The following is a 54,700-nucleotide window of genomic DNA, read 5'->3' as shown; positions in this document are numbered from 1 at the left end:
ATCGCTTTTCATTATAGGTCATATGGGACTTTTTTTCTACATTCAAAAAGGCTCCATAATCTCTGCAGGGGAGCTACCCACTACAGAAATTATAGAGCCCCTTTTTATAGTTATATTGAAAGGAAGAACCAATTGACTTTAAAGTAAATTGAAATGTGTAACAGCCATAGACACTAAGCAAATCAGTCAAAAATTATTCATTTTTTTAAGACTTACATGGTCAATCCAAATAACGAACACTTTTAACGGCCTTTCTTTCTTTACAATATATACTACAATGCTCACATTTCTAGCTCCTCTGCTTTTCTCTCCCTATTTTGACAAAAATATGTTAAAATGGAGTAGTTATACAATGGGGTTTTGTGACTTTGTTTAGCAAATTGAGGTTGAGAGGAGTTGAAGGATGCAACACGTTGTTATTATCGGTAGTCGTGGATTGCCAGCCAAGTATGGTGGCTTTGAAACATTCGTAGAAGAACTGGTTCAAAATCGTGTCTCACCAGAGATACAGTATCATATTGCTTGCCTTTCTGATGAGCACCACGGTCAGCATTTTGATTATAGTGGTGTCGATTGTTTTACGATTAATCCTCCCAAACTTGGGCCGGCTCGCGTAATGGCTTACGATGCCATGGCGATTCAACATGCCCTGAACCTAGCCAAGAAAGAGCAGTGGCAACGTCCCGTTTTCTATGTATTAGGGAACACCATTGGTGCTTTTATGGCTCCTCTAGCTCGTCGTATCCATGACATTGGAGGACTGTTTTTCATCAATCCAGATGGTTTGGAATGGAAACGTAGCAAGTGGCCGCGTCCTGTACAAGCCTATCTCAAGTATGCTGAGAAGGCCATGACCAAGACAGCTGATCTTGTGATTGCAGATAATTTGGCTATTCAAACCTATATCCAGCAGTCTTATCCCTGGACCGAAACAACCTGTATTGCTTATGGAACAGACACGAGTAGTTCACCCCTAACGGCAAATGATAGTGCTATTCGGCAGTTTTTTAAAAAATGGCAGAGCAATGAAAAAGACTACTATCTGATCGTTGGTCGTTTTGTTGCAGAAAACAACTATGAGACCGCTATTAAAGAATTCATGGCTTCCCAGACTACACGTGATTTGTTGATAATCTGTAACTACGAGGGGAATGCCTATTTTGAGAAGCTCAGACAAGCAACCCAGTTTGATAAGGATTCACGGATTAAGTTTGTGGGGACGGTCTATGACAAGCATCTATTAACCTATATTCGTGAGCAAGCCTTTGGTTACATTCACGGACATGAAGTCGGAGGGACCAATCCAGGACTCCTTGAAGCGCTAGCACATACAGACCTCAACCTTATCTTGGATGTAGAATTTAATCGTCAAGTTGCGTCAGAAACAAGTCTTTATTGGACCAAAGAGGCAGGAAGTCTCGCCAATTTAATCAATCAGATTGATGGACAAGAGGATTATAAGGCACTAGGCCAAACTGCCAAGGCTCGCATCCAAGAACACTACACTTGGGAAAAAATCGTGAGAGAGTACGAGGAATTATTTTTACATGAACGTGACAATCGTCCTATCTAGCTATAACGGCGAAAAGTACATTGCTCAGCAAATAGACTCCATTCGTCAACAAACTTATCAAGACTGGACCTTGCTCATTCGTGATGATGGCTCCAGTGACCGAACGCCCCAAATCATTACAGACTATTGCCAGCAAGATTCCCGTATTCAATTTATTAATGCTGACAACCGTCAAAATCTGGGGGTTATTAAAAGTTTTTACCACTTAGTCAAGCATCAAGAGTCAGATTACTATTTTTTTGCAGACCAGGACGATATTTGGTTACCAGAAAAAATAGCAGTAACCTTAGCGTGTGCTGAGTCAGAATCATCGGACCAGCCCCTTCTCGTCTATACAGACCTTAAGGTTGTTGATGAAGAGCTTCAAGTTCTACATGAAAGTATGATCCGTACCCAGTCTCACCATGCCAATACTACCCTGCTACAGGAATTAACTGAAAACACTGTGACAGGTGGGACCATGATGATTAATCAGTCGTTAGCTAACCTTTGGTTAGTGACTGACGAACTCCTCATGCACGATTGGTACCTAGCTCTTATCGCAGCAGCAATGGGGAAACTCATTTATATTGACCAGCCAACTCAACTCTATCGTCAGCATAGCAATAATGTCTTGGGTGCTCGAACTCTCTCTAAACGTATGAAAAATTGGGTTCGTCCTCATAGACTCATTGCAAAATATTGGTGGCTTATTACATCTAGTCAAAAGCAAGCTAGGCAACTTTTGAAACTCGAATTACCAGCCCAAAAGAGGCAACTCATCCAAGCCTATATCGGACTTCTTGACAGCCCCTTTTCTGAACGGCTTAGAGTATTGAAACACTACGGCTTCTCTAAAAATAGAGCCTTCCACACCCTAGTCTTCATGACATTGATGGTGACAAAAATTGGATATAAGGAGTAAGAATGGATTTATTTTCCAAGAAAAACCGCATTTTATTGCGTGAATTGATCAAAACAGATTTTAAATTGCGTTACCAGGGGTCGGTCATTGGTTACTTATGGTCGATTTTGAAACCACTTATGATGTTTGCAATTATGTATGTCGTTTTCATTCATTTCTTGCGCTTGGGCAATGATGTCCCTCATTTCCCAGTGGCTCTGTTGTTAGGAAATGTCATGTGGAGTTTCTTTTCAGAAGCTACCAATATGGGAATGGTGTCAATTGTGACACGGGGAGATCTTCTTCGAAAACTCAATTTTTCTAAAGAAATCGTGGTCTTGTCAGCTATCTGTGGTGCTGGGATCAATTTTGCTATCAACTTGATTGTTGTACTTATATTTACGATTTTCAACGGTGTACAATTTACTTGGAACATTGTGTACACCCTGCCTTTGTTTGTAGAATTGTTCTTGCTAGCGACAGGAATTGCATTTTTGTTATCTACACTCTTTGTTCGCTTCCGTGATTTATCACAAATTTGGGAAGTCATTATGCAAGCTGGTATGTACGCGACACCAATAATCTATTCACTTTCCTTAGTGATGGATAAAAGTATGCTAGCATCTAAAATCATGATGCTCAATCCTTTGGCGCAAATTATTCAAGATGTACGTTATTTCGTCATAGATCCAGCCAATATCACAACTTGGCAAATTATTCATAACAAGTGGCTTGTGGCCATTCCGTACCTTATTCCAGTTGTGGTATTTGTGGTTGGCTTGCTTGTTTTCCAAAAACATTCTAAGAAATTTGCGGAGATTCTATAATGACTGAAAAACAATTAGCAGTAAAAGTAGACCATGTCAGCAAGTATTTCCGTTTGCCGACAGAGAGTTCGCATAGTTTGAGGACCACTTTAGTTAATCGCTTTCGTGGTATCAAGGGCTACAAGGAACAACATGTCCTTCGGGATATTTCTTTCGAAGTGGGACAAGGTGATTTCTTTGGTATCTTGGGCCGAAACGGTTCTGGGAAATCTACTTTGCTCAAAATCATTTCTCAAATCTACACACCTGAAAAGGGAAGTGTGATAGTCAACGGCAAATTGGTATCATTTATTGAGTTGGGGGTTGGCTTTAACCCGGAGCTGACTGGGCGTGAGAATGTCTATTTAAACGGTGCTATGCTTGGTTTTACAACTGAAGAAATCGATTCCATGTATGATGACATCGTTGAATTTGCTGAGCTAAAAGAGTTTATGAACCAGAAGCTCAAAAACTATTCAAGTGGTATGCAAGTACGTCTGGCTTTTTCGGTGGCGATTAAGGCTCAGGGTGATGTTCTTATTCTTGATGAAGTTCTTGCTGTTGGGGATGAAGCTTTCCAACGTAAGTGTAACGACTACTTTATGGAGCGGAAAAAATCTGGTAAAACTACAATTTTGGTTACACACGATATGAGTGCTGTGAAGAAATACTGTAATAAGGCCGTCTTAATTGAACATGGTTTGGTTAAAGCTATAGGTAATCCAGAAAACGTAGCTAATCAATATAGTTTTGATAACACTGTTCCGCTTCATCAAGAAATGGATGAAGAAACACCTCAAGAAGAGAAAGCAGAAGAAGTCATTCGTGTGGAGAATTTTTCTTTGGAATTACTCTCTTCTCGTCAAATGACTCCGAAAGATGCCATTCGTTTTAAAATAGAATACGATGTAGTAGAAGATTTGGAGACCTATATTGCCTTATCTTTAACAGATATTGACCGTAACATCTGGATATACAATGATAATTCTATGGATTCTATGCAATCGGGTAAGGGGCATAAGACCGTTTTTTATACTTGCTCATTACAATCTATTAATGATTTAAAAATGAAGCTTGAAGTAACTGTTCGGGATAAAGATGGGCAAATGCTAGCATTCTCTGATGCGACCCAGACACCGATTATCATGGTCAGCCGTGACGACATTGCTCCTGATGATAAATCTGCCCTTGATTCAGCAAGTGGTTTAATTCAACGAAATGGTAGTTGGACGTTTAGAGACTAGTGAAAAGAGGACATTATGACAGAAACACCTCTCGTTTCTATTGTTTGTACTGTTTACAATAAGGCGCCTTGGCTGGAAAAGACAATTACGGGCTTTTTGGAGCAAGAAGCAGATTTTACTATCGAAATTTTATTGGTAGATGATGCCTCGACAGATGGTTCTCCTGGCATTATCAAACGATATGCGGAGCTGTATCCTGAAAAGATTCGGACATTTTTTCACTCAGAAAACCAAGGTATTTCAAAAACCTGGGTTTCTGTTTGCCAGGAAGCAAAGGGTACTTATATTGCTCGTGCGGATGGAGATGATTTTTGGATAGACTCTCAGAAACTGCAAAAGCAAGTGAAACTGCTCCAATCCACTCCAAACTCACGTTGGTCTAATACAGACTTTGATATTTATAATGAGGAGGGAGAATTTGTTTCCGCTTCTGGGTTTGAGTCAGGTGCGATTCCTTTAGCTGATTCTTTTGAAAAAATGTTGGCGACGCGTGGCTTTACCATGGCTTCGACTTGGCTGGTTGAGCGAGAACTAATGATCGAAGTTAATGATTTGTTAGATTTATCAACTTCAGATGATACCTTCAATCTTCAGATGGATTTGTTCCAACGAACAGAGCTTGCATATTTACCAGAATCCACTGTTGCTTACGTTATCAATCTGGGTTCTGACTCGCGACCAAAGGATTTTCAAAAGCTGGAAAATCGTTTTAATAAATTATTAGAAACTCAGAATGAATATCTAGATAAGTACCCACAGAGTAATTATCGAGAAATGTTACGGATTCTATTGGATCGGAATAATCGCTATGAGTTAGAACTGACTCGACAACAAACAGGTTTGGCCCAGCTTGGTTTTGAGCGTGTCTCTATTTATAGTGAGACTAACCAACATGGTTTTACAGAAGAATCAGCACTGCACTATCTATTAGCGAAAGAAGACGTTATTTACTTTAGTGTCTCAGAGGATTGTCATCGTATCCGGGTAGACCTCTCTGAGCGACCAAGCTATTATCAGTATGCTAAGCTAATTGCGATGGATACAGAGACAGAAGTCCTACCGAGTTATACAAATGGTGTTGTGACAGGTCATCAATATTTATTTATTAAGCCGGATCCACAGTTAGTCTATGAGTTACCAAAGGGAATCTACGGTAAAGCATTTCGACTAGAATACAAGATGTTTGATGTTGATAATATTTTTTCTGAAGAGTATATTGGAAATCAGTTGGCACAAGAAGTAGCCGCACAAACACAGATGGTCAACACCTTAACCTCCCAATCATTATCACAACACCAAGAACTATCTACACTAAAAAGATTGGTTGAACAGCAAAAAATTGATTTAGAAACTATTACCCAACAATACCATGCTGTCGTTGGCTCTAGACGTTGGATTATTTCGACCAAAATTATTAATTTCTTTAGGAGAAGAAAATGAAGCGTCTGCTTTTATATGTTCACTTTAATAAATTCAATGACATCAGTTCTCATGTGGAGTACCAATTAACTCATATGCGTCCTCTTTTTTCACGTCTTGTGTTTATTTCAAATAGTGATTTTTCACTCGAAAAGGAAGAAGAGCTGCGTCAAAAAGGTCTGATTACCGATTTCATCCAACGTGAAAATAGTGGTTTTGACTTTGCAGCCTGGCGTGATGGAATGAGTTTTGTAGGATTTGAAACCTTAAAAGAGTATGATTCCATCACATTAATGAACGATACCTGCTTTGGTCCCTTATGGGATATGAAGCCAGTATATGACCGTTTTGAAGAAGATTACTCCGTTGATTTCTGGGGAATGACCAATTTTAGGTCCAACAAACAGTTTAAAGAACATATTCAAAGTTATTACTTGTCTTTTTCAAATCCTGTTATTTGTTCCACTGCATTTCAAGATTTTTGGATGAAGGTACAGAACGTCACTGATGTACAGGATGTCATTGACAACTATGAGACACAAGTAACGACCAATCTTTTAGATGCCGGTTTCCGATACAAGACTGTCTTTGATACGGTAGAAGCAGATACAACAGGTATGTTGCACCCGGATTTTTCTTACTACAATCCGACTGCTATCTTGAAAAATAAGGTTCCTTTTATCAAGGTCAAAACCATTGATGCAAATCAGCATATTACTCCCTACATTTTGGATGAGATTGAGCAAACAACAGATTATCCGGTCGAGCTGATTGTCTCCCACATGTCTAAGATTAACTACCCAGACTTTAAATATCTACTGGGACGTAAATACCTGAAAGAAGCGAGTCAATCGTTTCAGTCTGGACAAAGGGTAGCTGTTCATTTACACGTATTTTATGTTGATTTGCTACCCGAGTTTTTGGATAGTTTTGCTAATTTTCCGTTTGAGTACGACCTATTTATCACGACAGACATCGAAGGAAAACGGTTAGAGATTGAAAAAGTTCTGGAAACTTTTGATCGGTCAGCTCAGATTTTTGTCACGGGTAATATCGGACGAGATGTCCTACCGATGCTGAAACTCAAAGAGCAGTTGGAAACCTATGATTATATTGGTCACTTCCATACCAAAAAATCAAAAGAAGCTGATTTTTGGGCAGGGGAGTCGTGGCGCAAGGAGTTGATTGCTATGTTGGTTAAGCCAGCCAACACTATTTTAGCGAACTTACAGGAAAAAGCAGATTTAGGTCTTGTTATTGCGGATATTCCAACCTTTTTCCGATACAATAAAATTGTCGATGCCTATAATGAGCATCAGATAGCACCTGCAATGAATGACCTCTGGAAGAAAATGGGCTGTCAGAAATCGATTGACTTTGGTTACATGCATACTTTTGTTATGTCTTATGGGACTTATGTATGGTTTAAGTACGAAGCCTTGCAACCCTTGTTTGACTTAAATCTGACAGATTCAGATGTGCCCGCAGAGCCATTGCCACAAAATTCTATCTTACACGCTATTGAAAGGCTCTTGATTTATATTGCTTGGGATAAGAATTTTGATTTTCGCATTTCAAAAAATCCAGTCGAGTTGACACCGTTTGTGGACAATAAACTACTCAATGAACGGGGAGATGCGCTACCCCATACTTATGTAAACTTTGACCATCTTGGTGGTATCAAAGGTGCATTAAAATATATCCTTATCGGGCCAGCACGTGCCGTAAAATATATAATTAGAAGGTTGTATTTGAAAATAAAAAAATGAAAGATAAACTTAAATATATATATTTATTATTATTAGTTGGTTTTATAAATTTTTTATTAATTTTATTTCAACTAAAACAAATAGCTGAGTTTGAATCTAGAATTGACACTATGTTATATTTTTCTATGTTTGTTAGTGTTTTTTCTGTAACAATCATTTCTGTATTATTATCCAAATTTGATTTAATAAATATCCTCAAAAAAATCTTAATTTTTTATTTAATTGATGTATTTTATAGTTGGTTTATAACTATTTCAAAAAATATTAATAATCCTGATTTTAATTTATTACTTGCTTTCAAAAATCACTTTATACAATATAACATTTTTTCAGTTTTTCTTTTGATTTTTTTACTAGCATATTTTATAAAAATTATCAAGAATGATAAAATTAGGTTTAATAGTATAATACTTCATAATTTTGGAGACACCTCAAAACATCTTGAAATATTACTTTTGTCTTCCATATTTCTTAATGATAAACTTTTGTTAAATAACTTATTGACTTATTTTGTTACTCAATTTAAAAATACTAATTTAACTGCATTTTTATTTCTATTATTTTTTTTGAATTTATCGATACTACTTATTTTATCGTATTTTGTTAGAACTTTACTTTGCTCTTGGATAGAACTTAAAAATAACCAGGGTGGAGCAAATCTTACCTTTATTTCTTCTTTGACACTTGCTACATTATTTAATTATGTGATACAAATTCCATTTAGATACGACAATGATGCTTTAGGAAATCATTTATTTAATGGTGCAGTAGCTTTTCAAATTATTTTCTTGTTTTTACTTTATTTTTTAATTTATTTAATTATTAATAGATATCTGATTGGTACAGCAGTAATTGTTTTTTTAGGAATTACATTAGGGGTAGTTAATTCACTTAAGCTCTCCATGAGAAATGAACCTGTATTAGTTACTGATATTATATGGCTTAAGCAACTTAAATTGCTCTTTAGTTTTGTGAATCAAAACTATTTAATTTTGACAGTATTTAGTATATTACTCGTTATAAATCTTATCCTTGTTTTACATAAAAAATTTTTAACAGGTAAGATTTATGAAAGTAGGAGTATAAGATTAATCTTTATTTCTTTAATTTTGCTGTCTTATACTTTTATGTTTTCTATTTTTGCTCGCATTAAAGATCATAAAATTAATAATAATATTCCTCTTCTTTCTAAGTTAAATAATGGACTTAATCTTGACTATTTAGGATTCAAAACAAATGCGACATATAAGTCATTAACCTATGTTTGGACTCGGCAGTTAACTACTAAAATAATAGAAAAACCAGAAAATTACAATGAGGATACAATAAAAAGCATATACAAAAAATATGTTGAAGCAGCAGGTGAAATAAATAAATCTAGAAGTAATTCTATTAGTAAGCAAACGGTTATCTTTATATTAAGCGAGAGCTATAGTAATCCTAGAAAAATAACTGGTACAGATATTTCTTATGATCCAACTCAGAACATTAATAAATTAATGACTCAAACAACGAGTGGACAGATGAAATCTGATGGTTACGGTGGAGGAACAGCTAATATGGAGTTTCAGGCTTTAACTGGTTTACCATATTATAACTATTCTTCTACTGTATCTACCTTATATACGGAAGTGGTTCCTAGGCTAAAGAAATTTACTTCAGTTAGTGAGTATTTTGAAAATAAGATTGTAATTCATCCTTCTGCAGCAAGTAATTATAATAGATTTAATGTTTATAATCAATTAAACTTTGACAGGTTGATTTTTCAATCAGGAAGTTCTGAAAAATTTAAGAAAGACGAAAAAATAGGCTTAAATACAAGTGATCAAGCTGTATATGATACTATATTGGATAACATTGATGAAAATGAGTATCAATTTTTCTCTGTAATTACTATGCAAAATCATGCTCCGTGGTCAGAGTGGAGCCCAACTGAATTGACATCTTTTAATCCAACTTTCTCAGAAGATACAAACGATTCACTACAGAGCTATGTAAGACTTCTTTATCATACAGATATAGCTACTAATGATTTTCTTGAATCTTTAAAACAAATTGAGCAGGATGTAACTGTTGTATTTTATGGGGACCATTTACCAGGATTTTATCCTAATTATGCGTTTAATGATAATCCTTCTAATCAATATTTAACAGATTACTTTATTTGGAGTAACCATCAGACTAATAAATTAGATTATGAAGTTGTGAATTCTAGTGATTTTATTGCGGAACTTTTTGAACATACCAACTCAAAAGTATCACCATTTTATGCTTTATTGACTGATGTCTTAAAAAACTCCAGTGTAAATCAGAAGAAGCTTTCTAAAAATCAAAAGATTATTGCGGATGATTTAAAAATGATTCAGTATGATATTTCATTGGGGAAAGGCTATATTCTTAAATACGAAGACTTCTTTTCAATAGATTAAAAAACTAAATTTAGGAGAATTTATGTCAGAAAAAATTGCAGTATTACTTCCTGCGTACAATGAAGAAGTAACGATACAAAAAGTTATTCGAGATTTTCAAGCCGTTTTACCGGAATCTGATATCTATGTTTATGATAATAATTCAAAGGATAGAACTAATCAATTAGCACGAGAAGCTGGAGCGATTGTCAAATTTGAACCTCGACAGGGTAAAGGTAATGTTGTCCGCTCAATGTTTAGAGAAATTGATGCAGACTACTACATAATGGTGGATGCTGATGATACTTATCCCGCATTAGAAGTTGAAAAGTTATTAGAACCACTACGTTCTGGTATGGCAGACATGACAATTGGTGATCGTCTTTCTAACGGAACTTATGCGAAAGAAAACAAAAGAGGATTTCATGGTTTTGGGAATAATTTGGTGAGAAATCTTATCAATTCTCTTTACAAAGGAAATTATAATGATATTATGACAGGATATCGTGGATTTAATCGTCTATTTGTTAAAACCTTCCCTGTGCTTTCTCCAGGTTTTGAAATCGAAACAGAATTGTCTATTCACTCATTAGATAAGCGCTTTAAACTTGTAGAAGTTCCTATTACTTATCAAGATAGACCTGAGGGAAGTGAGTCCAAACTAAATACTTTTTCCGATGGGTTCAAAGTTCTAAGAATGATTTTTAACTTATTTAAAGATTATAAACCGTTACTATTCTTCAGTATTGTAACAGCAGTTTTATTTATCTTTGGACTGATTTTTGGAGTTCCAGTTATCTCGGAATTTACTAAAACTGGACTGATTTCAAAAATGCCATCCGCTATCTTAGCTACTGGATTTATGATTTTAGCTGCCTTATCTTTTGTTTCAGGTTTTATTTTGGACACCATGGTTCGTCAAAACCGCATGCAGTATGAACTTAAAGTTTATGATTATTATGAGAGAAATAAATGATAATGGAGTTTATTTGAAATGTTTAGGAGTTTTGCTGAAATTTTAAAATACCGTTATATTATTGCTCTAATATGTTTTTTCTTGGGTGTTTCACTTAACATTAATGGGAGTTCATCGTTAATTTGGACAAATTATGGCATTAAAGAAACTGTTACAGGAACACAAGAAAATCTAACAGTTAATGAAGATAATGATTCTATTAAGAATTGGATGCCGCATTTACCAGATGATGAGGGGATAATTTTTGGGATTCCTAGAGCAATCCGTTCAGATGAGTGGTTAGTTCAATCTTCTTATTTTATCTCACAAGTTAATTCAGATTTAAATTTAATTAATGAAAATTACGGTGAGTCTGGTTTGAATATGGTTGTTGCTTATAATTCTCCGGTGAGACACATTTCAATTATTGGAAAACCCTTTAATTGGGGTGCATTATTTTTAGATGCCTCACACGCAATGTCATGGTACTGGGTCTCTAAAGTCATTCTCTATTTATTAGTTTCTTTTGAATTTTTGATGATTTTAACTCAAAAAAATAAATTTTTATCTGTTCTCGGTTCCTTTGCCATAACCTATACGCCAACTATTCAATGGTGGTTTATGCAACATTTGGGAGATCTTGCATTTTTTACAATGTTAGCTATTGTTTGTATTTACCATTTTTTTGACAGTAAAAGAACTCTGAAAAAAATTATTTTTGCTTCACTTCTTACCATATCTTTAATAGGGTTTGTTTTAGTAATTTACCCAGCATTTCAAGTGCCTTTCGCTTATATTATTGGTTTGTTTTTCTTTGTTATTTTCTGTCAAAATATAAAGAATAATGTTTTAACTAAGATTGATTTTTGTATCATGGGATTTAGTTTACTTACAGTAGGTTTAGTTATTGGAGTGACACTTTATCAAAGTTGGGATGCACTGACAGCTTCTCTAGGGACTGTTTATCCAGGTAGCCGTGTATCAACAGGTGGTGAGATACAACTCTCTCAATTTCTTACGATTTTTTCAAATGTATTTTTACCATTTAATTTTCCAAATGTTTTAAACCAAGTTGAATTGGCTAGCTCTATTAATTTTCTTCCTTTTATGGTTATTTTGCCATTTATTTTTAAAATAAGAGATTTTAAAATAAATTGGTTTCCAATAACCTTATTAATTTTTTGTTTAGTGCTAGCTTTTTATGCTTTGCTTGGCATACCGGTATTTGTATCTAAATTCACATTGTTCAGTTTTGTTACAGGTAATCGAGCATGGCAAGCTATGTCAGTCATTGCTGTATGGGTGACTATTTGGTTTGTTGATTTTCTTTGGAAAAACTTAGAATCACTTCGATATATTTTGCCATTAACCTTGTTTATTCTATTAATTCTAGGTATTTTTACATTAAGAGACACTACGTTAACATCTTATATATCAACGAAATTGATGTTGCTATCATTGTTAATATATGGGATTAGCTTTGTCGCAGTTCTCTTTAAGAAGAAATCACTGTTTGTGACTTTATTTTTGGGAATGATTTTTGTTTCAGGATTTACTGTAAATCCTATCGTAAAAGGATTAGATATAATCGATGATAGATCGTTGAGTAAATCTATTAAAGAAATTGTTAACAATGATCCTGAGGGTACATGGGTTACAGATAGTAATATGCTCTATAATTTTCCTCAAATGTTTGGTGCTGATTCTATTGATGGAGTTCGCTTTTATCCCGATTTTGGGGAGATGAACATTTTGGATCCAGAACAGGGATATGAGGAGAACTGGAATCGTTATTCGCATGTAAAGGTTAGTTTAACTACAGGTCAAACAACATTTTCTAATTCTAGTCCTGATGTGCTAGATTTAGGCTTAAATGAAGATGACCTTCAAAAGTTAGGAGTAGACTACGTTCTTACTCAGAGAGAGTTGGAACAATTGTCAAGTAAATTCCAATTAATTTACGGACCAGATAAAGACGGGAATAGGATTTATAGGTTTTTAGGAGAATAGTTGTGAGAGATAAGAAAGATATCATTTTTTTTATTGCAATATTTTTTGTAATTGTATTCAAAATAAAATTATTATTGGATAGTCCTTTGGCACTTAATGTCAACACTGGATTTGATGATTTATTACAAATAAAAAATAGTTTAAGCATTGTGTCAGGCGATTGGTTGGGGAAAGAATATTTCTTTACGACAATGGCAAAAAATGTAAGTTATCCATTTTTTTTAGCTATATCAAACTTTTTTAATTTACCTTATGGGTTTTCATATGGAATTTTTATTTCTATCTCTTGTCTGATATTTTTGAAAGCAATCGCTCCAATTTTTAATAGTAGGATAAAATTGTTTTTTATATTTATTTTTATAATGTTTGTTCCTATCAGTTTTGATGCAACATATAGAATATATAGAAATTCTCTCGTTCCATGGAGCGTACTTATGATTCTTTCATCTTTTATTGCCATCTATATTCGTCGCGAGTATAATATAAAGAAATTGATACCTTGGTCAATCATTGGATTTTTTGCTTTGGGATTTTTTTGGTATCTAAGAGAAGATTCTATTTGGATTACTCCGTTTTTTATTGTTGTAATACCAATTTTCTTTACTAGTTATTATTTACGGAGTGGACAAATTAAAAAGGTTTTAATAAAAACTTTAGTCATTGTTTTTCCTCTATTCGGAATTGGTGTTTTTGGAAGTTTGATTTCATTTAAGAATTATCAAGAATATGGAATATGGGCTGTTAACGACAGAACAGCAACAGAAGCTCCTAAACTAATGTCATTAATTTATAAAATTGATGATGGTAGTAATACTGATAAAGATGTTTGGGCTTCCCGAAAATCTTTTGAATTAGCGATAGATGCTAGTCCAACCCTAAAAAAATATGAAGAAATAATATTATCATCTTATGGTTTGTGGGCAGGAGATGAGGCAGATATAAAAGGGGACATTAGTTATTGGGCATTAAGGTTTGCTTTTGAAGAAGACGGTCTATATCATAATAATGCTGAGAAAACTAATGAAGTTTATAAAAAATCTTATAGTGAACTTCAAGACGCTTTTGAAAAAGGAATTTTAAAGAAGAAGAAGGGAATCTATTTATCATCTCAAACTGGAGCTTTTCAATTATCTGATTTTAGACAAACTTTAGCAATGAGTCTCCCTGTTACAAAGGAATTTCTATCATATACAAATACAAGTCTAAGTGAAAATTATTTAAATTATTCTTCTTTGTCGAATTCTGATTTAATTTACTTTGAAAATATATTAAATACAAATCTTCCTAGAACTGATGAACAGCTTTTAAATCTTGAATTACCTATTAATTATGAAAATTATTCTCTTGATTTAGCTAGCGTTGATAACGAAGTTGTTCTAGTTAATAATAATATAAAGAGAAGTAGAAAGAATAGTTTTCAAATTCAGAATACAATTACATCATTTTATATTAAATTATCACCATTATTGGTTATAGTTTCTTTTTTGGGATATTTGATATTAATTTTTGATATATTTAATATCAAAAATAGATTTTCTTTAGAAATTTTTTTAATAATCACAGGATGTGTTCTTTTAGGCTTTGTTAATATTTTTGTAGTTGTTCTTTTTTCAAGATGGTTAGCCTCAGAGCCTACTAGTTACATTTTTGGATACTATGCTTCTTCTTCATATTTATTGTATTCACTTGCTATGCTATTAGGTATGTTTTACTTTTTTGAGGTTATTAGTAAACTAAAATTTTTCAAGAAATTTATTTTTAGTAAAATTTCTTAATAAATTTTTTACTATAATTTTGTTCTTTAAAACTGAATCAAAATACAAAGAATCTAATAAGACCTATTATGAAGTTGTATAGCGATGTAAATATGTTGGTTTTATAAATTGAATTTGATAGGAAACTTAAAATGATTAGCGATTCGCTGGTCATTTTTTATGTACATTAATTTTTCTCTGTATTCCACTAAAATTTCCTCAATTCTAATGGATATATGAAGACTGATTTCTGTCAAATAAACTAAAGTTTTTCTATTTTTCCGAATAGTATAGTGTAGCTACTCAACATATAATTATTTAGGAGAAAAATCATGAAAAAAGTAAAATCAATGTTGTTTGCAAGTGCAGTTTTAGGAACAATTGGATTGGCTTCAAATGTATCAGCCAATTCAGGAGTAAATACTTTCATTTCTGACTATAACCAGTATGATGGTACATATACTGTACAAGCTGTACAAGAAGAAGGTGGTAAAACCATTAGTAAAATTGATATGGCAATCTGGTCAGAAGAAGATGGTCAAGATGATATTAAATGGTATAGTGTTCAAAATAATAATTCTAAAAATGTTAGTTTTAAGTTTGATGTTGCGAACCATAATAGAAGAGCAGGTACTTATAATACACATGTTTTTGTAACTTATACGGATGGTACAAAAGATGGTAGAGTTTTAGAACAAAAGGTTATTTCTACTTCTGGATCAACGATTAGTCAAAATGGTAATAAAATAACACTTCATAATAAAATTTTACCTCAAAATGGAACTATATCTACAGCAGTATGGTCCGAGGAAAATGGCCAAGATGATATTAAATGGTATAACGCAGATAATAATGGTGATGCAATTGTAGATTTAACATCTCATAAAGGCTATGGTAAGTATAATATACATACATATGTATTCAATAATGGTACTGCAACTGGAGTTGGAGTTCAAACATATGATGTTGCTAAACCAGAATTACAATATCAAATTACTAGAATTCAAGATACTCAGTATCGTGTGACAATTTCAAATGTTCCAAATGAAATGAAATTAGTTTATGTTCCGACATGGACAGAAATAAATGGTCAGGACGATTCAAGATGGTATGTAGCTAATAAAATTTCTGATGGCACATATCAAGTTGATATTCCATTAAAAAATCATAACTTTGAAGTAGGACAATATAGCATGCATATCTACGGCTATAGTAATACAACAAATAAATTGGAAGGTTTGGCTATAACACCTGGATTTGTACCAGGTCAGATTTCAAATTTTGAAAAACCAAGCGTTAAAATTGTTGATCATAAACCAAATGAAGGTTTATTGACAGTAAATGTTAAAGAATCAGACTACAGTAAAAAAATCAAAGAAATAAAAGTAGCTGCTTGGTCTGAACCTAATCAGACGAATTTAAAATGGTATAACGTAACTCCATCTGGATTGGACACTAATATTAAAGTGGATGTTAAAAATCATGGCAATAAGAGTGGCCAATATCCTGTACATACCTATATCTATTACACAGATGGTAGTTCAGACTTTATCGTACTTCCAACCACCCAACTCAATGCTGTTTCTACATCTGGTAAGATTGATGCAGGAACTCCAGATTCTCTCAATACTTATCCTGTTGGTCAATGTACCTGGGGTGTTCGTAAGCAAGCTAGTTGGGTTGGAAATTATTGGGGCAATGCAAAGGACTGGATTGGTTCTGCGCGGGCTCAGGGATTTACCGTAAATCAGACGCCAGCAGTTGGAGCAGTGGCAGTGTGGCCTCGTGATGGTGTGATTGGTGGAGTTGTTTATGGACATGTGGCCTACGTTGTGGACGTTGAATCTGCAACTAAAATTCAAGTGAAGGAATCTAACTATGCTGGTCGTATGTATGTTGGAAACTTCCGTGGCTGGTTTAATCCAAAAGCTTCTACCTGGGGTGGAGAAGTGTATTATATTCATCCTAAAAAATAGTCGTTAATAGTGATAAAAGTTGATTACAGGTATTATAGCCTGGGATCAACTTTTTCATTTGCAAATGATACAGATTTTGGTATACTAATAAAGTCTTATAAGGGGTCGTTACGGATTCGACAGGCATTATGAGGCATATTCTGCGACTCGTGTGGCGACGTAAACGCTCAGTTAAATATAACTGCAAAAAATAACACTTCTTACGCTTTAGCAGCTTAATAACCTGCGGGCGTGACTGACGGCCGTTTGCTTACGGCAGCCTGATGTCTTAATTTAGTAAGCTGGCTGAGTTGGTTTGTTTCGTCTAGCTCAGTGAGATTTAGAAACTCGCTGGTGACAGGCTTGAGTGGTGTGTCGGTAACCAGTTAAAGTAAGACATCACCTATGGTTGTAGACGAATGTGTTGGCAGGTGTTTGGACGTGGGTTCGACTCCCACCGGCTCCATAATTACTTCCGATAGTTTCGGATATTGAAAGAAAACGTTGAGAAATCAACGTTTTTTGCTTTTTTTCTTGTTCAAGGGAGAATATGTTTTTTTGGCCTTTGCGAGGTTAGCTCAATAATACCACTTTTTCCATAGTATCAATTACTCTTTTTATTGTAAATTTAGGAAAATGCTGTGATAGAATTTGGATAATTTCGTTATCAGTTATTCCTTCATGTGGGTCATCAATAAAGACTTTTGATTGTAAAAGTAAAAAAAGAATTCGTTTTTGAAGTTCAGAGTAGTTTGTTTTCTCTAAATAAAGGCTGTAGTCATCAAGTATAGCATTTTTCTCTTGTAAAGTTGCTATAATTTCTTGTTGCCCATTTTTTAAAATTTCCATCAGATATAGGACGAAGAAGGTACCTTCAGCCTTATTGTCAAAATCTCCTGTAATTTTAAAAGCATCATAATATTTTTTCTTTTCTTGGTTGATTTGCTGAGACATGACTAAAGCAGAAAAAATGTCTAGCTTACGTGCTAGGTAACTTGCAAGAATGTAACGTCCTGTTCTCCCATTGCCATCATAAAAAGGGTGGATGTTTTCAAAAAAGTAGTGGGCTAAGAAGCTTTTTATTAAGACAGGTATAGTGTGATCATTGATAAATTTAATCCACGAGAGAAGCATAGTTGATATTCTATCTTCGTTACTTGGAGGAATGTGTTCAGCCTTATAGGTGTTAGCATTAATTACTGAAACAGAACCATTTCTAAAGAGTCTACCATCTAGAACGTCTTCAGTATCAATCTCGTCGTTAGTGAGCTGGTCGTAGATGTCTCTGATGGTTTCTAATGAATCGATAGTTAGAAAATTATTTTCTCGAATATCATTGTAGAGTCGTACGGTAGATTGCAGTCTGATGTTTTCTTTAGTTTTTTGTTCAAGAGATTTATGAGCAATGGAAACTTCTTTGCGAGTTGTTCTAACACCTTCGATTTCGTCTGTGCTAATGACAGCTCTATAGAGCTGTTCATTGTAAAACTGTTCCTTAGCAACTCCAGGTAATTTTTGGGACAATTCTAAAATTTGCTTTGAGTTATCTTAGATTTGTTGATTGAGGAGTTGAATTTCGTTTAACGGAACTGAAAACAATTCAAATTGGTTACTTGCAAAACTACCACGTTTGACGAGATTGGGAAATAGTTGAGTTTTAGTTGTACCGAAATCCTTATATCTTTTCTGATATTCCTCGTCGATAGTTTTATTATTCATAAATTTGATGATTTTTAGCGGTTTGTTTTCTATCTTTTAAAAATATCTATTTTTCAAAGATAATAACACAATAAAGATAAAAAAACTATAAAAAGTATAAGTTTATAATTTAAAAATAGAGATTGTAAAGTAAGCATGACATTGTAGTCCTTAATAGACTAAAGAAAGAGGTTAGGCAAAAAATTGGAGATTATAAAATGACTTATAATCTTCAATTTTTGCTTTCCTTTGAGAGTTTGAGATTATTTTTGAGAAAGTGGAGTCATTAAAGGAGTTACTGTACACTTTTCTTATAAAAATATGGAGTTGGAACTTGCATTAGTCGTCAGATTTAGAGTTCTGGCATTCTTCTGAGATATCAAGTATATCAGCTACAGCAGTTCTCTCATAGTGATCTTTGGTTTTTAGGACGATTTCTACCTGAGAGATGACTGAGATTGTTCCGATGATTACCTTAATAGTCCTTTCGTTTAAAATGGTGAAAGAAGCTAGCTGTTGAGCACTATAGAGTTGAGAGATTAGCTGATTTTTTTCAGATACGGTTAGGTTGGAGGGAGACTCTATTATGTTTTGGTCATTTAGCAATGCAGTAGTATGCTCAGAGAGAAAAAAGCCCATCCATTTTTGCATTTTTGGATCATGGTAATGCCGGGCAGATGAAAAGGGGAGGTAAGAGCGATCAACCATATGAAATCTCCTTATTTTAACGCAGTCCTTCTAAACCTCCTGCGGAGTGACCACCTGTTAATCGACTTCGAGCGATGGCGCGTGAATGATTTAGAAGAGTTGAACCTTTTTGGATGGCTAAAAAGCCAAATTGATCACGGATGTCATCAATGGTAGCTTCAAGTTGATTATAACGTTCTGCTTGTTCATAGTCCTCAAATAAGGATATTGTAGAATAGTTTTCCGTAGTAAGCCCTCCGTAGGAGATGCCAATTTGTCTGACGGCTCCTGTTTTGTAATGGTGACGAAAGAGCTTAGTGACCTGGTGAATCAGCTCTTTCGTTTGTTGTGTTGGTTCAATGGTTTGTTGGACATTCATGGGGCGTTTTCTTTCAGATTTTGCATAACCCACATGGAGATGAATGACGGTCGCCTTTTGATGTTGTCGCCTTAATCGAATAGCGACTTGCTCTGCCATTTCTCGGATGACCAATTCGATATCTTTTTGGAAGAGGTAGTCTTTGGGAAGAATTTGAGAGTTACCGATGCTGTGAGATTTAGGCTGATAGGGCTGATGAACATTACTCTCATCAACTCCGTTAGCATGAAACCAAAGTTGGACTCCCTTTAGCCCAAATTCTTTTTGAAGGAGGTCAGGATTCGCATGAGCCAATTCTCTAACGGTGTGAATCCCTAATTTCTGGAGCCGAAGGGCAGTTCGCTGACCAATCCCCCAAAAGTCAGTGAGTTCAGGGATAGCCCAAACAGTATTTTCAATATTTGAATAGGACCAGTTGGCACGCATTGTTTTAGTTTTCTTAGCTTCATTGTCTAGGGCTAATTTAGCTAGAAGTGGATTGCTATTGCTCATCCCGACAGTAGCAATAAGACGAGTGTTATCCCAAATTTCACGCTGTAGCATAGAGGAAACGCGATCGAGTTTAGTTTTGCGAGACTGAGTCTCTCCGGGAATAAAATAATTGAGAGACCCTGTTAAATCAATAAAACCTTCATCAATTGAATAAGGAAGAATATCTTCGGGACTGGCGTAGTTAGCGAAAATTTTTTGAATTTCCAAGTTTTTTTCGATATAACGATCCATACGTGGAGGAACGATAAGAGTTTGCTTAGCCCAAGTTTCAATGAATTGGACCATAGCAGAGCTACAGTCTAATCCTCGTCTCAAAGCTTTTTCATAAGAGAATCGACGGGTCTCGATGTCAAAAGGTAAATCATAAGCCCTCCCAACATTTGATTGTCCAAAAATCTTTTTAAATAGAGGTGATGAAGCCAATATAAGTCCAGCTGAATGATCGGCCCGACTCATAACACACAAGGAGGTTCGTAAGGGATGGAGTCCCCTGTCTACACATTCAACACTGGCATAGAAGGACTTCATGTCGATAAATGCAATATCTGAAACCGGCTCACGGCTATAATCAATGATTCTCATAACGCCTCCTTTGTTGTTTTAATAAACAACAATATTATAACAAAATTTATTTGAGATGCAAGGAAAAGTTGAGAGGGCTAAAAATAACTTTGAAAACGCTTTACAAAATGATAAAAAAATGATAGTATGATGGCAAGATATGGATTGTGACTGGTCATGCAGGCAAAACCTAGATAAATATGAGATAAGTAGGGCATTTTTAGCTCAGTTTTTTGCTTGTCTAATATTTGTTTAGGTTTTTTTCATTAAAAAACAATTATTAAATTTATTATCTTTAGGAGGGATAATGATGAAAAAAAGTTTTAAGCTAGTGACTCTAGCGGGTGCTGCATTGGCCCTAGTGGCTTGTTCAAATCAGTCGTCTGAGAAGACTAGTAGTAAGTCGTCTCAATCAGCAGACTTGACTCTACGTGAGACAGCCTTTGGTTCAGTACAAGGGGTTGATGCGGGTAAAGTTTTAACCTGGTATGGTGTTCCATATGCGGGCGACGTCTCTGGTGAAAATCGCTGGATCGCTCCGCAGGATCCTGAAAAATGGAGTGAAACTCTCGATACAACCGAGCCAGGAGAAGTAGCCATCCAGCTCAGCAATGGGGAAGTGGTTGGCGAAGAGAATGCCTTAAATCTAGATATTTATCGGCCAGACTCTGAGGCAAAAGACCTTCCTGTTATGGTCTTTATCCATGGTGGGAACAACCAGACAGGAAAATCCACTGAGATTTCTGGGGCTTCTTTTGTCGAAGACCACGATGCCATTGTCGTCTCTGTCAATTACCGTCTAGGGGCATTGGGGTTCAACCCACTTCAAGCCTTAAAGACTGGTACGGATGAAGAAAATTCTGGTAACTATACCTTGCTGGATATTGCAAAATCACTCCAATGGGTACGAGATAACATCGAAAACTTTGGTGGAGATTCTGCTAATGTTACTTTAGCAGGTTTCTCGGCTGGCGGTCGTGATGTCATGGCAACACTCATTTCACCAACTTTTGAGGGACTCTATGACAAGGCTATTTCCTTTAGTGGTGGATTGACCTTGTCTGATACAGCGGCTAGTCAAGACGTATTTGCTTCAGCCATTGCACCTTTAGTTGTAGAAGATGGCGTTAAGTCGAATGAAGAAGAGGCCAAGGCTTGGCTCTTGTCTGATGATGCTTCTGTCAAAGACTATCTGCTCAAGGTTGATGCTGGTCGTTTGGCTGGTTTGATGGGTAATGCCAGTATTCGGATGAGTGTCTTCCCCCACCTTTATACAGATGGAAAAGTCATTCCTGAAGAGGGCTTTGCAACCAAGGACTATAATGATGTTCCTTTGCTTAATCTGACTGGTAGCAGTGAATTCTCACTCTTTAGCTTGTTCAGCCCAACATTTATGTCGGCTGTTCAGGATGGGTCGATTGCGACCAACGAAACCCTTGCTAGTCAATACCAATTTGTAGCCAACTATGGTGGTCAGCTTTATGATTACGCCAATGTCAAGGGAGCTAATGAAAAACTGACTCAGCAAGGTTACACGTCAGATATTTACTCTACAGAGGTTATTTTCGGACACGATAAGGCAGTCGTTGGAGATCAGATGGCGCTTCTAGGAGCCTTTCACGGTGTCTTTGTTCCACTGTTGGATACCAATAGCCAAAACTATGCCAGCTTGGTTGGCGAAGCTTATGCTTCAGATGGTGCACAAGCCCTTTCTAAAACCTTCCAAGATTACCTGTATAACTTTATCAAGACTGGAAACCCGAATGGCGATGGCCTAACCACTTGGAATCCATGGAATGACAAACAAGAGGTATTGCAACTGGATGCGACCAGTGCAGAAGCTCTAGCGACCCTCACCACTCAGGATGATCTTTCTCCAGCAACAGTAATAGAAGCAATCGCAGCTGACACAAGTATATCTGATGTTGATAAGGAAACCATGATTAAGACCGTACTCAACGGACGTTGGTTCTCTTACGAACTCGACAAGGCCTACGACAATCTTTCCGAATTTGATCAGGCCAATCATCAGGAATGAGTTGAGGAAATACTATGAAAATGAAAAAGTTTTTAGGTTGTTGTCTAGCTACTACAACAATTTTGTCCCTAGTAGCTTGCACAACAATACAAAAGGAAGACCCAAACTCTTCCTCGTCTCAACAATCAGCTCATGTAACAAAGGCTCGAACAGTCATTACTACCGATGGTGAAGTCGATGACATGAATTCCATGATTCGCTATTTCTATTATGCCAATGAGATGGACTTAGCAGGAATAGTACTGACGAGTTCTACCTATCACTATGCAGGCGATAAAGACAAAAGGATAGAGCCGTTTAGATGGACGGGAACTGATTGGATTTATGACATGATTGATGCCTATGAAGAAATCCAGCCAAATCTCGCCAAACATGCTGAAGGCTATCCTCAAGCAGAAGCAATTCGTCAGATTACAAAAATAGGGAATATCAAAAATGTTGGAGAAATGGATGAAGAGACAGAAGGCTCAGAGTTTCTGAAAGATCTATTCCTTGATGATGACAATCGGCCTCTCTATGTTCAAACCTGGGGTGGTACTAATACAACTGCTCGTGCATTGAAGTCTATCGAAGAAGAATACAAAGACAAGTCCAACTGGAAAGAAATTCAGCAAAAGGTTTATGATAAGTTGGTGGTCTATATCATTCTTGATCAGGATGACAGCTATAAAAACTATATCCAAAAGTCCTGGCCAAAATTGACAGTTATTAATGATTCCTCTAACTTTTGGCACTTTGCCTACGCCTGGAAATTCCATAGTGACGAAGTTAATACTTATCTTCAAGGGGACTGGAATTATGAAAATATTCAACAGAACCATGGACCACTTCTTGAGAAATATGCGCTCATGGGTGATGGTAAAATCCTTGATGGAGAGCTCGCCGAAGAGCAACGTGGAAGTGAGGACTATCTGAAGAATAATCCTCAATATAGCAAGTATGACTTTATTTCAGAGGGAGATTCTCCATCTTATTTCTACCTTTTCCAAAATGGCTTACAGGATATTACGCACCCAGAATATGGTGGTTGGGGTGGCCGATTTGGACAAGTTTCGGAACAACTTTACCAAAATACTGTTTTAGATTATAATCCATATGCTAAGCGGTTTGAGGCTGAATATAGTTTGATGCGTTGGTTTGATGATATTCAGCGTGATTTTGCAGCCCGAGCTGATTGGGGGATTGCTGATAACTACGAGGATGCTAACCATGTGCCGACAGCTAACGTGAAAGAGGGGCTTTCATTATCTGCAAAGGCTGGAGAATCGGTGACTTTAACAGGAGTTGGAGAAGATCCAGACGGAGACAAGCTAACCTATCGTTGGTGGCGGTATTTCGAGGCAGATACTTATCAAGAATATCATGGTAAAAGTGAACCAATATCGGATAACAGCCTTGGATTGCAAATTAGTTTGTACCGTGAATTGGATAAAGATGAAGTTGTAGATCCTATTGAGCTAGAAGGTGCAGATAGTGAGACAGTTAGTTTTACGGTACCTAAAGATGCCAAATCAGGCGATACACTTCATTTGATTCTAGAAGTTCAAGATAATGGTAATCATAACTTAAAAGCCTACCAACGTGTTATCGTAACTATCAAATAAAGTAATAAAGAGTCTGGAAAAAGCTCTCATATATCAAGTGGCTTAGGATGACGTCATCATAAAACGTCGATTCCTAAGCCATTTTATGATAGTGAATTTTTATCAGCAAGTCTAAATTTTGAATTTTTAGACCTCTAAAATATTTTGTTAGAAAACTAAATTTTTTAAAAAAACTTTTTGAAACCGCTTGACAAAACAAAAAGAAAGGGTTATCATAGTTTTTGTAATTAAACAGGATTGTTACTGGTCAAGCAGGCAAAACCTAAATAGATATGAGATAAATCACGTTTTTGAGTTTTCATCTACGTGTGGTTTATTTGATATTTATTTAGGTTTTTTCTATTTGTTAGAAACACCTGAAAGAAATTTTTTAAGGAGGAGCTAATCATGGGTAAATATACCGAATTAGCACAAGATATCTTAGACCACGTCGGTGGTAAAGAAAACGTTAACAGTCTTAAACACTGTGTGACTCGCTTACGTTTTGACTTGAAAGATGAGTCAAAAGCAGATACTGAATACCTTAAACAACGTGACGGTGTTGTAACAGTCGTTAAGGCTGGAGGGCAATACCAAGTCGTTATCGGAAACCACGTACCAGATGTATATGCTGAAGTGGTACAAGTAGGTGGACTTACAGCTGGTGGTAGCCTTGATATTGATGAAGGTGATGCCCCTAAAGGAAATCTTTTCGACCGTTTTGTTGACTTGATTTCTGGTATTTTCCAACCTTACCTAGGCCCTCTTGCGGCAGCTGGTATTGTTAAAGGTGTGGTTGCTATTCTTGGTGTCAGCTTTGGTTGGTCAACTGGTACAAATGCACTTTATACAATCTTGGAAGCAGCAGGTGATGGATTCTTCCAATTCTTGCCAATTATGATTGCCTTTACAGCGGCTCGTAAGTTTAAGATGAATGAATTTACGGCAGCAGCCATTGCAACAGCGCTTGTTTATCCAACTCTTCCAACATCTGTAGCAAGCTTGACAGAAGCTGGTGTGTCAAACGTTCTTGGCATTCCATTCCAATTGCCAACTTCTGGTTCATACCTTTCAACTGTTATGCCAGTTATTTTGGCTGTTTGGGTCGCTTCCCTCATTGAGAAGTTTATGAAGAAAATCACGCCTGATGTGGTGAAGGTCTTCGTGGTACCATTTGTGGTTATTTTGGTAACTGTGCCATTGACTTTCTTGGTTGTAGGACCGGTTGCTAATATTGCTTCTGATCTTCTTTCTAACAGCTTTACAGCTATCATGAACTTCAGCCCGATTCTTTACGGATTATTGTTGGGAGCTCTCTGGCAGGTATTGGTTATGTTTGGTCTTCACTGGGCAATTGTACCACTGGCTATCTTGCAATTTTCAAACAATGGTTGGACAGACATCTTGTTAGGAGCTGCACTTCCTAACTTCACCCAAACAGGTGTTCTTGCAGCTATCATACTTAAAACGAAAGAACAAAAAGTTAAGTCTGTGGCTATGCCAGCCTTTATCTCATCTATCTTCGGAGTTACTGAGCCAGCCATCTACGGTGTAACTCTTCCAATGAAAATTCCATTCTACATCTCATGTGCAGTTTCAGGTGTTATTGGTGCCGTTCTCTCTATTTTCAAAATTAAAATGTACGCATTCGGTGCTCTGGGGATCTTCCAATTCCCAGCATGGGTTAGCCCAACAGAAGGGTTGACTCCAATGTGGATTGGTGTGGCGTTCATGTTTGCAGCAATTGCGATTTCATTTGTGATCCAAATGGTTGCACCAGTTCCTTACCTCTACGGTGAGCCAACTGAAAAAAAGTAATTGAGGCTGAAGAGCCTGTACAAAACTTAAAAGAAATTCGTCAAGAGATTCTTGCTAGTCCACTTAAGGGTGAAGTTGTAGCCCTTGCAGATGTTCCAGACCCAGTCTTTGCGACTGGAGCTATGGGTAAAGGACTTGCAGTTAATCCTTCAGAAGGTGCAGTTTACGCTCCAACCAATGCTGAAGTTACTCTTGTTTTCCCAACGGGTCATGCCATTGGCTTGACAACAGAAAACGGTGCTGAAATTCTAATCCATATCGGTATGGATACTGTATCGCTTGATGGAAAAGGTTTCACGACCTTGGTTAAGGTTGGTGATAAGGTCCAAGCAGGACAGAAATTGGTGGAATTCGATATTGAAACCATCAAGGCTGCTGGACTTCCAGTCATCACACCAGTTATCATTACAAACACAGCTGAATACGACGATATCTTGACAACCCAAGAAACAACCGTAGCAGCAGGAGATCATTTCCTCACAGCTGTTAAATAGTTTAAAGGGGTCACTGTGACCCCTTTACTAATTTTAAAAAAGACATAAGAAAATACAAAGGAGGCCATTATGGCAAATAAATTCCCTGATAATTTCCTCTGGGGTGGTGCAATCGCAGCTAACCAAGCAGAAGGAGCTTACAATGAAGACGGTCGCGGACTTGTTCAGACTGACGTCACAACTGGTGGAACTAAAAATTCCCCTCGCTATACAACCTACATCGATAAAGATGGCAAGCCGGGCAAGGTAGCTTCTATGGGGCACGCGGGTGTCATTCCTGAAGGGGCGACTTTTGCGGTGCTGGAGGACCATTACTATCCAAACCACAAGGCAGTAGATTTCTACCACCGTTATAAAGAGGATATCAAGCTCTTTGCTGAGATGGGTTACTCTGTTTTCCGCCTGTCTATTTCTTGGGCACGTATTTTCCCAAATGGTAACGACGAAACACCAAACCAAGCTGGTCTAGATTTCTACCGTTCAGTCTTTGAAGAATGTCGTAAATACAACATTGAACCGCTGGTATCTATCTGGCACTTTGATACTCCGCTCAATCTGGAGCAAAACTATGGTGGTTGGTCTAACCGCAAGCTCATTGACTACTATGAAAAGTTTGCCCGTACTATTTTTAATGAATATAAGGGCTTAGTAAAATACTGGTTGACCTTCAATGAAATCAACAACACGGTTATGTTCCTCGACATGCTGAGCGTGATTGCTGGACATGAAGCGACGGATGAAGAATACCAAGTTGCCTACCAGCAACTTCACCACCAATTTGTGGCATCAGCACGTGCTGTTCAAGCTGCCAAGGAAATTGACCCTAACTATCAACTCGGTTGTATGATTTGCGGTATTACCAACTACCCTGCAACCTGTGATCCAGCTGACATCTTGGCGACTGAGCATGCTTGGGAGCGAAACCTCTTCTATTGTGGCGACGTTCAAGTTAAAGGAAAATACCCAACCTATGCGAAACGTCTCTGGAAAGAGCGTAACGTAACCTTGGACATTCAAGAAGGCGACTTAGAAGACCTGGCCAAGGGAACCGTAGATATGTACACCTTCTCATATTACATGTCAGCCCTTGTAACGACTCATAAGGTTGATGACAAGGTCGGAGGTAACTTCTCTATGGGTGCCCGCAATGAATACCTGACCTACTCTGAGTGGGGCTGGGCTGAAGACCCAACTGGTCTTCAGTACTTCCTTGAAAAAATCTATGATCGCTACCAAGTGCCACTCATGGTCGTTGAAAATGGTTTGGGAGCACAAGATGTGGTCGGTGAAGATGGTGTCGTTCACGACGACTACCGCATCAACTACCACCGCAACCACGTCAATGCCATGGCTAAGGCCATTGATAATGGGGTAGACCTTATTGCCTACACAACCTGGGGCTGTATTGACATCGTATCAGCTGGTACAGGTGAAATGCGCAAACGTTATGGTTTCATCTATGTAGATATGGACGACGAGGGCAAGGGAACGCTTGAGCGTACTCCAAAAGATTCCTTCCACTGGTATAAGAAAGTCATCGCTTCAAACGGGGCAGATGTCGACTAATCTAGAAAACCAACTAAAGCTCAGCTCTAGTTGGTTTTGTGTTCGTTCGATACTGTCTTTATTAATAGTTGTAGAGTGTACTGTTAGGAAGTCGCATATTATAAACTGGTTACCTCATTCTTGAATATGTTAGGAGAAAGAGACTAGCTTTTTTATGATTGGCAGGAAATTAGATTTTAGAGTGATTTCAGTGTATAATAGTAGTAATAAGCTTATCAAGGAGGCCAAGATGTTTGCACAGTTAGATACTAAAACCGTTTATTCATTCTTGGATAGTTTGATTGACCTAGATCAGTATATAGAACAGGCTCAAGCATTGGGTTATGAGACTGTTGGAATCATGGATAAGGACAATCTTTATGCGGGCTATCATTTTATCAAGGCCTGTCATTCAGCTGGTATTAGGCCTGTTCTTGGACTTGAGTTGGATCTGATTTACAATGGCAGAGCTATCTCAGCTCGATTTTTAGCTAAGGATACAACTGGTTACCATCAACTGATCAAATTATCTTCCCAGATTATGCAAGGCTGGTCAGAGTTGTCAGATCTAGCGACATATCTAGATGAGCATATTGCTATTATCATTCCTTATGTTGACGGGGTAGAAGAGTTAGATTTACCATTTGAATATTTTATTGGGGTAGACCTAAGCAGCCCTCAGATTGCTTATTCTAAACCTCTTATTCCTCTATATACAGTTCGTTATTTTAGGTCCGAAGATAAGGAAGCCTTGCAGGTTTTACATGCCATTAGGGATAATCAAACCTTAGCTGAGACCGAACCTATTTCAGGTAATGAAGCCTTAATGGCTCAAGATGTGATGACTCAGGCATTCGCTCAACGATTCCCAGAGAGTCTTAGCAATCTGCAATCTCTGGTGTCAAGTATTACTTACACGTTTAATCCACAGCTGAAATTACCACGATTTAATCGAGAAATTCCAGCGGTAGAAGAATTGGCAGAGCGGGCCTATGCGGGCCTAGCAGCAAAATCTTTGTCGGATTTAAGGTATCAGCAACGCCTTCAGAATGAGTTAGACATCATCCATGAGATGGGGTTTGATGACTATTTTCTCATCGTTTGGGATTTGCTTAGATTTGGGCGCAGTCAAGGCTATTATATGGGAATGGGGCGTGGATCAGCTGCAGGAAGTTTGGTAGCCTATGCACTTGATATTACCGGAATTGACCCTGTGAAAAATCAGCTCCTATTTGAACGTTTCCTTAATAAAGAACGTTACAGTATGCCGGATATTGATATTGACCTCCCAGATATTTATCGCCCGGAATTTTTGCATTATGTTCGGGAGCGTTACGGAACTGAACATGCTGCACAAATTGTAACCTTTTCGACCTTTGGTGCTAAACAGGCTATTCGTGATGTCTTTAAACGGTTTGGAGCCCCTGAGTATGATCTTTCAAACTTGAGCAAGAAAATTTCATTTCGTGATACTCTAAAATCTGTTTACGAAAAAAACATGGCCTTTCGCCAAATTGTTCATTCACGTCCTGAGTATGAAAAAGCCTTTGGCATTGCACGTAAAATAGAGGGACAACCACGTCAGACGTCTATTCATGCTGCTGGAATTGTGATGAGTGATGACAATCTTACAGATCATATTCCTGTTAAATCAGGTGAAGAGATGTTGGTGACTCAGTATGATGCTGGCGCAGTAGAAGCAAATGGTCTCCTCAAAATGGATTTTTTGGGGTTACGAAATTTGACCTTCGTTCAAAAAATGCAAGAAAAGCTAGCTGAGGAACAAGGCGTAGTTGTCGATATTTCAAAAATTGATTTAGAAGATGCGGATACATTAGCCCTTTTTGCCAAAGGACAGACGAAAGGAATTTTCCAGTTTGAACAACCGGGAGCGATTAATCTCTTACGTCGTATCAAACCAGCACGCTTTGAAGAAGTGGTGGCCACGACAAGTTTGAATCGACCAGGGGCATCGGATTATATCGATAACTTTGTGAAGCGTAAGTTTGGTCAGGAATCTGTGGATTTGATTGATCCCTTGGTTGCTCCCATATTAGAGCCGACTTATGGAATTATGCTTTATCAAGAGCAGGTGATGCAGATTGCTCAAGTTTTTGCCGGATTTTCATTGGGTAAAGCTGACTTATTACGTCGTGCCATGTCCAAGAAAAATCATGACGACATGCAAAAAATGGAAGCGGACTTTATGTCGGGTGCTCTGCAATTGGGACGAAATCCTCAAACTGCGCAACGACTCTTTCAGATGATGGCTAAATTTGCAGGATATGGATTTAACCGTAGTCATGCCTTTGCCTATTCAGCCCTAGCATTTCAAATGGGCTATTTTAAGGCACACCACCCGAGCATTTTTTACGATATCATGCTCAATTATTCCAGCCCAGATTATCTTACAGATGCACTGGAAGCTGGTTTTAAGTTAGATAGGCTTTCTATTAATACTATCCCTTATACGGATAAAATCTTTAATGGTCTAATCACGCTTGGTATGCGGACAATTAAGGCTCTACCTCGTGATATGGCTTATTGGATTATCGAATCTCGTCCCTTTGCTTCAATCGAAGATTTCTTGGAACGTCTGCCAGAAAAGTATAAAAAACCGGAATTGATAGAGCCCCTAGTTGACATTGGTCTTTTTGATGAGTTTCAGTCGAATCGTCAGATGGTTGCCACTAATTTGGAATCTCTACTGGTATTTGTTAGTGAGTTAGGCTCCTTATTTGCAGATTCAACATTTAACTGGCGTGATATTGAAGATTATAGTACGGGAGAAAAATATCAACGTGAAGTTGCACAACTTGGTATCGGCATTAGCCCTCATCCCCTCAAGCAACTTTATCAAACCTTTAAGCATGAACTGGTTCTTTTTTCAGAACTAGTTGACCATCAAGAGGCAAAAGTTTTAGGGCAAATAGAGTCAGTGCGGACTATCCGAACCAAGTCCCGCGGTGAGCAGATGGCTTTTCTTAAGTTGACAGATGGTAAATTAAGTCTTGATGTGACGCTCTTTCCAGAGTCCTATGAGAAATGGCGGAGCTATTTAGAAGAAGGGCAAATCTACTTTTTCACAGGTAGAATTCAAGAGAGAAACGATAGACTACAAATGATTCTGACAAGTTTGAGTCCAGTTGTAACAGAGAAGTGTTGGATACAGGTTAAAAATCATGATTATGATCAAGAAATTTCTCAACTATTGTCCCAGTATAGGGGGGCTTATCCAGTAATTTTGCATTATGTTGATAGTCGGGAAACTCTGCAGAGTCAAACCCATTTTGTCGAAAAAAGTCAAGACTTAATTAAAAAATTGGAGCCCTATGTCTTGAAAACGGTTTTTCGTTGAATTTCAACGAAAAAAAGAGAAGTTTCACAAATTGTGTGATATAATAGTTTCGTTAAAAATGTAAAAGGAGAATCAGGCAAAATGAAACGTATTGCCGTTTTAACCAGTGGTGGTGATGCCCCTGGTATGAACGCTGCTGTTCGTGCAGTTGTTCGTAAAGGTATTGCTGAAGGCATGGAAGTCTATGGTATTCGTTCTGGTTATGCTGGAATGGTATCAGGAGATATCTTCCCACTTAGCTCACGTGATGTTGGAGATAAGATTTCTCGTGGTGGAACCTTCCTCTACTCTGCTCGTTTCCCAGAATTTGCTACACTTGAAGGGCAATTAGCTGGTATTGAGCAATTGAAAAAACATGGAATCGAAGGTGTTGTTGTTGTTGGTGGTGACGGTTCTTACCACGGTGCGATGCGCTTGACAGAGCATGGTTTCCCAGCAGTTGGTGTACCTGGTACAATCGATAATGATATCGTTGGAACAGATTTTACCATTGGTTTTGATACAGCTGTTACTACAGCGACTCAAGCTATTGATAATCTTCGGGATACATCTTCTAGTCACCGCCGTACTTTTGTCGTTCGTGTGATGGGACGTGATGCAGGTGATATTGCACTTTGGGCTGGTATTGCAGCGGGTGCAGATCAAATCATCATTCCTGAAGAAGAGTATGATTTCAAACAAATCGTTGCGACTATTGAGCATGGATATGAAACTGGTAAAAACCACCATATCATTGTCCTTGCTGAGGGAGTAATGTCAGGTGATGAGTTTGCTAAAAAACTCAAAGAAGCTGGTGATACAAGTGATCTTCGTGTGACTGACCTTGGCCATATTCTTCGTGGTGGTTCTCCAACGCCGCGCGATCGTGTTCTTGCATCTCGTATGGGAGCTCGCGCTGTTGAATTGCTTAAAGCAGGTCGTGGCGGTCTCGCTGTTGGTATCCATAATGAAGAGTTAGTTGAGAGTCCTATTCTTGGTACAGCAGAAGAAGGAGCACTCTTCACTTTGGCTGAAGAAGGGAAAATCATTGTTAATAACCCGCATAAAGCACGTCTTGACTTTGCGGAGCTCAACCGTGATTTGGCCTTCTAAGGTTATTTCATTCATTCGTTACTTAGGTTGTCTTCATAGACAAAAATTACTTAATTTAAAGGGAGTTTATTACACATGAACAAACGTGTTAAAATCGTTGCAACGCTTGGACCAGCCGTGGAAACACGCGGTGGTAAAAAATTCGGTGAATCAGGATACTGGGGTGAACAACTTGACGTTGAAACCTCAGCAGTAAAAATCGCTGAACTGATTTCAAACGGTGCTAACGTTTTCCGTTTCAATTTCTCACACGGTGATCATGCTGAGCAAGGTGCGCGTATGGCAACTGTTCGTCGTGCTGAAGAAATCGCTGGTAAAAAAGTTGGTTTCTTGCTTGATACAAAAGGTCCAGAAATCCGTACAGAAGTATTTGAAGGTGGAGAAGACTTCTTCTCATACACTACTGGTGAAGAAATCCGTGTAGCAACACAACAAGGAATCAAATCAACTCGCGATGTGATTGCCCTTAACGTTGCTGGTGGTTTGGATGTTTTTGATGATGTTGAAGAAGGTAAACAAGTCCTTGTTGACGACGGTAAACTTGGTTTGACTGTTATCGGTAAAGACGTTGCGAATCGTCAATTCATCGTTCGCGTTGAAAACGACGGTCTTATCGGTAAACAAAAAGGTGTAAACATCCCTTACACTAAAATTCCTTTCCCAGCGCTTGCAGAGCGTGATGATTCTGATATTCGTTTCGGTCTTGAAAATGGATTGAACTTCATCGCAATCTCATTCGTTCGTACAGCAAATGATGTTAACGCTGTTCGTGCAATCTGTGAAGAAACTGGAAATGGTCACGTACGTCTCTTTGCTAAAATCGAAAACCAACAAGGTATCGATAACTTGGAAGAAATTCTTGAAGCAGCAGACGGTATCATGGTAGCTCGTGGTGACATGGGTATCGAAGTTCCATTTGAAATGGTTCCAGTTTACCAAAAACAAATCATCGCTGCATGTAATGCTGCTGGTAAACCTGTTATCACTGCAACCAACATGCTTGAAACCATGACTGACAAGCCACGTGCGACTCGTTCTGAAGTTTCTGACGTGTTCAACGCTGTTCTTGACGGTACAGATGCGACTATGCTTTCAGGTGAGTCTGCTAACGGTAAATACCCAGCTGAGTCTGTTAAGACTATGGCAACTATCGCAATGAACGCTCAAGGTCTTTTGAACGAATACGGTCGTTTGTCATCTGAGTCTTACCACCGTGATAGCAAGACTGATGTGATTGCATCTGCAGTTAAGGATGCGACTCACTCAATGCCAATTAAATTGGTTGTTACTGTGACTGAAACTGGTCATACTGCACGCGCAATTTCACAATTCCGACCAGATGCTGATATCTTGGCAGTTACCTTCACTGAAAATGTACAACGTAGCTTGATGCTTAACTGGGGTGTTATTCCAGTTGTGACTGAAAAGCCAAAATCTACTGATGACATGTTTGAATTGGCTGAACGCGTTGCTCTTGAGCAAGGTTTGGTTCGATCAGGTGATGACATCATCATCGTAGCTGGTGTTCCAGTAGGTGTTGCAGGTTCTACAAACACAATGCGTGTACGCACAGTGAAATAATCTTATCAACTAAAACCAGTGAAGATTTCTCCTCGCTGGTTTTTTCCATCTTTTAAATTCTTTGAAAATATGCTATACTATTGGTTGAAAGAAGAGGTTGGAAAATGGTAAAACGAGATTTTATTGCAGGGATTATTTTAGCAACGCTGATTTTTATTGGTTTTATTTTGCTGAGAATTTTTGTGCTTGCTCCATATATTGTTTCTGAATCAGAATCCAATGCATTTATGCATCATGACGACTACCTCATGATTTCAAAAATCAGTCAACCCGATTATAAAGATTTTGTGGTTTATACTGTAGATGAGAAAAAATATTTGGGGCGTGTTGTCGCAAAGGAAAATGATAGTGCTATTTATATGGATGATATTTTTTACCTTAATAATGTTGTCGAAAGTGACTCTTATATTGATAGTTTAAAAGCAGACTTTCAGGTGCAACATCCAGACACTTTATTTACAGATGATTTTACTCTTTCTAGTTTGACGCAGTCTGATATATCAACGATACCTAAAGGTTCCTATCTTGTCCTTAATGATAATCGACAAAATAAGTCAGACTCACGTCAATTTGGATTGATTACAGATCAACAAATAGAAGGGGTGGTAGCTTTTCGGATTCTTCCGCTTAGTCAATTTGGTTTTCTGACAACTGAATAAGTTTACTAACTCAGGAATTACCTGAGTTTTTTGATAGCTAAAATTAGACTATACCAATTTTTTCATTGACAAGCTAAAGATATAGTTTTATACTATAAAAGTCAAGTTTTGGTGAATTTAATTGAGTTATACCAATTCTTAAATAATACTTAAAGGAAAAGGGTAATAAATACCCAGGTAAAATTATGTGTGGAATCGTCGGAGTTGTCGGTAATAAAAATGCAACAGATATTTTGATGCAGGGACTGGAAAAGTTAGAGTACCGTGGCTATGATTCGGCTGGTATTTATGTTAGTGAGGGAGCAAGCAAAGGTCGTTTAATTAAATCCGTTGGTCGTATTGCGGACCTCCGTTCAAAGCTAGGGATTGATGTAGCGGGTTCAACAGGAATTGGTCATACACGCTGGGCAACTCATGGGCCTGCCTCTGAAAGCAATGCCCATCCTCACACTTCTGAGACTGCACGCTTTGTTCTTGTTCACAACGGTGTGATTGAAAACTATCTTCAAATTAAAGAGGAGTACCTGTCCGCTCATACCTTCAGGGGCCAAACTGATACTGAGATCGCAGTTCATTTGGTTGGTCAATTTGTTGAGGAAGGATTATCAGTTCTTGAGGCATTCAAAAAAGCCCTTCACATCATTGAAGGTTCATACGCTTTTGCCTTGGTTGATTCTGAAAATCCAGATACCATTTATGTTGCTAAAAACAAGTCTCCACTCTTGATTGGGGTCGGTGACGGCTATAATATGGTTTGTTCGGATGCCATGGCCATGATTCGTGAAACCAGCGAGTTCATGGAAATCCACGACAAGGAATTGGTTGTCTTGACTAAAGACAGTATTTCGGTTTCTGATTACGATGGAAATGCTCTTGAGCGCGAGACATATACCGCTGAGCTTGACCTTTCTGATATCGGTAAGGGAACTTACCCATACTACATGCTCAAAGAAATCGATGAGCAACCAACTGTTATGCGTAAGTTGATTTCTGCATATACTGATGAAGCAGGGCAAATCACTGTTGATGATGCTATCGTTAAGGCTGTTCAAAATGCAGATCGTATTTATATTTTGGCTGCAGGAACATCTTACCACGCAGGGTTTGCGTCAAAAGATTTTCTTGAAAAATTGACAGATACACCAGTTGAACTTGGTATTTCATCAGAATGGGGCTATAACATGCCTCTCTTGAGTAAAAATCCTTTGTTTATCATGATTAGTCAATCGGGTGAAACTGCTGACAGCCGTCAGGTTCTCGTGAAGGCCAATGAGATGGGCATCCCAACACTTACTGTAACTAACGTACCTGGTTCTACGCTCTCACGTGAGGCTACTCACACGATGCTCCTTCATGCAGGTCCAGAGATTGCGGTTGCTTCTACCAAGGCTTATACAGCGCAGATTGCAACTTTAGCAATCTTGGCCAAGGCTGTCGGTGATGCAAATGGTAATAGCAAAGCAGCTGAGTTTGATTTGGTTCGTGAATTGTCCTTGGTAGCACAGTCTATCGAAGCGACACTGTCAGAAAAAGACTTGATTAAAGAAAAAGTTGAGCAGTTACTTGAAACAACTCGCAATGCCTTCTATATCGGTCGTGGTAATGACTACTATGTGGCTATGGAAGCATCTCTCAAGCTGAAAGAAATTTCTTACATCCAATGTGAAGGATTTGCGGCAGGTGAGTTGAAGCACGGTACTATTTCCCTTATCGAAGAAGGAGTACCTGTATTGGCCTTGATTTCTAACAATGAAGTTTTGGCATCACACACGCGAGGAAATATTCAAGAAGTTTCAGCGCGTGGTGCCAATGTTTTGACCATTGTTGATGAAGCTATTGCACGTGAAGATGACGATATCCGTGTGAGGACTGTTCATCCATTCCTATCTTCAATCGCCATGGTTATCCCGACCCAACTGATTGCTTACTATGCTACACTACAACGTGGACTTGATGTGGATAAACCACGTAACCTTGCCAAATCTGTAACCGTTGAATAATAATAATAATAATAATAATAAGTAGGCTTTGACCTACTTTTTGTCTGACTTGCCAAAGTCAAGAATCTATCGTAGAATAGAAGAACTGAAAAAGGAGAGAAACTTATGTTACCGAATTGTTTACAATGCCAATCAGAATACGTCTACCAAGATGGCAGTTTGTTAATCTGTCCCATGTGTGCTTTTGAATGGAATCCAGATGAGGTCAGTGAAGAAGTAGCTGGACCTGTTGCTATTGACGCAAATGGCAATCGCTTGGCAGATGGTGACACTGTAACCCTAATTAAAGACCTCAAGGTGAAGGGAGCACCTAAGGACCTTAAGCAAGGGACACGGGTGAAAAACATTCGTATCGTCGAAGGCGACCACAATATTGACTGTAAAATTGATGGTTTTGGGGCTATGAAACTTAAGTCTGAATTTGTAAAAAAGATCTAGAAATATTTTCATATTTGTTAGAACAAAACATTTACTTTATCGTTGAAACGACAACTGAAGGTGGCTTTTGATTAAATCAATTTTTGTATTGGAATGAAACTAAAGTTAATGTTTGTACCAAGACGATTCATAGTAAAAAATCTCTCCATTTTAAAATCTTGAAATGGAGAGATTTTTTGAATGCTTATTTAACGAACATAGCATCTCCAAAGCTGAAGAAGCGGTAGCGTTCGTCAACGGCATGCTTGTAGGCTTCAAGGACGAATTCCCGCCCTGCAAAGGCCGATACTAGCATGACCAAGGTTGATTTAGGCAGGTGGAAGTTGGTCGAAAAGGCATCGACAACTTTGAAGGTATAGCCAGGCTTGATGAAGATATTGGTCCACCCGGAATCAGCTTGGAGTGTGCCGTCGTATTTATTACCAATGGTTTCAAGAGTACGGATGGAAGTTGTCCCGACAGCGACAATCCGACCGCCGTCTGCCTTGACTTGGTTTAAAATTTGAGCTGCCTCCTCACTTAGCGTATAGAACTCAGAATGCATTTCATGGTCGTCTACGCTGTCAACGGAAACAGGACGGAAGGTTCCTAGACCGACATGGAGGGTCAGATAAACCAGTTTAACACCTTTGGCCTCGATAGCATTTAGAAGCTCAGGTGTGAAGTGGAGGCCAGCTGTAGGTGCAGCAGCTGAGCCATTTTCCTTAGCATAAACAGTCTGGTAGCGTTCGCGGTCATCCAACTTTTCGTGGATATAGGGTGGCAAGGGCATCTCACCTAGACTTTCTAGGACTTCAAGAAAAATTCCATCGTAGCTAAACTCCACGATTCGACCACCGTGTTCCCGCTCTTCGATAATGGTAGCCGTCAAACGGCCGTCACCGAAGGAAACCTCAGTACCAACCTTGAGCCGCTTGGCAGGCTTAGCCAGAACTTCCCATTGGTCACCTTGGGTATTCTTAAGGAGAAGAAACTCGACACGACCATGGGTGTCGGGCTTTTCTCCGTAGAGTCGAGCTGGTAGGACACGGGTATTGTTCATGACTAAGGCATCACCAGGATTAAGTTCATCGATGATATGGTCGAAATGGCTATCCACCATAGTCTGGTTTTCATGGTCAATGATCAGTAGCTTGGAGGCATCGCGTTGCTCCAGCGGCGTTTGGGCAATCAATTCTTCGGGTAAATAAAAGTCAAAATCGTTAGTATTCATAAGATATTAGCAAATTAATGCGATCCTTTCTTGAAGTTTGGGTAAAACGTAGCAGCATTTAGTTGTTCATGAATTTTTAAGTCTGCCTATGTCAAGGGTCTAAAATTGGGAAAATCAATTCAATGTTGGAGTGAAAAAGAAGTGTGACTTGCCTGGTTTAATTCCTCACGGTGATATTAAATAGACTAATAAGTCATCCTTTGGAACTAATATTAATCGAGGACTATTATACCATGTTGGCATAAATTTTTAAAATTGATACCTTTTAATTTTCAGTTTTTAAAAAAACTTTCATTCATAAAATAATTTGAATATACAAATAAAGATTAGAAAAATATAGTGTCGAAAGAAGGATTTAGAAGTCAAATTATTAGGAAATAATTCAATATATTGGAAAATGATTATGTAAATAGCGTTTTAAGAGCTTGTTATAAGAGGATTTTTAAAATTTTTAAATTATAGGTTTAAAAATATGTTAGAAAAAGCTAAAATAGTTGCAAAAATACTTTATTTTCTGAAATAAATAGAGTATACTACTAATTAGGGTTTTAATTTAGAAAGGGGAGATTAGTTAATAAAGAGAGAGAACATGAAATATTGGAAGAATATCATTAAACTATTTAGTTTTTTATCTGTAGTGACGATTGTCATGGGTAATTTTAATAGTTTTGTACCGGTTAATGCTTCTGAGGTAACCAATTACTCTCAAAGCACAGTAGTGACTCATAGTAAGACAGGTACAAATTTATCATCTGATACAAGTTCAACGGTGGTCAATGCTTATGAGACACTTGCTGTTTTAAGCACCATCAGTTTTCCAGATGATCAGGTGATTAATTCAGGTGATACCTACACCATGACCATTCCGGAGCAATTTAGATTTCCCGGAGCAATTGCTGACTTTGAAGTAAAAACCCCTGCTGGTACTGTAGTTGGAACTGCCCATGTAAATGTAGCAACAACACCAAATACGGTTACAGTAACATTTACAGATCAGTTTGCTAAGGTTCCTGAAAACAGGAAAATGGTTTTGGAGTTTGATCTTATCGCCAATAATAATGTACTGAATGCTAATGATGTTGTTACTACAACACTTGGTAGTACACCTGTAAGTTTCACTTATGGTGGATCAGTTGGTAGTCCAATTGATCAATATACTTTTAAATACTCTTATCCTGATTCTACAGACCCAGATACAATTCACTGGGTAGCGATTATTAATGGGGTTCAAGATCCTATTCGTAATATGGTAATCAAGGATAGCTTGAGTGCTGGTCAAACCTACAATCAAGATTCTATGCGTTTCCTTCGTCTAGCAATTTTGGAAAATGATCCTGTTGACACAGAAGGCGAAGCTGGAACTCGTGAAGTCATTGATAATCATAAATCAGAGGTTGTTTATAGTGATGACAATACCTCATTTACGTTTACGGACACCTTGAACCGTATTAACACCATTAATGAGAAAGACTATGGATTCGCTTATTACATCACTTATACAACACATATTGACCGTACAGTTGCTGGCAGTTTAACAAAATTCACTAATACGATTTCAGTTGCAGGTGACAACATGCCAGAACGTTCTCGTACAGCATCTTACACTGATAAATCTGGGCGTGGTTCAGCATCTTCTGAAAAGTCAGAAAACGTTGTCCTGAAAGCGACTAAAACGGTTACTGGTGATAAGACAACTGTGGAAGCGGGACAATTTATGTTTGACTTGTATGATGCCAATGATTTAACCACACCGATTCAGACAAAAACGAATGGGGCAGATGGCTCAATTACTTTTGATGTTATTAAATATTCAGCTGCGGGAACTTATAACTATGTTATTAAGGAAAAAATCCCGTCTGAGTCGGAACGTCTTGAAGGCTATACCTATGCAACAAACGAAGTTCCGGTTACCGTAACAGTTACTCAAGAAGCTGATGGTGTTTACATGGGTACCGTTGCCTATGGAGAGACTGCGGTCTTCGAAAATGTCTACACTGCACCGGTAACTACAACGACTTCAACAACGTCTACGACGACAGAAGCACCAACGACGTCACCAACGACTTCAACAACGTCTACGACGACAGAAGCACCAACGACTTCAACAACGTCTACGACGACAGAAGCAACAACAACGTCAACAACAACTGAGTCCACAACTCCAACAACCGAGTCTACGACACCAACAACTGAGTCCACAACTCCAACAACCGAGTCTACGACACCAACAACGGAGTCCACAACTCCAACAACCGAGTCTACGACACCAACGACGGAGTCCACAACTCCAACAACCGAGTCTACGACACCAACGACGGAGTCTACAACTCCAACGACCGAGTCTACAACTCCAACGACGGAGTCTACAACTCCAACGACCGAGTCTACGACAGCAACGACGGAGTCTACAACTCCAACGACCGAGTCTACGACACCAACGACCGAGTCTACGACAGCAACGACGGAGTCCACAACTCCAACGACGGAGTCCACAACTCCAACGACGGAGTCTACAACTCCAACGACCGAGTCTACGACACCAACGACGGAGTCTACAACTCCAACGACCGAGTCCACGCCTCCAACGACGGAGTCTACAACTCCAACGACCGAGTCTACGACAGCAACGACGGAGTCCACAACTCCAACGACGGAGTCTACAACTCCAACGACGACAGAAGTAGGTCCAAGTGAAACCTCATCGACAGTAGATACTACATCAATGACCTCTGAGGTTCCAACTGAATCGGCGACAACATCTTCAACCAAAAAAGATAATGGCAATAAACGTCGTTTACCTTCAACTGGAGAAGCAGCTGGTACAGGTTTAGTAGTTATTGGCTTAGCAATTTTAGGCTATGTTGTTTATAGACTCAAAAAGAAAAAATAAACCTTACTTCTAAATTAAAAATCCTTCTCATTATATAATCTATATAATGGATTAGGGGAGCCTCAGGCTCTCCCTTTTTGTTTAACTAAAGAGCTCACTATTTTTTTGTGGGAATTACAAAAAATACAGCAAATTTATTATAAAGGTTTGAGAATGAAAATTTAACCATATGATATAGTCGAATGAAGAGCTTTGAGACAAAGGAAAACAAGGTTTATAAAAAAGTTTTTCAGAGTTTACATTTTTAAAGTGAGCAAATCTAGCAAAATAACAATTATCAATGATTGTACTCTCAGAAGCCTGATTTTCTTCACTTATTTTGCTTGCGAGAATAATTTTTAAATTACTCATTTCATTCAAGAAAAAAAGAAAGAATTCTCTTGACAAAAATTGGTCTATACCATATAATGAAATTATAAATGGTCTATACCAAACGGGGGTAAATACATGAAAATCTTTACAGTAAAAACACCAGGAGAAGGCGCTAAAATTGCTCTTGATATTTTGACAGAGAAGGTAGCAGCGGGAGCAAAGACCTTGGGACTCGCAACAGGGTCATCACCAGTAGAATTTTATCAGGCTATTGTGGCTAGCGACCTGGACTTTTCTGAGATGACGAGTGTCAACCTAGATGAGTATGCTGGGATTGATGCGGACAATCCACAGTCTTATCGTTATTTCATGAATCAGCACCTCTTCCAATATAAGCCATTCAAGGCCAGCTACTTCCCTGATGGTGAAGGCTTAGATGAAAATGGCAATCTTTGGGGTTACGAGAAGATTATTGATGAAAATCCTGTCGATGTGCAAATTCTAGGGATTGGGCGCAATGGCCACATCGGATTCAATGAGCCTGGTACTCCTTTTGACTCTGTGACGCATCTTGTTGATCTGGCTGAGGATACGATTGAAGCTAATGCTCGTTTCTTTGCTAGTATCGATGAGGTACCTAGACAGGCTTACTCCATGGGGATTTCTAGTATCTTGAAGGCAAAGACTATCATTCTCTTTGCCTACGGTGAAGCCAAAGCAGATGCTATTGCCAAGACAGTCCATGGTCCTGTGACTAATGAGGTAACCAGCACTAGTCTGCAAAACCATCCAGAGGTTTACATTATTGCTGATGAAGCAGCGACAAGCCTCCTTTAATATCGCTCTCCTAAAGCACGACTCAGACAACTGGGTCGTTTTTTCCTGTTTTACGAATGATTAAGAAGAAGTAGAAAGGAGGAGTGTCTATGCTTACAGCGCTGGATAAAAAGGGACGAAAGATAAGCCTGCTTGGTGATGCCTTACCCAGCAAGCAGGAATTTTCTTGTCCTGGTTGTGGGCAGGCCTTGATATTACGGAAGGGAAGTCGCTATCGGCCTCATTTTGCCCATACGAGTTTAGCGACCTGTACCTATCATTTTGAGAATGAGTCTGCTGAGCATTTAGGTTTAAAAGCAGCCCTCTATCGAACTCTATCAGAAACAGAGGAAGTTCAGATAGAAGCGGTTTTGCCTGAGTTACAGCAGATTGCAGATCTCTTGGTCAATGGTCAGTTGGCTTTAGAAGTGCAATGTAGCCCCCTGTCGATTGAACGCTTGCGTGAGCGAACTGAGGCTTATCACGACCATGGATTTCAAGTCCTTTGGATGCTGGGTAAAAAGCTTTGGTTGGACCAGCGATTGACGCAGTTGCAACGGGATTTTCTCTATTTTTCAAGGAACGTTGGTTTTTACCTTTGGGAATTAGATGTTCTAAAAAGAGAGGTAAGGCTACAGTACTTGATTCATGAAGACCTTAGGGGGAGACTTCACTATCTGACTAAGACCTTTTCATTGGACCAGTTGAGTTTGGGTGACCTCCGTTTTCCCTACCAGCAACAGAGGGTCCAACCCTTTAAGGTAAAGCAGGACCAGCAAATTGTAGTCTATGCGCGTCAGCAGTTGTTCTATCGCCATCCCAAATGGCTGAGCTGGCAGGCAAAAGTCTATGAACAAGGAGATAATCTCTTGACCTGGACGGTCAGGAATTTCTCTCCTCAGCTTAATTGGCCTAGATCAGACCAGGGCTTTGCCCAGGTTAAAGAAGATTTGGCTGACTATTATCGGGCCTTTGATCAGTTTTATAGGCAGGATAAACCAGGCGTTTACCAGACCCTCTACCCACCAGCCTTTCTCCTCAAGCAAGTCAATCAGGTATAACAAAAGAGCCAGTGGAATTGCTGGCTCATCTTGCTTTTGAAAGGAAATTTTTAAGGATGAGTTCATTATAGACTGGTTTGGGCAGAGAAACATCGGTCTTGAGGCCTATTTTTAGGAAAATTTGCTGTTTTATTGGAGTTACTGTGAACTGAGTTTGTAAAATGACTGCTCTGCTATTTTTCATAGGAAAAAAGCGCTTAATATGATAAAATAGGAGCAAGTATATGTGAAAAGAGGATTATTTATGTCAGAAAATCGTAGTCATTTAGAGGAAAAGTACACTTGGGATCTGACGACCATCTTTCCAACAGATGAGGTTTGGGAGGCTGAATATGAAGCCTTGAATCTCGCCTTGGATGATGCGCGTGTCTACCAAGGTCATCTCCTGGACTCAGCCCAGTCGCTTAAGGATATCACTGATGCGCAGATGGACCTGATGCGCCGTATCGAGAAGTTCTATGTTTATGCTTCTATGAAGCATGATGAGGACACAACGGTTGCTAAGTATCAGGAGTTTGACGCGAAGGCAACGTCAGTTTACGCCAAATTTTCAGAAGTCTTTGCCTTCTATGAGCCAGAGTTTATGGCCTTGACTCAAGAGCAATTAGAAACTTATTATGCTGAGGCTACTGGTTTAGACCTTTATCGTCATAACTTCGAACGTCTCATGCAGCAGAAGGCCCATGTCCTTTCTAAAGCAGAAGAGGAACTTTTGGCAGGAGCTTCTGAAATCTTTGGCTCAGCGGGGGAAACGTTCTCAATCTTGGACAATGCGGACATCCGTTTCCCATTTGTTCCAGATGGCAAGGGCGATGTGATTGAATTAACGCACGGGAATTATATCAGTCTCATGGAAAACAAGGACCGCGAGGTTCGTCGCGAAGCCTATGAAGCCATGTACAGCACTTATGAGCAGTTCCAGCATACCTATGCTAAGACCCTACAGACTAACGTCAAAGTTCATAATTTTAAGGCCAAGGCTCGCAAGTATAGCTCTGCTCGTGAGGCTGCTCTATCCGCTAACTTTGTACCAGAAGTAGTTTACGATACCTTGGTAGCTAGCGTTCACAAGCATTTGCCACTCTTGCACCGTTATGTTAAGCTCCGCAAGGAGATTCTTGGCTTGGATGACCTCAAAATGTACGATATGTACACACCTTTGTCTGAGACAGACTTGGCCTTTACCTATGATGAGGCTTTGGAAAAAGCTGAGCAGGTCTTGGCGATTTTCGGTGAGGATTATGCGGCGCGTGTTCATGAAGCCTTTACCCAGCGTTGGATTGATGTTCATGTTAGCAAGGGTAAACGCTCTGGAGCCTACTCAGGTGGTGCTTATGACACCAATGCCTTCATGCTCTTGAACTGGCAGGATACGCTGGACAATCTCTACACCTTGGTTCATGAGACTGGTCATTCCATGCATTCGAGCTATACCCGTTCTAGCCAACCTTATCCGTATGGAGATTATCCAATTTTCTTGGCGGAGATTGCCTCAACAACCAATGAAAATATCTTGACAGAGACCTTACTTCAGGAAGTAGAAGATGACAAGGTCCGCTTTGCCATTCTCAACAACTACTTGGACGGCTTCCGTGGAACCATCTTCCGTCAAACCCAGTTTGCTGAGTTTGAAGATGCCATCCACAAGGCAGACCAGGAAGGTCAAGTCTTGACCAGCGAGTTTCTCAATGACCTCTATGCAGATCTCAATGAGAAATATTACGGCCTGTCTAAAGATGACAATGAATTCATCCAGTATGAATGGGCACGGATTCCGCATTTCTACTATAATTACTATGTTTTCCAATATTCAACTGGTTTTGCGGCGGCGAATTTCTTGGCTGAACGTATCGTCAATGGAACGCAAGAGGACAAGGACAAGTATCTAGACTACCTCAAGGCTGGTAGCTCAGACTATCCACTTAATGTCATTGCTAAAGCAGGAGTTGACATGACCTCAACAGACTATCTCGATGCAGCCTTTGACGTCTTTGAAAAACGCTTGATTGAACTTGAAGAATTGGTCGCTAAAGGAGCGCATTTGTAAGCAGCTTTAGACTAGTCTATTCGTGTATGATACAAAAAGTCCCGAAAGGGATTTTTTGATAAGGAGAAAACATGGAAATTAGAACTCTGGAGAGAAGTGATGAAGCCACCTTTCGAGCGATGGAAGCTCTGCTATTGGCAGAAAAAGAAGCTGGCAATCACTTAATCGAAACAAGTCTTGTCAAGGACTTTGAGAGGCATTGCCAAAAATTGAAGCGTCAGGAAACTGAAATGGCTGATCCAAATTGGTCGACGGTGACGACTTATTTTGCCTTTCTTGATGGTGAGATGGTAGGTAAGGTTTCTTGTCGTTGGGAGTTGGATAAGGGGGACTTAGCGACGGTTGGTGGCCATATTGGCTATGTGACGTCGCCTAAGTTCCGTCGTCGTGGCGTCATGAAAGAAATGCTGGACTTTGCCTTTGACCGCTACCGTGAGCGAGGCATTACTCGGATTTTTATCACGGCCTTAGAAGAAAATGTGCCTAGTCGAAGGACGATTGAGAGCGTAGGTGGAGTTTTACAGGATATTATTGAAGTTGAAGATGGAAATCAGCTAGCCCGTTACTGGGTAGAGATAGGAGAAGAATAAGATGGCTAAACCAATCTTTGTTTGGGATTTTGATGGGACCTTGGTGGAGTCCTATGCAGCGATTATGGAAGTCTTGGAACTGATTTATGCTGATTATGGATGGGATTTTGATGCTGAATCTGTCAGCCGGATTATTTTGCAGACGTCTATTGGTCAGTTGCTAGATTCTAAGGCGACCGAGTATGGCTTAGACGCTAAATCGCTAAAGGCCCGTTTCATGGCAGAGCAGGAAGCACGAGATGATCAAATTGTCTTGATGCCAGATGCCAAGCGGGTCTTGGAAGAAACAAGGGCCCAAGGGATTAAGCATTTTATCTACACTCATAAGGGGGCAACAACTGGGGCAGTGTTAGAACGTTTGGGAATAGCTCAATATTTCACCGAGGTAGTGACCGCAGCAGATGGCTTTGCCCGAAAGCCTGCTCCTGATGCCATGGATTACTTGGTTGAAAAATATGGTTTGGACAGGCAACAGGTTTATTATATTGGAGATCGCCCTCTTGATAGAGACTTTGCAGTCAATTCAGGTGTTCAGAGCATCAACCTAGTGCTACCAGATGGACCTGAGAATATTCATATTGACAGTCTTTCTGCAATCACAGCTCTGCCATTTTTCCAAGAAATATGATAAAATAGGCTCCATGGTTGAATCATATAGTAAAAATGCAAATCACAACATGCGTCGGCCTGTTGTTAAAGAAGAAGTAGTGGCTTTTATGCGCCGGGAGCAAAAGCAGGTTTCGGGTGGTCTTAAGGAATTGGAAGACTTTGCCCGCCAGGAGAATATTCCCATCATTCCTCATGAGACGGTGGCCTATTTCCGCCTTCTTATGGAGACTATGCAACCCAAGTCTATCTTAGAAATTGGAACGGCAATTGGATTTTCAGCTCTCCTCATGGCTGAGCATGCTCCTGATGCAAAGATAGTGACTTTGGACCGGAATCCTGAGATGATTGGCTTTGCCAAGGAAAACTTTGCCAAGTATGATACACGTCAGCAGATTACCTTGGTTGAAGGGGATGCGATAGATACCTTGTCAACCTTGGAAGAGATCTTTGACTTTGTCTTTATGGACTCTGCCAAGTCCAAGTACATCGTTTTCTTACCTGAGGTTTTAAAGCGGGTATCGGTCGGTGGTGTCATCATTATGGATGATATTTTTCAGGGAGGCGATATTGCGGTCCCTATTACGGAGGTAAGGCGGAGCAACCGAACCATTTATCGGGGGCTTCAACGTTTGTTCAATGCAGTCTTAAATCATCCAGACTTGACGGCAAGTCTAGTCCCACTCGGTGATGGATTGCTGATGATTCACAAAAATGCGGAAAATATTGTACTGCCAGATTAAGCAAGTTTTAAGCTTTTGTGGTATAATGATAAAGTTAATGTCAAATCCAGACATTATTAATGCAATTAAAAAAATAAACAGCATGTTACTCGATAGCATGATAAGGAGTTTTATTCATGAAAAAACGTTTTGCAGCAGGGCTTGTAACCCTCCTTTCAGTAGCAACCTTGGCAGCTTGTTCAACTTCATCAAACAGTAGTATTGTCACGATGAAAGGTGATTCAATCACTATCAATGATTTTTATGATGAAGTTAAATCATCATCAACTTCTCAACAGTCTATGCTTAGCTTGATTCTTTCAAAAGTTTTGGAAGCAAAATATGGTAAGGACGTAACGGATAAAGAAGTTACTGCTAAGTACGATGAGACTGCTAAACAATACGGTGACTACTTTGAAACAGCTCTTTCACAAGCTGGCTTGACTGAGGAGTCATATAAGAAAGAAGTTCGTCGTAGCTTGCTTTTGGAGCATGCTGTTACAGTAGCTGCTGAAAAAGAACTGACTGATGATGTCTATAAAGAACTTTATGAGTCATACACACCAGAAGTGACTGCACAAGTTATCGAAGTTTCTGATCAAGAGACAGCTAACTCTGTTCTTGCAGAGGTTAAGGCTGAGGGTGCTGATTTCAAGAAAATCGCAGAGGAAAAATCATCTTCAGATACAGTTGAGTATACTTTTGATTCCTCTTCAACAGATTTACCGACAGATGTCATGAATCCAGCTTTCAAACTTGATAAAGATGCAATTTCAGATGTGATTTCAGTAACGTCTTCATCTAGTTATACGACAACATACTACATTGTTAAAGTAACCAATAAGACTGAGAAAGATTCAGATTGGAAGACCTACAAAAAACAACTTAAGACAATTTACTTGAATGAGAAGAAAAATGATTCAAGTTACATCAATACTGTTTTGGGTGATATCTTGAAAGCCGCTAATGTGAAGATTAAGGATGATGCCTTTGCAGATGTTCTTGCTTCATACGGACTTGGTGCAGATGCGACAACGACAACTGCAGAAACAACAACTACAACAGCGGATTCAACTACTGCAGCTACCGATGCAACAACAGTTGCTGAAACAACTAGCGCTGAATAAGTTGACGCTAATCTAAAAAGACAGTATAATAAACCTATCAAGAATGGATTGTTAAGGAAAGTCCCAGAAAAATGGCGGTTGCTGCGAGCCAAACGGACCTGATAATCTTGCTACTTGTGTGAATAGTGAGAATAATAATGAAGAATGACGCGTTCATTGAATAGAGGTGGTACCGCGATTTAGTCGCCCTCTGTACAGTGGAAGTGTCATTTTTTTAGGTAGAGTGAGGTGGATTATGGTGAAAATCTATCAACTTAAACAACGCCTTCGTCTAGGTGGTGAGCGGTTTGATATCAAAAATGAAGAGGGTCAGGTAGACTACCAGGTTGAAGGCTCCTTCTTATCGATTCCCAAGACATTTACTGTCTATGATGGCCAGGGTCAAACTGTCAGCGTGATTACTAAGGAAATTCTGACTTGGCTACCTCGTTTCGAGGTCAAGATGGTCCATGGACAGAGCTTCTCACTTAAAAAGAAGTTAACCTTTTTAAAGGACAGGTATGAATTTGAAAACTTGGGTTTAACTGTGGTGGGAGATATCTGGGATTGGAATTTTTCCTTATTAGACCAATTTGGTCAAACAGTTGCAGAAATTACCAAGGAATTTTTTCACTTGACCTCAACCTATCAATTAACGATTTATCAAGAAAGCTATGCGGACTTGGTCATTTCTCTTGCTGTCGCTATCGACTATGTCGAGATGCTAGAAAGCCGTCAATCATAAATTTAATCAATTAATTTAGGAGAAAAATATGAAACAATTATCATCTGCACAAATTCGTCAAATGTGGCTGGATTTCTGGCAATCAAAGGGACACTCTGTTGAACCATCTGCTAACCTGGTTCCAGTTAATGACCCGACTCTTCTCTGGATCAACTCCGGTGTTGCTACCCTGAAAAAATACTTTGACGGCTCTGTCATCCCTGAAAACCCACGGATTACCAATGCCCAAAAGTCAATCCGGACCAATGACATCGAAAACGTCGGAAAAACAGCCCGTCACCATACCATGTTTGAGATGCTGGGGAACTTCTCTATCGGAGATTATTTCCGCGATGAAGCCATCGAGTGGGGCTTTGAACTCTTGACCAGCCCAGAGTGGTTCGATTTTCCAAAAGACAAGCTCTACATGACCTATTATCCAGCAGATACGGATTCTTACAACCGTTGGATTGCTTTGGGTGTGGAGCCAAGTCACTTGATTCCAATTGAAGACAACTTCTGGGAAATCGGAGCGGGACCTTCAGGACCGGACACTGAGATTTTCTTCGACCGTGGAGAAGACTTTGACCCTGAGAATATCGGTATCCGTCTCTTGGCAGAAGACATCGAAAACGACCGTTATATCGAGATTTGGAACATCGTCCTGTCGCAATTTAACGCAGACCCTGCGGTGCCACGCAGTGAGTACAAGGAGTTGCCAAACAAAAACATTGATACGGGTGCAGGTTTGGAGCGTCTGGCTGCTGTCATGCAAGGGGCTAAGACCAACTTTGAAACTGACCTCTTCATGCCGATTATCCGTGAAGTTGAAAAATTATCTGGCAAGCCTTATGACCAAGATGGCGATAACATGAGTTTCAAGGTCATCGCTGACCACATCCGCGCGCTCAGCTTTGCTATCGGAGACGGTGCCCTTCCTGGAAATGAAGGTCGTGGCTATGTCCTTCGTCGCCTTCTCCGTCGTGCGGTCATGCACGGCCGTCGTCTGGGTATCAATGAGCCATTCTTGTACAAGTTGGTTCCAACTGTTGGCCAAATCATGGAAAGCTACTATCCAGAAGTCCTTGAAAAACGGGACTTTATCGAGAAGATTGTCAAGCGAGAAGAAGAAACTTTTGCCCGCACCATCGACTCAGGTTCCGTTCACTTGGACCAATTGTTGGCCAACCTCAAGTCAGAAGGCAAGGATACCTTGGACGGTCAGTCTATCTTTAAACTCTATGATACCTATGGTTTCCCAGTTGAATTGACCGAGGAAATGGCTGAGGATGCAGGATTCAAGATTGATCATGACGGCTTTAAGGCAGCCATGAAAGAACAACAGGACCGGGCGCGTGCCGCAGTAGTCAAGGGTGGCTCTATGGGCATGCAAAATGAAACCCTGGCAGGTATCACAGAAGAATCACGCTTTGACTACGGCTCAGACACCTTGGATGCCAAACTCTCTGTTATCATCGTGGACAATGAACGTTCTGAAATGGTGTCAGAAGGACAGGCACTCCTTGTCTTTGACCAAACGCCATTCTACGCTGAAATGGGTGGTCAGGTCGCTGACCACGGTGTCGTGAAAAATAGTAAAGGAGATACCGTTGCCTGTGTGACAGACGTTCAAAAAGCACCAAACGGCCAACCGCTCCATACGGTAGACGTTTTGGCGAGCCTGGCACTGGGTGAAACCTATACCCTTGCCATTGACAAGAGACGACGTCTGTCTGTAGAGAAAAACCACACAGCGACCCATTTGCTCCATGCTGCTCTGCACAACATTATCGGTGAGCATGCGACCCAGGCTGGTTCTCTCAATGAAGCTGGTTTCTTGCGCTTTGACTTTACCCACTTCGAAGCGGTAACAGCTGAGGAACTTCGTCGCATCGAAGAGCAAGTCAACGAGAAAATCTGGGAAGCTATTCCAGTTGAGACCGTTGAAACCGATGTCGATACAGCCAAGGAAATGGGAGCAATGGCCCTCTTTGGCGAAAAATATGGAAAAGTGGTTCGCGTCGTGACAGTCGGTGACTACTCGGTTGAACTGTGTGGTGGTACCCACGTGGCCAACACAGCTGAAATTGGTGTTTTCAAGATTGTCAAGGAAGAAGGGATCGGTTCTGGAACCCGTCGTATCTTAGCGGTAACCGGACGTGAAGCCTTCCTGGCCTACCGTGAAGAAGAAGAAGCTCTGAAAGCTATCGCAGCAACCCTCAAAGCGCCTCAGCTTAAGGAAGTGCCAAACAAGGTCGCTGCTTTGAACGATCAGCTCCGTGACCTCCAAAAAGAAAATGCCAGCCTCAAAGAAAAAGCAGCTGCAGCTGCAGCTGGTGATGTCTTCAAGGATGTTAAGGAAGCAAATGGTCTTCGCTATATTGCAAGTCAAGTAGACGTGGCAGACGCAGGTGCCCTGCGGACCTTTGCGGATAACTGGAAACAGGCAGACTACTCAGACGTCCTCGTTCTTGTGGCAGCTATTGGAGACAAGGTCAACCTCCTTGTTGCCAGCAAGTCTGACAAAGCCCATGCAGGTAACATCGTCAAGGCCCTTGCCCCAATCATCGCAGGTCGTGGTGGTGGTAAACCAGACATGGCCATGGCAGGTGGTAGCGATACTGCTGGGATTCCAGCCCTCTTGGCAGCTGTAGCGGAAGAACTGTAATTTTGACGAACAACCAGATTTGTTCTGGTTGTTTTTGGTTTTATTTCGTCAGTAATTTTCTCTTCTTATTGAATTTTTATTCATATTTTGACAAAAATACTTTGAAATGTGATATTATAGTAAAGTTGGCTTGTTTTAAACGTCTCAATTATTCATCAATATTGTCTCATCATAAAGTTTCCATTCTTTCTTAGGTTAACTTTCGTTTAAAATCTCTACATAATAGAGTTGAAGTACCGAAATCTGATAGAGATAATTGTTAAGATGATATTTTTTTACTAAAATTTTTATATGATATGGGGAGAAATTCGTGTCTATCTTTAGATTAAAGAATACTAGTATTCATCAAGCAAAATTAAAACGACATTTAAAGGTTTCTGATCTTGTTTTCTTAGGTCTCGGTTCCATGGTTGGGACTGGTATTTTCACGGTGACAGGTATCGGAGCAGCACAATATGCTGGACCAGCCTTGATGATTTCGATTTTAATTTCAGCTCTTGCTGTCGGCATTTTTGCTTTATTTTATGCTGAGTTTGCTTCTCGAATTCCAGCCAACGGCGGAGCTTATAGCTATATTTACGCAACATTGGGAGAGTTTCCGGCTTGGATTGCGGGTTGGTTAACTATACTAGAATTTGTGACGGCAATTAGCAGTGTTGCATCTGGTTGGGGAGGATATTTAAAAGGCTTACTTGAAACCTACGGTTTCGTTTTGCCAAATGTTATTAATGGTCCATTTGATCTTTCCAAGGGACAAATCGTTGATATCTTACCAGTCTTAGTAATGGTTTTGGTAACTGCTTTAGTTTTATTAGATTCTCGGAAAGCTCTGCGGTTTAATAGTACCTTGGTGGTCTTGAAATTTTCAGCCCTAGCTCTCTTTGTTATTCTTGGTTTATTTTTTCTTAAACCACAGAATTGGAGTGATTTTGCTCCTTTTGGTTTAGGAAGTCCAGTTGGAGGCCAATCAGGTATTTTGGCGGGTGCTTCACTGATGTTCTTTGCTTTTCTAGGATTTGAATCAATTTCAATGACAGTTGACGAAGTTACAGAACCACAAAAAAATATTCCAAAAGGTATCGCCATATCCTTATTGATTGTCACGGGAATTTATATTTTAGTGACCTTTGTCTTAACGGGAGTGATTCATTATACTAAACTTAATGTGTCTGATGCGGTTGCTTTTGCTTTAAGGTCTATAGGCTTGAACTGGGCTGCAGGCTATGTTTCGGTTGTTGCCATTCTAACTTTAATTACGGTTTGTATCTCAATGACTTTTGCCCTAGCTAGAACTGTTTATAGTATCAGTCGGGATGGTTTAATGCCCCAATTTCTTAGCCATGTTAATCCCAAAACAGGAGTTCCCAAAAATGCAACTATTGTTGTAGGTGTACTGGCTATGTTCTTTTCAGGGATTATTCCACTGTCGAGTCTTGCGGAATTTGTTAATATTACGACATTGGGTTACTTAATTTTAATGTCTATTGGAATATTAATGCTTAGGAAGCAGCGTGGTAATCCTAAAAATGGTCAGTTTAAAGTGCCTTTTGTTCCTTTTTTACCTATTTTAGCAATTCTTATTTGTCTAATGTTTATGACACAATACAAAACCATAACCTGGATTGTGTTTATAGGAGCTTTAATTATTGGCACCTTAATTTATAGTTTTTATGGTTACCGTCATTCGACAATTGATTCTAAATAACATACAGAGATTGGATTTTTGCCAGTCTCTTTTGTTTTAGTTTTTAGTGAGTAAAGTCGAAGTGAGTTAATATAAACAACTATAATAATCTGAGTTGATATAAAAAATATCTGCTTTGTCTTGAAATTATCCTAAAATCTTGTTATGATAAGGAAAAAGGAGAAACGCTTATGAAGAAAATTATGATTTCATTGGCTCTTGTTACTTGTGTGACCTTGACAGCTTGTTCATCTAAGGAAAGCAGCAAAGAGTCTACAACAACAACTACAACGAGTAAAGTTGTATCAACTACAACACAAAGTTCAGCTTCTAGCCAATCAACAGGTACTTATACTGTAAGTGTTGAAGGTGTGAATATGCGTAGTGAAGCTAGTTTAGATGGTGAGATTCTCTTCGTTTTTGCTGAAGGAGAAGAAGTTGAAGTAACTGGTTTTACTACTGGTGATGCTTTTGAAGGATCAAACAAATGGGCAGAGGTTTCATATGATGGCCAAAAAGGTTATATCTGGGCTGAAGCTTTGAGTAATAAAACTTCAGCTAGCTCATCTACAGCTGATGAAACAACACAAACAACTGAAGCAACAACAGCTTCAGAAGAAGAAGTAGAATAAAAAAAGTTGAACAGACTGCTAAGTCTGTTCAACTTTTTTTGTTGGCTCTATAATTTCTGTAGTGGGTAACTCCCCTGCAGAGATTATGGAGCCTTTTTGAGTATAGAAAAAGTCCCATATGACCTATAATGAAAAGCGATAAAACAACTCATTAGAAAGACTCATATGGAACAGTTCAATTTTATCACAAACCTACTCGGAATAAAAGACCCTAATATCTCGATTTCAGACTATATCGATGCTGGAAGTCACAAGGAAGTCATCGCTAAGCTGGACTACCCTGCCCCAAAATGCCAACATTGCCAAGAACAGATGACCAAGTACGACTTCCAGAAACCATCCAAAATACCCTACCTGGACTGTGCTGGCTATAAAACCCTGATTCGTTTAAGGAAGCGCCGTTTCCGCTGTCCTAATTGCGGAAAAATGA

38 protein-coding genes, 1 other RNA gene and 1 pseudogene are annotated in these 54,700 nt (G+C 39.0%); 35 read left to right on the top strand and 5 right to left on the bottom strand.

Annotation, left to right across the window (positions count from 1 at the left end; genetic code table 11):
- Positions 1-403 precede the first annotated feature (403 nt).
- From cps2T to ssrA, 12 genes are all read left to right on the top strand, one after another.
- On the top strand, positions 404-1,573 hold the full coding sequence (cps2T, locus tag ACFORF_RS04980; protein WP_380426060.1) for a beta 1-4 rhamnosyltransferase Cps2T: 1,170 nt from the start codon (positions 404-406) through the stop codon (positions 1,571-1,573).
- A complete protein-coding gene (locus ACFORF_RS04975) occupies positions 1,548-2,477 on the top strand; it encodes a glycosyltransferase family 2 protein (RefSeq protein ID WP_380426058.1) in 930 nt (309 codons plus the stop codon). Before cps2T ends, ACFORF_RS04975 begins: the two co-directional genes overlap by 26 nt.
- Before the next feature lie 2 nt (positions 2,478-2,479).
- A complete protein-coding gene (locus tag ACFORF_RS04970; RefSeq protein ID WP_380426056.1) occupies positions 2,480-3,283 on the top strand; it encodes an ABC transporter permease in 804 nt (267 codons plus the stop codon).
- A complete protein-coding gene (locus tag ACFORF_RS04965; RefSeq protein WP_380426054.1) occupies positions 3,283-4,506 on the top strand; it encodes an ABC transporter ATP-binding protein in 1,224 nt (407 codons plus the stop codon). Before ACFORF_RS04970 ends, ACFORF_RS04965 begins: the two co-directional genes overlap by 1 nt.
- 15 nt (positions 4,507-4,521) lie before the next feature.
- Positions 4,522-5,946 carry a glycosyltransferase family 2 protein gene (locus tag ACFORF_RS04960; protein WP_380426052.1) on the top strand — a complete coding sequence of 475 codons (1,425 nt, stop codon included), beginning with the start codon at positions 4,522-4,524 and terminating at the stop codon, positions 5,944-5,946.
- Entirely contained in the window at positions 5,943-7,694 is a 1,752-nt protein-coding gene (locus ACFORF_RS04955) for a rhamnan synthesis F family protein (RefSeq protein ID WP_380426050.1), read from the top strand. Before ACFORF_RS04960 ends, ACFORF_RS04955 begins: the two co-directional genes overlap by 4 nt.
- Positions 7,691-10,123 carry an LTA synthase family protein gene (locus tag ACFORF_RS04950; protein ID WP_380426048.1) on the top strand — a complete coding sequence of 811 codons (2,433 nt, stop codon included), beginning with the start codon at positions 7,691-7,693 and terminating at the stop codon, positions 10,121-10,123. Before ACFORF_RS04955 ends, ACFORF_RS04950 begins: the two co-directional genes overlap by 4 nt.
- A 22-nt stretch (positions 10,124-10,145) precedes the next feature.
- Positions 10,146-11,078, top strand: a complete 933-nt coding sequence (locus ACFORF_RS04945) for a glycosyltransferase family 2 protein (protein WP_380426046.1) — start codon at positions 10,146-10,148, stop codon at positions 11,076-11,078.
- Between the two features lie 18 nt (positions 11,079-11,096).
- Positions 11,097-13,067, top strand: coding sequence for a DUF7657 domain-containing protein (locus tag ACFORF_RS04940; RefSeq protein ID WP_380426044.1), 1,971 nt, complete (start codon positions 11,097-11,099; stop codon positions 13,065-13,067).
- A 2-nt stretch (positions 13,068-13,069) separates the two neighbouring features.
- Entirely contained in the window at positions 13,070-14,842 is a 1,773-nt protein-coding gene (locus tag ACFORF_RS04935) for a hypothetical protein (RefSeq protein ID WP_380426042.1), read from the top strand.
- Positions 14,843-15,153: 311 nt separating this feature from the next.
- Positions 15,154-16,797, top strand: coding sequence for a GBS Bsp-like repeat-containing protein (locus ACFORF_RS04930; protein WP_380426040.1), 1,644 nt, complete (start codon positions 15,154-15,156; stop codon positions 16,795-16,797).
- Between the two features lie 101 nt (positions 16,798-16,898).
- Positions 16,899-17,245: a transfer-messenger RNA gene (gene ssrA, locus ACFORF_RS04925) on the top strand.
- 104 nt (positions 17,246-17,349) lie between these two features.
- On the opposite strand, the gene ACFORF_RS04920 is transcribed toward ssrA, so the two are convergent.
- The 4 genes from ACFORF_RS04920 to ACFORF_RS04905 all read right to left on the bottom strand — a co-directional run bounded on the left by ACFORF_RS04920 (position 17,350) and on the right by ACFORF_RS04905 (position 20,614).
- Positions 17,350-18,300, bottom strand: coding sequence for a Fic family protein (locus tag ACFORF_RS04920; RefSeq protein WP_380426038.1), 951 nt, complete (start codon positions 18,298-18,300; stop codon positions 17,350-17,352).
- A 24-nt stretch (positions 18,301-18,324) separates the two neighbouring features.
- Positions 18,325-18,495 carry a hypothetical protein gene (locus ACFORF_RS04915; protein WP_380426036.1) on the bottom strand — a complete coding sequence of 57 codons (171 nt, stop codon included), beginning with the start codon at positions 18,493-18,495 and terminating at the stop codon, positions 18,325-18,327.
- A gap of 318 nt (positions 18,496-18,813) precedes the next feature.
- Positions 18,814-19,182 (bottom strand): hypothetical protein, encoded by a 369-nt coding sequence (locus tag ACFORF_RS04910; protein ID WP_380426034.1) that lies wholly within the window; start codon positions 19,180-19,182, stop codon positions 18,814-18,816.
- Between the two features lie 16 nt (positions 19,183-19,198).
- Positions 19,199-20,614, bottom strand: a complete 1,416-nt coding sequence (locus tag ACFORF_RS04905) for a Y-family DNA polymerase (RefSeq protein WP_380426032.1) — start codon at positions 20,612-20,614, stop codon at positions 19,199-19,201.
- 289 nt (positions 20,615-20,903) lie between these two features.
- Here ACFORF_RS04905 and ACFORF_RS04900 point away from each other — a divergent pair, with 289 nt between their 5' ends.
- The 10 genes and pseudogenes from ACFORF_RS04900 to ACFORF_RS04855 all read left to right on the top strand — a co-directional run bounded on the left by ACFORF_RS04900 (position 20,904) and on the right by ACFORF_RS04855 (position 37,199).
- Complete coding sequence (locus ACFORF_RS04900) at positions 20,904-22,631, top strand: carboxylesterase family protein (protein ID WP_380426030.1); 1,728 nt, start codon at positions 20,904-20,906, stop codon at positions 22,629-22,631.
- A 20-nt stretch (positions 22,632-22,651) separates the two neighbouring features.
- On the top strand, positions 22,652-24,235 hold the full coding sequence (locus ACFORF_RS04895; RefSeq protein ID WP_380426028.1) for a DUF1593 domain-containing protein: 1,584 nt from the start codon (positions 22,652-22,654) through the stop codon (positions 24,233-24,235).
- Between the two features lie 387 nt (positions 24,236-24,622).
- Positions 24,623-26,526 (top strand): annotated as a pseudogene (locus ACFORF_RS04890) (beta-glucoside-specific PTS transporter subunit IIABC).
- Positions 26,527-26,595: 69 nt separating this feature from the next.
- The gene (locus ACFORF_RS04885) at positions 26,596-28,092 is read left to right on the top strand and encodes a glycoside hydrolase family 1 protein (protein ID WP_380426026.1); all 1,497 of its coding nucleotides are present in this window, start codon (positions 26,596-26,598) and stop codon (positions 28,090-28,092) included.
- A gap of 229 nt (positions 28,093-28,321) precedes the next feature.
- Entirely contained in the window at positions 28,322-31,429 is a 3,108-nt protein-coding gene (locus tag ACFORF_RS04880) for a DNA polymerase III subunit alpha (RefSeq protein WP_380426024.1), read from the top strand.
- 81 nt (positions 31,430-31,510) lie between these two features.
- Positions 31,511-32,521 carry a 6-phosphofructokinase gene (pfkA, locus tag ACFORF_RS04875; RefSeq protein WP_380426022.1) on the top strand — a complete coding sequence of 337 codons (1,011 nt, stop codon included), beginning with the start codon at positions 31,511-31,513 and terminating at the stop codon, positions 32,519-32,521.
- A 75-nt stretch (positions 32,522-32,596) separates the two neighbouring features.
- Positions 32,597-34,102 carry a pyruvate kinase gene (gene pyk, locus ACFORF_RS04870; RefSeq protein ID WP_380426020.1) on the top strand — a complete coding sequence of 502 codons (1,506 nt, stop codon included), beginning with the start codon at positions 32,597-32,599 and terminating at the stop codon, positions 34,100-34,102.
- Between the two features lie 104 nt (positions 34,103-34,206).
- Entirely contained in the window at positions 34,207-34,761 is a 555-nt protein-coding gene (gene lepB / locus ACFORF_RS04865) for a signal peptidase I (RefSeq protein WP_380426018.1), read from the top strand.
- 185 nt (positions 34,762-34,946) lie between these two features.
- Positions 34,947-36,761, top strand: coding sequence for a glutamine--fructose-6-phosphate transaminase (isomerizing) (gene glmS, locus ACFORF_RS04860; protein WP_380426016.1), 1,815 nt, complete (start codon positions 34,947-34,949; stop codon positions 36,759-36,761).
- A gap of 105 nt (positions 36,762-36,866) precedes the next feature.
- On the top strand, positions 36,867-37,199 hold the full coding sequence (locus tag ACFORF_RS04855; protein ID WP_380426014.1) for a zinc ribbon domain-containing protein YjdM: 333 nt from the start codon (positions 36,867-36,869) through the stop codon (positions 37,197-37,199).
- A 184-nt stretch (positions 37,200-37,383) separates the two neighbouring features.
- On the opposite strand, the gene queA is transcribed toward ACFORF_RS04855, so the two are convergent.
- Positions 37,384-38,412, bottom strand: coding sequence for a tRNA preQ1(34) S-adenosylmethionine ribosyltransferase-isomerase QueA (queA, locus tag ACFORF_RS04850; protein ID WP_380426012.1), 1,029 nt, complete (start codon positions 38,410-38,412; stop codon positions 37,384-37,386).
- A gap of 589 nt (positions 38,413-39,001) precedes the next feature.
- Between queA and ACFORF_RS04845 the strand changes: the two genes are divergently transcribed.
- From ACFORF_RS04845 to ACFORF_RS04785, 13 genes are all read left to right on the top strand, one after another.
- Complete coding sequence (locus ACFORF_RS04845; RefSeq protein WP_380426010.1) at positions 39,002-41,302, top strand: collagen binding domain-containing protein; 2,301 nt, start codon at positions 39,002-39,004, stop codon at positions 41,300-41,302.
- 447 nt (positions 41,303-41,749) lie between these two features.
- Positions 41,750-42,451, top strand: a complete 702-nt coding sequence (locus tag ACFORF_RS04840) for a glucosamine-6-phosphate deaminase (RefSeq protein ID WP_380426008.1) — start codon at positions 41,750-41,752, stop codon at positions 42,449-42,451.
- Positions 42,452-42,540: 89 nt separating this feature from the next.
- Positions 42,541-43,491: a competence protein CoiA gene (locus ACFORF_RS04835; protein WP_380426006.1), complete on the top strand. Its 951-nt coding sequence runs from the start codon at positions 42,541-42,543 to the stop codon at positions 43,489-43,491.
- Positions 43,492-43,735: 244 nt separating this feature from the next.
- Positions 43,736-45,538, top strand: coding sequence for an oligoendopeptidase F (pepF, locus tag ACFORF_RS04830; RefSeq protein ID WP_380426005.1), 1,803 nt, complete (start codon positions 43,736-43,738; stop codon positions 45,536-45,538).
- A 71-nt stretch (positions 45,539-45,609) separates the two neighbouring features.
- Positions 45,610-46,128 (top strand): GNAT family N-acetyltransferase, encoded by a 519-nt coding sequence (locus ACFORF_RS04825; RefSeq protein WP_380426003.1) that lies wholly within the window; start codon positions 45,610-45,612, stop codon positions 46,126-46,128.
- A 1-nt stretch (position 46,129) separates the two neighbouring features.
- A complete protein-coding gene (locus ACFORF_RS04820) occupies positions 46,130-46,756 on the top strand; it encodes an HAD-IA family hydrolase (protein ID WP_380426001.1) in 627 nt (208 codons plus the stop codon).
- A 13-nt stretch (positions 46,757-46,769) separates the two neighbouring features.
- Positions 46,770-47,477: an O-methyltransferase gene (locus ACFORF_RS04815; RefSeq protein ID WP_380425999.1), complete on the top strand. Its 708-nt coding sequence runs from the start codon at positions 46,770-46,772 to the stop codon at positions 47,475-47,477.
- A gap of 116 nt (positions 47,478-47,593) precedes the next feature.
- Complete coding sequence (locus tag ACFORF_RS04810; RefSeq protein WP_380425997.1) at positions 47,594-48,583, top strand: peptidyl-prolyl cis-trans isomerase; 990 nt, start codon at positions 47,594-47,596, stop codon at positions 48,581-48,583.
- 238 nt (positions 48,584-48,821) lie between these two features.
- Entirely contained in the window at positions 48,822-49,307 is a 486-nt protein-coding gene (locus ACFORF_RS04805; protein WP_380425995.1) for an LURP-one-related/scramblase family protein, read from the top strand.
- Positions 49,308-49,335: 28 nt separating this feature from the next.
- Positions 49,336-51,954: an alanine--tRNA ligase gene (gene alaS / locus ACFORF_RS04800; RefSeq protein WP_380425993.1), complete on the top strand. Its 2,619-nt coding sequence runs from the start codon at positions 49,336-49,338 to the stop codon at positions 51,952-51,954.
- Between the two features lie 310 nt (positions 51,955-52,264).
- Positions 52,265-53,659, top strand: a complete 1,395-nt coding sequence (locus tag ACFORF_RS04795) for an amino acid permease (RefSeq protein ID WP_380425991.1) — start codon at positions 52,265-52,267, stop codon at positions 53,657-53,659.
- 170 nt (positions 53,660-53,829) lie between these two features.
- Positions 53,830-54,270, top strand: coding sequence for an SH3 domain-containing protein (locus ACFORF_RS04790; protein ID WP_380425990.1), 441 nt, complete (start codon positions 53,830-53,832; stop codon positions 54,268-54,270).
- A 165-nt stretch (positions 54,271-54,435) separates the two neighbouring features.
- A partial coding sequence (locus ACFORF_RS04785) for a transposase family protein (RefSeq protein ID WP_380425988.1) occupies positions 54,436-54,700 on the top strand: 265 nt, incomplete at its 3' end.

Source organism: Streptococcus caprae (genome assembly GCF_042649745.1).
Taxonomy (GTDB): domain Bacteria; phylum Bacillota; class Bacilli; order Lactobacillales; family Streptococcaceae; genus Streptococcus; species Streptococcus caprae.
Note: the sequence above shows the minus strand (reverse complement) of the source record. Positions and strands in the feature narration are given on the sequence as shown.

Coding starts and splice junctions, on each gene's coding strand:
- cps2T (WP_380426060.1), top strand. CDS start 404: ATGCAACACGTTGTTATTATCGGTAGTCGTGGATTGCCAGCCAAGTAT.
- ACFORF_RS04975 (WP_380426058.1), top strand. CDS start 1,548: ATGAACGTGACAATCGTCCTATCTAGCTATAACGGCGAAAAGTACATT.
- ACFORF_RS04970 (WP_380426056.1), top strand. CDS start 2,480: ATGGATTTATTTTCCAAGAAAAACCGCATTTTATTGCGTGAATTGATC.
- ACFORF_RS04965 (WP_380426054.1), top strand. CDS start 3,283: ATGACTGAAAAACAATTAGCAGTAAAAGTAGACCATGTCAGCAAGTAT.
- ACFORF_RS04960 (WP_380426052.1), top strand. CDS start 4,522: ATGACAGAAACACCTCTCGTTTCTATTGTTTGTACTGTTTACAATAAG.
- ACFORF_RS04955 (WP_380426050.1), top strand. CDS start 5,943: ATGAAGCGTCTGCTTTTATATGTTCACTTTAATAAATTCAATGACATC.
- ACFORF_RS04950 (WP_380426048.1), top strand. CDS start 7,691: ATGAAAGATAAACTTAAATATATATATTTATTATTATTAGTTGGTTTT.
- ACFORF_RS04945 (WP_380426046.1), top strand. CDS start 10,146: ATGTCAGAAAAAATTGCAGTATTACTTCCTGCGTACAATGAAGAAGTA.
- ACFORF_RS04940 (WP_380426044.1), top strand. CDS start 11,097: ATGTTTAGGAGTTTTGCTGAAATTTTAAAATACCGTTATATTATTGCT.
- ACFORF_RS04930 (WP_380426040.1), top strand. CDS start 15,154: ATGAAAAAAGTAAAATCAATGTTGTTTGCAAGTGCAGTTTTAGGAACA.
- ACFORF_RS04915 (WP_380426036.1), bottom strand. CDS start 18,495: ATGAATAATAAAACTATCGACGAGGAATATCAGAAAAGATATAAGGAT.
- ACFORF_RS04910 (WP_380426034.1), bottom strand. CDS start 19,182: ATGGTTGATCGCTCTTACCTCCCCTTTTCATCTGCCCGGCATTACCAT.
- ACFORF_RS04905 (WP_380426032.1), bottom strand. CDS start 20,614: ATGAGAATCATTGATTATAGCCGTGAGCCGGTTTCAGATATTGCATTT.
- ACFORF_RS04900 (WP_380426030.1), top strand. CDS start 20,904: ATGAAAAAAAGTTTTAAGCTAGTGACTCTAGCGGGTGCTGCATTGGCC.
- ACFORF_RS04895 (WP_380426028.1), top strand. CDS start 22,652: ATGAAAAAGTTTTTAGGTTGTTGTCTAGCTACTACAACAATTTTGTCC.
- ACFORF_RS04885 (WP_380426026.1), top strand. CDS start 26,596: ATGGCAAATAAATTCCCTGATAATTTCCTCTGGGGTGGTGCAATCGCA.
- ACFORF_RS04880 (WP_380426024.1), top strand. CDS start 28,322: ATGTTTGCACAGTTAGATACTAAAACCGTTTATTCATTCTTGGATAGT.
- pfkA (WP_380426022.1), top strand. CDS start 31,511: ATGAAACGTATTGCCGTTTTAACCAGTGGTGGTGATGCCCCTGGTATG.
- pyk (WP_380426020.1), top strand. CDS start 32,597: ATGAACAAACGTGTTAAAATCGTTGCAACGCTTGGACCAGCCGTGGAA.
- lepB (WP_380426018.1), top strand. CDS start 34,207: ATGGTAAAACGAGATTTTATTGCAGGGATTATTTTAGCAACGCTGATT.
- glmS (WP_380426016.1), top strand. CDS start 34,947: ATGTGTGGAATCGTCGGAGTTGTCGGTAATAAAAATGCAACAGATATT.
- ACFORF_RS04855 (WP_380426014.1), top strand. CDS start 36,867: ATGTTACCGAATTGTTTACAATGCCAATCAGAATACGTCTACCAAGAT.
- queA (WP_380426012.1), bottom strand. CDS start 38,412: ATGAATACTAACGATTTTGACTTTTATTTACCCGAAGAATTGATTGCC.
- ACFORF_RS04845 (WP_380426010.1), top strand. CDS start 39,002: ATGAAATATTGGAAGAATATCATTAAACTATTTAGTTTTTTATCTGTA.
- ACFORF_RS04840 (WP_380426008.1), top strand. CDS start 41,750: ATGAAAATCTTTACAGTAAAAACACCAGGAGAAGGCGCTAAAATTGCT.
- ACFORF_RS04835 (WP_380426006.1), top strand. CDS start 42,541: ATGCTTACAGCGCTGGATAAAAAGGGACGAAAGATAAGCCTGCTTGGT.
- pepF (WP_380426005.1), top strand. CDS start 43,736: ATGTCAGAAAATCGTAGTCATTTAGAGGAAAAGTACACTTGGGATCTG.
- ACFORF_RS04825 (WP_380426003.1), top strand. CDS start 45,610: ATGGAAATTAGAACTCTGGAGAGAAGTGATGAAGCCACCTTTCGAGCG.
- ACFORF_RS04820 (WP_380426001.1), top strand. CDS start 46,130: ATGGCTAAACCAATCTTTGTTTGGGATTTTGATGGGACCTTGGTGGAG.
- ACFORF_RS04815 (WP_380425999.1), top strand. CDS start 46,770: ATGGTTGAATCATATAGTAAAAATGCAAATCACAACATGCGTCGGCCT.
- ACFORF_RS04810 (WP_380425997.1), top strand. CDS start 47,594: ATGAAAAAACGTTTTGCAGCAGGGCTTGTAACCCTCCTTTCAGTAGCA.
- alaS (WP_380425993.1), top strand. CDS start 49,336: ATGAAACAATTATCATCTGCACAAATTCGTCAAATGTGGCTGGATTTC.
- ACFORF_RS04790 (WP_380425990.1), top strand. CDS start 53,830: ATGAAGAAAATTATGATTTCATTGGCTCTTGTTACTTGTGTGACCTTG.